At 65.8% G+C, this 57671-nt stretch carries 35 protein-coding genes (2 of these 35 cut by a window edge); all 35 read left to right on the top strand.

Translation table 11 applies throughout. From position 1 onward, the window contains the following. Positions 1 to 2583, top strand: the 3' portion of a protein-coding gene (locus ACW4QM_RS05380) for a BTAD domain-containing putative transcriptional regulator (protein ID WP_161128439.1). 27 nt of this gene lie to the left of the window's left edge; the window shows 2583 of its 2610 coding nt (coding positions 28-2610); its start codon lies beyond the left edge, outside the window; it ends in the stop codon at positions 2581 to 2583. 178 nt (positions 2584 to 2761) lie between these two features. Next, positions 2762 to 4252, top strand: coding sequence for a cytochrome ubiquinol oxidase subunit I (locus tag ACW4QM_RS05375; protein ID WP_161128440.1), 1491 nt, complete (start codon positions 2762 to 2764; stop codon positions 4250 to 4252). Between the two features lie 5 nt (positions 4253 to 4257). Beyond that, entirely contained in the window at positions 4258 to 5289 is a 1032-nt protein-coding gene (gene cydB, locus ACW4QM_RS05370) for a cytochrome d ubiquinol oxidase subunit II (protein WP_161128442.1), read from the top strand. Positions 5290 to 6172: 883 nt separating this feature from the next. After that, positions 6173 to 7285, top strand: coding sequence for a hypothetical protein (locus ACW4QM_RS05365; protein WP_237974885.1), 1113 nt, complete (start codon positions 6173 to 6175; stop codon positions 7283 to 7285). A gap of 837 nt (positions 7286 to 8122) precedes the next feature. Next, positions 8123 to 10954, top strand: a complete 2832-nt coding sequence (gene secA / locus ACW4QM_RS05360) for a preprotein translocase subunit SecA (RefSeq protein ID WP_161128084.1) — start codon at positions 8123 to 8125, stop codon at positions 10952 to 10954. A gap of 197 nt (positions 10955 to 11151) precedes the next feature. Beyond that, on the top strand, positions 11152 to 12252 hold the full coding sequence (gene prfB, locus ACW4QM_RS05355; RefSeq protein WP_161128083.1) for a peptide chain release factor 2: 1101 nt from the start codon (positions 11152 to 11154) through the stop codon (positions 12250 to 12252). 23 nt (positions 12253 to 12275) lie between these two features. Beyond that, positions 12276 to 13109 (top strand): transketolase, encoded by an 834-nt coding sequence (locus tag ACW4QM_RS05350; protein ID WP_114548754.1) that lies wholly within the window; start codon positions 12276 to 12278, stop codon positions 13107 to 13109. Between the two features lie 10 nt (positions 13110 to 13119). Further along, positions 13120 to 14097: a transketolase family protein gene (locus ACW4QM_RS05345; RefSeq protein ID WP_161128082.1), complete on the top strand. Its 978-nt coding sequence runs from the start codon at positions 13120 to 13122 to the stop codon at positions 14095 to 14097. 169 nt (positions 14098 to 14266) lie between these two features. Further along, positions 14267 to 15031, top strand: a complete 765-nt coding sequence (gene ftsE, locus ACW4QM_RS05340) for a cell division ATP-binding protein FtsE (RefSeq protein ID WP_231699616.1) — start codon at positions 14267 to 14269, stop codon at positions 15029 to 15031. Beyond that, on the top strand, positions 15024 to 15938 hold the full coding sequence (gene ftsX / locus ACW4QM_RS05335; protein WP_022740139.1) for a permease-like cell division protein FtsX: 915 nt from the start codon (positions 15024 to 15026) through the stop codon (positions 15936 to 15938). The genes ftsE and ftsX overlap by 8 nt, the downstream gene beginning before the upstream one ends. 104 nt (positions 15939 to 16042) lie before the next feature. Further along, the gene (locus ACW4QM_RS05330; RefSeq protein WP_161128081.1) at positions 16043 to 17356 is read left to right on the top strand and encodes a S41 family peptidase; all 1314 of its coding nucleotides are present in this window, start codon (positions 16043 to 16045) and stop codon (positions 17354 to 17356) included. A 57-nt stretch (positions 17357 to 17413) separates the two neighbouring features. Further along, positions 17414 to 19414, top strand: a complete 2001-nt coding sequence (rnr, locus tag ACW4QM_RS05325) for a ribonuclease R (protein WP_161128080.1) — start codon at positions 17414 to 17416, stop codon at positions 19412 to 19414. Between the two features lie 157 nt (positions 19415 to 19571). Next, the gene (locus ACW4QM_RS05320; RefSeq protein WP_022740131.1) at positions 19572 to 19898 is read left to right on the top strand and encodes a hypothetical protein; all 327 of its coding nucleotides are present in this window, start codon (positions 19572 to 19574) and stop codon (positions 19896 to 19898) included. A gap of 168 nt (positions 19899 to 20066) precedes the next feature. After that, a complete protein-coding gene (locus tag ACW4QM_RS05315) occupies positions 20067 to 21446 on the top strand; it encodes a sodium-dependent transporter (RefSeq protein WP_161128079.1) in 1380 nt (459 codons plus the stop codon). Between the two features lie 87 nt (positions 21447 to 21533). After that, positions 21534 to 23024, top strand: a complete 1491-nt coding sequence (gene ftsY / locus ACW4QM_RS05310; protein WP_231699608.1) for a signal recognition particle-docking protein FtsY — start codon at positions 21534 to 21536, stop codon at positions 23022 to 23024. Between the two features lie 13 nt (positions 23025 to 23037). After that, entirely contained in the window at positions 23038 to 24453 is a 1416-nt protein-coding gene (gene ffh, locus ACW4QM_RS05305; protein ID WP_022740128.1) for a signal recognition particle protein, read from the top strand. Between the two features lie 294 nt (positions 24454 to 24747). Next, entirely contained in the window at positions 24748 to 26418 is a 1671-nt protein-coding gene (locus ACW4QM_RS05300) for an ABC transporter substrate-binding protein (RefSeq protein ID WP_161128078.1), read from the top strand. Positions 26419 to 26603: 185 nt separating this feature from the next. Then, on the top strand, positions 26604 to 27602 hold the full coding sequence (locus tag ACW4QM_RS05295) for an ABC transporter permease (protein ID WP_161128077.1): 999 nt from the start codon (positions 26604 to 26606) through the stop codon (positions 27600 to 27602). Further along, complete coding sequence (locus ACW4QM_RS05290; RefSeq protein ID WP_114548762.1) at positions 27595 to 28470, top strand: ABC transporter permease; 876 nt, start codon at positions 27595 to 27597, stop codon at positions 28468 to 28470. The genes ACW4QM_RS05295 and ACW4QM_RS05290 overlap by 8 nt, the downstream gene beginning before the upstream one ends. Before the next feature lie 9 nt (positions 28471 to 28479). Beyond that, positions 28480 to 29472 carry an ATP-binding cassette domain-containing protein gene (locus ACW4QM_RS05285; RefSeq protein ID WP_114548763.1) on the top strand — a complete coding sequence of 331 codons (993 nt, stop codon included), beginning with the start codon at positions 28480 to 28482 and terminating at the stop codon, positions 29470 to 29472. Beyond that, positions 29466 to 30089 carry an ABC transporter ATP-binding protein gene (locus ACW4QM_RS05280; protein WP_114548764.1) on the top strand — a complete coding sequence of 208 codons (624 nt, stop codon included), beginning with the start codon at positions 29466 to 29468 and terminating at the stop codon, positions 30087 to 30089. Before ACW4QM_RS05285 ends, ACW4QM_RS05280 begins: the two co-directional genes overlap by 7 nt. Before the next feature lie 123 nt (positions 30090 to 30212). Beyond that, positions 30213 to 30458, top strand: coding sequence for a 30S ribosomal protein S16 (gene rpsP / locus ACW4QM_RS05275; RefSeq protein WP_022740122.1), 246 nt, complete (start codon positions 30213 to 30215; stop codon positions 30456 to 30458). Between the two features lie 4 nt (positions 30459 to 30462). Further along, on the top strand, positions 30463 to 30717 hold the full coding sequence (locus ACW4QM_RS05270) for a KH domain-containing protein (protein WP_022740121.1): 255 nt from the start codon (positions 30463 to 30465) through the stop codon (positions 30715 to 30717). After that, positions 30718 to 31242, top strand: a complete 525-nt coding sequence (locus ACW4QM_RS05265) for a ribosome maturation factor RimM (RefSeq protein WP_161128076.1) — start codon at positions 30718 to 30720, stop codon at positions 31240 to 31242. A gap of 59 nt (positions 31243 to 31301) precedes the next feature. Continuing rightward, the gene (trmD, locus tag ACW4QM_RS05260) at positions 31302 to 32126 is read left to right on the top strand and encodes a tRNA (guanosine(37)-N1)-methyltransferase TrmD (protein ID WP_161128075.1); all 825 of its coding nucleotides are present in this window, start codon (positions 31302 to 31304) and stop codon (positions 32124 to 32126) included. Positions 32127 to 32172: 46 nt separating this feature from the next. Continuing rightward, positions 32173 to 32787, top strand: coding sequence for a signal peptidase I (gene lepB, locus ACW4QM_RS05255; protein WP_117283974.1), 615 nt, complete (start codon positions 32173 to 32175; stop codon positions 32785 to 32787). Positions 32788 to 32805: 18 nt separating this feature from the next. Further along, positions 32806 to 33954, top strand: coding sequence for a glycine--tRNA ligase subunit alpha (locus ACW4QM_RS05250; protein WP_232325685.1), 1149 nt, complete (start codon positions 32806 to 32808; stop codon positions 33952 to 33954). A gap of 3 nt (positions 33955 to 33957) precedes the next feature. After that, the gene (gene glyS / locus ACW4QM_RS05245) at positions 33958 to 36045 is read left to right on the top strand and encodes a glycine--tRNA ligase subunit beta (RefSeq protein ID WP_161128074.1); all 2088 of its coding nucleotides are present in this window, start codon (positions 33958 to 33960) and stop codon (positions 36043 to 36045) included. Continuing rightward, positions 36045 to 36956, top strand: coding sequence for a pyruvate, water dikinase regulatory protein (locus ACW4QM_RS05240; RefSeq protein WP_161128073.1), 912 nt, complete (start codon positions 36045 to 36047; stop codon positions 36954 to 36956). The genes glyS and ACW4QM_RS05240 overlap by 1 nt, the downstream gene beginning before the upstream one ends. Positions 36957 to 37776: 820 nt before the next feature. Further along, positions 37777 to 38796 (top strand): hypothetical protein, encoded by a 1020-nt coding sequence (locus tag ACW4QM_RS05235; protein ID WP_114548405.1) that lies wholly within the window; start codon positions 37777 to 37779, stop codon positions 38794 to 38796. A gap of 881 nt (positions 38797 to 39677) precedes the next feature. Beyond that, complete coding sequence (gene ppdK / locus ACW4QM_RS05230) at positions 39678 to 42395, top strand: pyruvate, phosphate dikinase (RefSeq protein ID WP_161128072.1); 2718 nt, start codon at positions 39678 to 39680, stop codon at positions 42393 to 42395. Positions 42396 to 42776: 381 nt separating this feature from the next. Further along, complete coding sequence (gene mtnA, locus ACW4QM_RS05225; RefSeq protein ID WP_114540032.1) at positions 42777 to 43970, top strand: S-methyl-5-thioribose-1-phosphate isomerase; 1194 nt, start codon at positions 42777 to 42779, stop codon at positions 43968 to 43970. A 94-nt stretch (positions 43971 to 44064) separates the two neighbouring features. After that, positions 44065 to 44826 carry a ParA family protein gene (locus ACW4QM_RS05220; protein ID WP_114540033.1) on the top strand — a complete coding sequence of 254 codons (762 nt, stop codon included), beginning with the start codon at positions 44065 to 44067 and terminating at the stop codon, positions 44824 to 44826. Beyond that, positions 44819 to 45601: a hypothetical protein gene (locus tag ACW4QM_RS05215; RefSeq protein ID WP_114540034.1), complete on the top strand. Its 783-nt coding sequence runs from the start codon at positions 44819 to 44821 to the stop codon at positions 45599 to 45601. Before ACW4QM_RS05220 ends, ACW4QM_RS05215 begins: the two co-directional genes overlap by 8 nt. Before the next feature lie 222 nt (positions 45602 to 45823). Beyond that, positions 45824 to 57671: the 5' portion of an SdrD B-like domain-containing protein gene (locus ACW4QM_RS05210; RefSeq protein ID WP_302148302.1), read on the top strand. Its footprint extends 137 nt past the window's final position; the window shows 11848 of its 11985 coding nt (coding positions 1-11848); the start codon lies at positions 45824 to 45826; the stop codon falls past the right edge of the window.

The following is a 57671-nucleotide window of genomic DNA, read 5'->3' as shown; positions in this document are numbered from 1 at the left end:
TGCGAGGGGAGGCGCCCCCACGGAGTGGTTCCCGACCGCCTGAGGAGCCGACCGCGCCTTCTGTCGCGGCTCCTCGAGGATCGCGGCGCCCTGCGCCTTGTCGTCGCGCCGCCGGGGTTCGGGAAGGCGACGCTCGCATTTGAGTACGCATCTGTGATGTTCCAGTTCGAGCACGTATTCTGGCTGCGCGGCTCGTCGCCCTGCTTCTTGCGGGATTTGGATGCGGGGGTGCTGGCCGAGGCGGTGCTTGAAGCCGACGAGCACGCCGCGCTGATGGTGGTGACCGATCTTCCGCTCCTTACCGATGATCGCGCCGAGGCCTTTGCGGAGGTCGTGGAGCGCTTGGCGGATGCGAACTGCGAGGTGATCGCCACGACAACGCGGGCCGATGCGCCGATGGAGCTGTTCGGCAGGCGCGTCGTCATCGGGGCCGCGGAGATGCTGGTAGCGCGGGAGGATTTGGAGGAGGAGCCCGAAGGGGTGACGGATCGGCGCCCCTTAGGGTTGGCCGAGCGCATTGCCGCCCTGCGATGGGGGTCTGCGACGCCGATCCAGCTGGTACTCGGCGCGAGCCGGGCGGGATGCACTCCGGAAGAGGAGCTTGCCCTGTGGGCCATGACGGTGCTCGGAAGGGGCACGATAGACGACGTGCGCGCGCTGCTCGGGGCGCGCCGGGCCGAGAAGGCCTGGGATGCTCTCGCTGCGCGTTGCCCTCTTGTGGGCATTTCCGCCGGCGAAGAGAGCTTCGCCGCGCTTTCCGTGTCCCTTGGGGAGGTGAGGGATCACGGGCGGGCGCGTCTTCAGGCGCTCGCCGAGACCTGCGGGTTCGCCGGTAGGGAGGAGGCGATGGAGGTTTTGGCGGAGCGCTTGATGGAGCGTGGGGAATGCGGACGCGCCGTGAGCGCGATGACGCTGCTGGCGCGCCGGCGGGCCCACGGCCGGTGGCTGGCGGCGAACGGCTGGGCGGCCCTGTGGGGCGGCGCGGCCGTCGAGGTGTGCGAGCTCTACGACTCGGCGACCCGCACCCAAATGGCAGCCCGTGCGGACATCAACGCCATGATCGCCTGGGCCTGGGCGCAGCGGGGCGATCGCGCGCGGGCCGATCAGTTCGCCCAGCGCAGCCTTGTCTCGGAGAGGAGCACGCCGCGAACGGTCCTCTCTGCGGCATTGGCGGCCTGGGAGGTGGGCAACGCGGCCACGCGCCGGGCCATGGAGGAGACGGTCGCCTCCTGCCTGGCTGAACTGGATGGCGCCGGGGGAGTCGAGCGCGAGGACGGTCTGGCCGAGCTGGTCGTGGTGGCGCATGGAGTACTGGCGCTGGGCCGCGGCGACGACGTCCTGGCGGTCTGGGCGTCCCGGGTCGGCGAAGCGCTGGACTGGGGAAGCGGCTCGCGCATCGACGTGGAGCGCCGGCTGCTCGGCGCCGCGGCGGCGCTGGAGGGCCTGGAGGCGACCGGGGCGCTGGGCGCCGGCGCCGATACGGCCATTGCCGGCCGACCCGAGCTGGTGCGGCTCGTCGCTTGCAGCCATCGCGCCCTGGACGCGCTGGTGGAGTGCGGCTGGAGCCTCGGCTTCGGAGCCTACCGGGCGGCCGCCGCGCTGGAGCGGGCGGGGGAGGTGCTCGAGGGCCTCGGCCTGCCGCGGCTTTCCGCTCCCGTGTCCGCCGCATTATTTGCGGCTCATGTCGAGAAGGGAGCGGCCCGCTCGCGCCGCGAGAAGTCTTCTGGAGCTCCTGTCGTCGAGGATCCCGAGCGCGGGCGCAGTTTGCCGGTGTCCAGCGCGCCCCGGACGGCGATGGCCGTCGCGCCCGAGGTGTCCGTGGAGCCGCTGCGCCTGAAGTTGTTCGGCACCATGGAAGTCGCTTTGGGGCGGCGCGACATCACCTATCAGTTCGAGGGCCGCCCGAAGACCCGTCTTCTGCTGGCGCTGCTCGCCCTGCACCGCGGGCGCGAGCTGGGACGCGACCAGATCGTCTCCATGTTGTGGCCCGCCGCCGACAAGCGCACGGGGGCGAAGAGCTTCTACCGCGTGTGGGGAGATCTGCGATCTCTCCTTTCCCAGCAGGGGTCGTGCCCCTACCTCATCCGCAGCCGCTACGGCTGCCGGCTCGATCCCGATTTGTTCGAGAGCGACCTAGACGAGTTCGAGGAGCTGATTCGCTGCCTTCTGTTCGGCCCTGCCGACGATATGGCCTGGGAGAGGGCCATAGCCACGATCCAAGGCTCCTTCGGCAGCGTGCTTCTGCCCACCGAGCGCAAGTGCGAGGCCATCGTCGTCTTCCGCGATCGCCTCGACGCGGAGTTCGTGGACGGCCTGGTGGCGGCTTCGCGGCGTCTTCTTGTCCGGGGGGAGCTCCAGGGGGCGCTGTGGCTCGCTCGGGAGGCCTTTCAGCGCGATGCGGGGCGCGAGGACGCGGCGGCGGCTCTCATGCGCGCGCAGATGGCCACCGATCAGCGCTCGGCCGCCGTACAGACGTTCTTCGCCTGCCGCGACCGCTTGTCGCGAACGCTGGGACTCGATCCCTCGCCGGCGCTGGCCGCCCTCTACCGGCAGCTGTTGGAAGGCGAGTTGTCTTTCGCCTAGGGGTGAGGCGGGCGAGGCGGCGAAACGAGCAGGAAGTGACACCAGGTTGACACGCTGCCTTCCGTACAGAAGGAGTACTATGGAACCTGACCGTTCCGCTTGGGAATGGGAACGTATTCGATTGCGCCCAGGGGCGGCCGCATCCCGGCCGCGGGCGCGCAGAGAAAGGGGGTGTGCAATGGAGGCTTTCGCTGATGTGGCGGTGCTCTCGCGCATTCAATTCGCGCTGACGGTGGCGTACCACTTCCTGTTCGTGCCGCTGTCCATCGGACTCGGGCTCATTCTGGCCATCAACGAGACCCGCTATTACCGCTCGCGCAAACCCGAGGACGCTGCGGCGACGAAATTCTGGGTGAAGGTGTTCACCGCGACTTTCGCCATCGGAGTGGCCACGGGCATCACCATGGAGTTCTCCTTCGGCACCAATTGGGCGAACTACTCGCGGTTCGTGGGCGATATCTTCGGAGCTCCTTTGGCCGCCGAGGCGCTGTTCGCCTTTTTCCTGGAGTCGGTCTTTCTGGGCGTGCTCCTGTTCGGGCGCGAGAGGGTGAGCCCGAAGTTCTACATGGTGTCCTCGTGGCTCGTGTGGGCCGGGTCGTGCCTGTCGGCGCTGTGGATCCTCATCGCGAACTCCTGGATGCAGACGCCGGCCGGCGCGGAGCTTAACGCCGACGGCACCGAGGCCGTCATCACCGACTTCTTCTCGGCGGCCTTCAACCCGTCCATCTTCGCCCGCTATACCCACACCGTGGACGCGCTGCTCATCATGGGCGCGTTCGTGGCCATGGCCGTGGCCGGCTGGTATATGCTTAAGGGCCGCAACGCCGAGTTCGCCATGAAGACCATGCGCATCGCCGCCGTGGTGGGCATCGTGACCTCCTGCGCCATGATCGTGTTCGCCCATTCCTCCGCCGTGGTGGTGTGGAACGAGCAGCCCACCAAGCTCGCCATGATGGAGGGCATGTACGATTCCGAGGTGCCCCCGCTGTACGCCGTGGGCATTGTGGATGAGGACAACCAGGAGGTCATCGCTCCCTTCGCCATTCCCGGCGGCACGAGCTTTCTGGCCACGGGCAACTTCGAGACGGAGTATCCGGGCTTAAACGAGCTCGCCCAGACCGAGGAGTACGGCGACATGGTGGTGGAGGACATGCCCGTGGGGCTCGTGTTCCAGAGCTACCACCTCATGGTGGCCATGTACGGGCTCATCATGCTGACGGGCATTCTCGTGCTCGTGTTCACCTTCAAGGGCGGCCGCATCGCGAAGATGCGCTGGTTGCAGTGGGCGGCGGTGCTTTCGCCCATCTGGCCGTTCATCGCCATTCAGACAGGTTGGATCACCGCCGAGGTGGGGCGCCAGCCCTGGGTGGTGTACCCGTCGGTCACCGGCCCCGACGGCGTGTCGCTGCTGACGGCCGACGGCATCTCCATGTCGGTGTCGGCGCCGGAGCTGTGGCTGACGCTGGGCCTGTTCGTGCTCGTGTATCTGGTGCTGCTCATCGGGTGGGCGCGGGTCATCGGCCGCTTCATCAAGGAAGGGCCGGTTGCCGAGGGCGCTGCTGCCGCCGATGCGGCCGCAGTCGCCGTGGTCGCCGCCGACGCCGAGGGCGATGTCGTCGTTGCGGAGGCCGTCGCCGCCGCGGGCGATAGCGAGAAGGAAGGTGAGTAGCCATGATGGAGTTCTTAAGCGTGCTGTGGTTCTTCCTCATCTTCGTGCTCATCGCGGGCTATTTCGTGCTTGACGGGTTCGATCTGGGCATCGGCGTGCTGTCGCCCTTCATCGCGAAAAACGACGAGGAGCGCGCGGTGCTGCGCCGGGCCATCGGTCCTGTGTGGGACGGCAACGAGGTGTGGCTGCTCACGGCGGGAGGTGCGCTGTTCGCCGCCTTCCCGGACGCCTATGCCACGACGTTCTCCGGGTTCTACCTGGCCGTCATGCTGGTGTTGTTCGGCCTTATCGTGCGCGCCGTGTCCTTCGAGTTCCGTGCCGGCGATCCGTCCTGGGGAAAGCTCTGGGACGCGTGCTTCTTTGTGGGCTCGCTGCTTCCGGCGCTGCTGCTCGGCGTGGCGGTGGGCAACATCTTCGCCGGCATCCCCATGGACGCCGCGGGCGATTACGCCGGCGTGCCTCTGATCGGCCTCATCACGCCTTTCACGCTGCTGACGGGGCTTTTGGGCCTGGCGATGTTTTTGGCCGCCGGCGCCTGCTGGGCCGCGCTGAAGGCGCCGCTGCCCTCTTACCTTCAGGCCCGCGCCGCACGGCTGCGCCTGCCCCTGCAAGTGATCGCGCTTGTTCTGTTCGCCGTGGTGTCCGTGTACGCCCTCGTTCTTGTCGGGCCCGAGATGGATCCGAACTTGGGCATCCTGCGGTGGCTGTTCGTGGCGCTGGTGGTGGTGGGGCTGCTGGCCTCGCTCGTCGTGGGCAAGACGTCCGGGGACGACCTGAAGGCGTTTCTGGCTCAGTCCGCGTCCATGATCGCGCTCGTGGCGCTTCTGGCCTGTTCCATGTTCCCCGTGCTCGTGAACGCCACGGCCGATTCCGTGGGGCCGGCCATCACCTTGGCCAACGCCGCATCGTCGGAGCTGTCGCTCGCCTGGATGACCATCATCCTGTGCATCGGGCTTCCGCTCGTTCTCGTGTACCACGTGGTCATCTACCGCACCTTCCGCGGCCGCGTGAACCCCGCCGATCTGGAGGAGTACTAGTCTCTTCCGCGGCATTTACCGGGGCGTTGCGGGGTGCTCGCTTGCATGGGCCGAAGTCTCCGCCATCATGTTTCTGGGGGAGGGGGCGGCCCGATGCCCGGGCCTTGTGAGTCTCGCATTGGTGGGCGGCGATGTCTCGTCAGGAGAGGTGCCGCCATGATGCTTGGGTCTCGCGGGACGCTTCGTCGTTGTTGACGTACTTTCGGGGAGGACCTGCTATGGCGGGCCCTCCCCGTTTTTCCGCCGCTCTGTCCGGGCTACTTCGCACTTGCCTGCAGCTTGCGTTTGGCCTGGCCTGGCCCCCTCAGTCTGCAGTTTGCGCCCAGGTCTCCCCGGTTTCTCCTGCCTGCAGCTTGCGCCCGGATCCTTCTGGCCTATCTGCCTGCAACCCGCGCCCGGGCCTCCCCGATCCCGCTGTTGGCTATTTTGCCTCTGGCGGTCTTGCTCCTGCCAACCTTTGCCAAATTCTCGGACGACAATTTCGAGTTGTTAGGCTTTTGTTCGGCGCTATGCCGAGGTAGATCGCCATGACGTTCATCAATGCGTCCGAGCATGGTGAATACCCCCAGGTCAGAGATGTGATGTGGAAAATGAGATACCGTAGGGGGTGGGGCTGCTGTCTGCGAAACTCTAACAACTCGAAAATCTTGCGCCATTTTAGTTCACTGATTGAAATGCTTTGAGCCCAGATGGCATGGGCTTCCGCTTGCCCTTGTGTGCTTTGATCCCGGACGGAGTGGGCCTCCGTTTGTCCTTGTCCTGAGTTTGCCTCTGTGACCAATTGCTCGACTACCGCATCTTTCGCAGACGAATTTCCCTCTGGTATATTTCGCTCGATTGTGATATAGCATACAGTAATACACTACTAAGTAAAGGAGGGGAAATGCGGTGCATCTGCTTAAGTCATGAGACTGCTTTGGAATTCTGGAGGTTGTGGTCCGCTCGCAATGGCATTGCCTTGCATCTTTTCCATTGCCGTAAGACGATGCAGACCGATGATCTGCCTTTTCGGATCTTTCCGTCATCGGCCGTTCTGGTGGATTCGTCCTCAGCAAAACGCACCGTTGTCGAAATCATTGATGGTGCGCTAGAGGATGGTGTGCCGGAAGAACTCGCTGAGCTGCTTGGCGCTTGTCGCGTTGTCTTGTCGGAGACGCATTCGTCGAAGCGCTCGGAAGAGTCTGGAATCGCTGATAGTTCGAGTGGTGCCGGAAAAGTTCTCCATGTGCTCGGACATCGCAAGCCCGGGGTGCGTACTGCGGACGGGTTGACGTATCACCACAGCTCGGCAACATATCCGAAAGGGTCTTTCCCGAAAATCACGCGGGGTGTGTACGTTTGTGTTCCGGAACTCGTTTTTGCCCAGATGGCATCGTTGCTTCCCTTTGGCGCGCTTCTGTCATTGGGTTATGAGCTATGCGGTTGCTATCCTGTCGAGGCCAGCGAGTATCTTGTGCGGCATCCGCTCTGCTCGCCGAATCGGCTGGTTGCCTTCTGCAGCCATTTGCGTGGCTTCAAAGGGTCGGCGGCAGCGAAGACGGCTGCGCGATACGTTCTGGCAAAGTCGGCTTCGCCAGCTGAGACGTCCTTGGCGATCATAGCGACTGCGCCACGTAATTACGGCGGATTCGGCATGAGGGGTGCGCGTCTTAATGAGCCGGTCAAGTTGAGGCGAGAGGCGGAGCGCATTGCCCATGACTCGTCGTTGGTATGCGATGTGCTATGGCCCGAGCGCGGTGTGGCACTTGAATACGATAGCTCGCAGTTCCATGGGAGCAGCTTGAGCCTTTCCCGTGATTCGCGTCGCAGGAGCGCGCTGGCTGCTCAGGGATTGGAGATAAGATCAATCACGGCGAGTCAGCTTGAGAATGTTTTCGAATTCCAAGAGACAATTCTGCATGCATTTCGCGCAGCTGGTTGTGATTTCAAGCGGCTCAACGGAAAGCAACTCGATCGCCATATGAGGCTTCGCAGCGAACTGCGCAAGTGCGTGTGAGGAGGTGGGGCGAAGCGGGCGGCCGAGGCGAAAGGCCGAGATGCGAGGCTGAACCAAATGCACTAACGCCATGACTTTGTTCATTTGTCATACCTGAGACAATGTCTGGTTTGGTTTGAGGCAAAAATTTTGAGTTGTTAGACGTTTGCGGAGCTGGCGCTCGCATAAATCTGAAATCTAAACGACTGTATATGCTAAAGTATTTAAAAAATATCTTAATACGTATATCAATCTCAAAACCACTACGGGGTAGAGTGATGTGAATTGGCTCTAAACTCTAACAACTCGAAAAAAAGAAGCATCTGGTTAGGAGAGATTGGCCGGTGGTCGATTTCCAGCGATTTCCGCGAAGACTGTAAGGCTGTATGAGAGTGGGCTTTCGAGGGAGATGTCGTCGGGAAAAGCAGTGGCAACGATTGAAGAAGTGACGCGAAGGGCCGGGGTGTGACGGTGCAGGAGTGCGAAGGGGCCGGGGTGCGATGGCGCTGGAGCGCGAAGGGACTGGAGTGCGAAGGGGCCGGGGTGCGATGGCGCTGGGGTGCGAAGGGACTGGAGTGCGACGGGGCTGCGCCGCGAAAGGGGCCGGGTGCGACGGTGCGGGATGGTGCGGGACGGCACTGGACGGCACAACCGGGCGCAACCGGGCGCAGAAGGGGGTCTCGCCGCCTTGCAAACCCTGTGAAATTGGGCGCGCCACCTGCGCTCTGTGGTAGAGTGGAGCAGATTTGCACCGAGGCGGCCCGCGCGGCCGCCCAACGAAGGCGACGGGAGTTGTTGAAGGGGAGGCGATCGCCGACCCCATGACCGCTCGCCGACCACAGAAAGAAGACGCAACCTATGGGATTTCTCTCCAAACTGCTCACGATGGGCGAGGGCAAGCAGCTGAAGCGCTACCAGGCCAAAGTCGATAAGATCAACGCGCTGGAACCGGAGTTCCAGGCGCTTTCCGATGAGGAGCTGGCCGCTAAGACGCAGGAGTTCCGCGAGCGCTACGCCGCCGGCGAGAGCCTGGACGATTTGCTCCCCGAGGCCTTCGCCGCCGTACGCGAGGCTTCCGTGCGCACCATCGGGCTTCGCCACTTCGACGTGCAGCTCATCGGCGGCATGGCCCTGAACGAGGGACAGATCGCCGAGATGAAGACTGGCGAGGGCAAGACGCTCGTGTCCACCCTGGCCGGCTATTTGAACGCCATTCCCGGGCACAACGTGCACATCGTGACCGTCAACGATTATCTGGCCCGGCGCGACTGCGAGTGGATGGGCCAGATCTACCGCTTCCTCGGCATGAAGACCGGCCTTATCCAGAACGGCATGCCGCCGGCGGCGAAGAAGCCCGCCTACGAGGCCGACGTCACCTACGGTACCAACTCCGAGTTCGGCTTCGACTACCTGCGCGACAACATGGTCACGCGCGGCAGCTCGCGGGTGCAGCGCGGGCACCACTTCGCCATCGTCGACGAGGTGGACTCCATCCTGATCGATGAGGCCCGCACCCCGCTCATCATCTCCGGCGCCGGCACCCAGGCCGCCGACACCTACAAGAAGTTCGCCCGGGTCATGCCCGGCCTCAAAGAGGGCGTCGACTTCGACATGGACGAGGCCAAGCGCACCATCAACGCTACGGAGAGCGGCCTTGAGAAGATCGAGGTTATGCTCGGCATCGAGAACATCTACGCCGACCCGTCCGGCCAGCTGGCGAACCACCTGCAGCAGGCGCTGAAGGCCCAGTTCCTCTTCCATCGCGATGTCGACTACGTCGTCATGGACGGCGAGGTGAAGATCGTCGACGAGTTCACCGGCCGCATCATGGAGGGGCGCCGCTACTCCGAGGGCCTGCACCAGGCGCTCGAGGCCAAAGAGCACGTGCTCGTGCGCGAGGAGAACCAGACGCTGGCCACCATCACGCTGCAGAACTACTTCCGCCTCTACGACAAGCTCTCCGGCATGACCGGTACCGCCATGACCGAGGACGCGGAGTTCCGCCAGATCTACAAGCTGCCGGTCATGGCCATTCCTCCCAATAAGCCGGTCATCCGCGTCGACGAGAACGATCTGGTGTACCGCACCATCGACGGCAAGTTCAACGCCGTGGCCGACGACATCGCCGCGCGCCACGCGAAGGGCCAACCGTGCCTGATCGGCACCGTGTCCATCGAGAACTCCGAGAAGCTCTCGCGGCTTCTGGACAAGCGAGGCATCAAGCACGAGACGCTGAACGCCAAGCACCACGAGCGCGAGGCGCATATCGTGGCCCAGGCCGGGCGCCTTGGCGCCGTCACCATCGCCACCAACATGGCCGGCCGCGGTACCGACATCCGCTTGGGCGGCGAGCCGGACATGCTCGCCGAGGACCTGCTGCGCGAGCGCGGGTTCGACGTGGACGCCCAAGAGGGCGACGAGGAGGCGCGCGGCCCCATCCCATCGGCGGCCGACCGCGCCGACGCCCTTACCCGCGCCCGCGAGATCTGCGACGCGGAGCAGGAGCAGGTGCTCGCCGCCGGGGGACTCTGCGTCATCGGCACCGAGCGCCACGAGTCCCGCCGCATCGACAACCAGCTGCGCGGCCGTTCCGGCCGTCAGGGCGACCCGGGCGTGACCCAGTTCTACCTCTCGCTGGAAGACGATCTCATGCGTCTGTTCGGCGGCTCGAAGATGGACTCCATCGCGCACATGATGGAGAAGACCAACCAAGAGGACGACATGCCCATCCAAGCCGGCATGGTGTCGAAATCCATCGAGAGCGCCCAGCGCCAGGTGGAGTCCATGCACTTCGCCGCCCGTAAGAACGTGTTGGAATACGACGATGTCATGAACCTCCAGCGCAAGGCCATCTACGAGGAGCGCAACGCCATCCTGGACGGCAAGTCCATGACCGAGCGCATTCCCGGCATCATCCGCGACGCCGTGGACGCCATCGTGGGGGAGTGCTGCCCCGGGAATTCCGCCAGCGACGACTGGGACGTGCGCGCCATCGACCTGTGGGCCGCGAACATGACCGGCTGCAACGATTTCTCCGTGGCGAAGGTCGATCACGAGGACGAGGCGGAAAACGTCGCCGAGGCTTTGAACGACTTCCTCACCTGGATTTACGAGCAGAAGAGCGAGCAGCTGGGCCACGACCTCATGGAGAACCTCTCCGCCCAGGTGATGCTGCGCATCATCGACACGCGCTGGATGGCGCATCTGCAGGAGATGGACTATCTGAAGACCGGTATCGGTCTGCGCGCCTTCGGCCAGCGCGACCCGCTCGTGGAATACAAGAACGAGGCCTACAACGCCTTCCAGAATCTGACGAGCTCGATGTACGACGACTACCTGCGCACGTTGCTGCGCCTGGAGATCGCCGCGAAGCCCGCGGCGGAGGGCGCCCCCGCCGGTGCCGGCCGCCCGGCCCCCGCGGCCCTGGCGGAGCAGGAGGACCCGCTGGCCCGCAAGATGAGCTACTCGGCGCCGGAACAGGCTCTGGAGGAGTCGAGCATCCGCGGTCGCCACGCCGCCGCGGCCCGCGCCGCCTCCGGTGTTCCCGCCGCGCCTCCGCGCCCTGCCGCCGGCAAGCCCCAGACCTACGTCAAGGACAAGGAAGACCCCTACGCCAACGTGGGGCGCAACGATCCCTGCCCCTGCGGTTCCGGCAAGAAGTTCAAGAAGTGCCACGGCCAGAACCTTTGACGCACACTCAACTAAGGTTGAGCGAAGCGGGATGCGGGGTGCCGCTCACCAAGCGAGTTCCGCAGATGGTATCGAAGGCGGTAAGCGAAGGGGAGCAGTAGCCTTGACGCCTTCGATACCAGCGAGGACTGTCTGAGCGACTGAGCGGTATCCCGCAGCCCGCCCCCGGTGAGTTTCAAGGAGATTTAGATCAAGGCATGGAACTGAGAGACATTCAGAAGGAGATCGAGAAGGCGCAGGGTCGGCTGTCCGATGCCTTCTCGTTCTTGCGTATCGAGGAGAAGCGCGACGAGCTGGCCGCGCTGGACGAGGAGACGGCCCGTCCGGACTTTTGGAACGACGCGGCGACGGCCCAGGCGGTCTCGAAGAAGGCGGCGGGGCTTCGCGCCACCATCGAGGACTACGAGCGGGCCTGCGGTCTTCTGGACGACGCGTCGGCGGCGTGCGAGCTGGCCGGCGACGATGCGGCCTTCGCCGAGGAGGCCGAGCACACGGTCGCCGAGCTGACGGCGCTTCTCGACCAGCTGGAGATCGAGTCCTGGTTCTCCGGCGAGTTCGACGAGGGCGACGCCATCCTCACGGTGAACCCCGGGCAGGGCGGCCTCGAGGCCCAAGACTGGACCCGCATGCTCTACCAGATGTACGTCCACTACGCCGAGGACAAGGGTTGGAAGGTGACGGTGCTCGATCTGGTGCCCGGCGAGGGCATAGGGCTCGATCGGGCCACCATCCAGATCGAGGGCCGCTACGCCTACGGCATGCTGCGCAGCGAGATCGGCATCCACCGTCTCGTGCGCATCAGCCCCACCGACGCCAAGAAGCGCCGCCAGACCACCTTCGCCTCGGTGGAGGTGCTGCCGGTCATCGCCGACGACATCGAGGTCGACTTGAACCCCGCCGACGTGCGGGTGGACGTGTACCGCTCCAGCGGTCCGGGTGGCCAGTGCGTGAATACCACCGACTCGGCCGTGCGCCTTACCCACGAGCCCACGGGCATCGTGGTGACCTGCCAGAACGAGAAGAGCCAGCTGCAGAACAAGGAGGCCGCCTTCCGCGTGCTGCGCGCCAAGCTCTACGAGCTGGAGGAGCGCAAGCGGGCCGAGGAGCTGGACGAGCTGCGCGGCGAGCGCATGGATAACTCCTTCGGCAGCCAGATTCGCAACTACGTGCTCTTCCCGTACCAGCTCGTGAAGGATCTCCGAAGCGGCGTTGAGACGGGAAATGTGGACGCCGTCCTTTCCGGCGCCCTGGAACCTTTCGTCATCGGGTATCATACGTGGAGAGTAGCCAACTCCTAGCAGCGAACGGGAAAGGGAAGCTTATGGATACTGCCGCCTTGCAGGCGAAGGCCACCGACATTCGCAAGGATATTCTGACCATGATCACGGAAGCGGGCAGCGGGCACCCGGGCGGGTCGCTCTCCTGCACCGATATCCTCACGGCGCTGTACTTCGGCGGCGTCATGGACTACAACCCGGCCGACCCGCACAAGCCCGGCCGCGACCGGTTCATCCTGGCCAAGGGGCACGCGGCCCCGGCGCTCTACGCGACGCTGGCCCACGCCGGCTTCTTCCCGACCGACGAGCTGCACACCCTGCGCAAGCTCGGCACGCGCCTGCAGGGGCATCCCGATTCCAACCTGCTGCCCGGCGTGGAGGTGTCCACCGGCTCGCTCGGCCAGGGGCTTTCCGTGGCCGCGGGCCTTGCGGCCGGCCTGCGCCTGACCGGCGAGGACGGCCTCGTCTTCACGGTGCTCGGTGACGGCGAGTGCGAGGAGGGCCAGGTGTGGGAGGCGGCCATGTTCGCCGCCCATCAGAAGCTCGGGCGCCTCGTGGCCATCATCGACAACAACGAGCTGCAGATCGACGGCTGCATCCACGACGTGTGCGATCCGGGGGATTTGGGCGAGAAGTTCGCCGCCTTCGGCTGGGACGTGCAGCGCGTCTGCGGGCACGACATCCCCGCGCTCGTCGAGCTTTTCGGCCGCATCAAGGCCGAGGCGGCCGATACGGCCCGTCCGGTGTGCGTGATCGCGCGCACGGTGAAGGGCAAGGGCGTCTCCTTCATGGAGAACCAGGCCGGCTGGCACGGCAAGGCGCCGAAGTCCGAGGAACTTGAGAAGGCTCTGGCGGAGCTGTCCGCCGACGCGGAATAGGAGGCCCGTCATGGTGAAACTCGCAAACACCGAGACCGCTGCCCAGAAGAAGGCCACGCGCGCCGCGTACGGCGCCACGCTCGCGGAGCTCGCCACCGAGGGCGTGCCCGTCGTGGCCGTGGACGCCGACCTGACCGGCTCGACCACCACCAAGAAGCTCGCCGACGCGGGATACGCCGGGCGCCTGTTCAACTGCGGCATCGCCGAGCAGAACATGATCGACGTGGCCGCGGGCCTCTCGCTGGCCGGCAACATCGCGTTCACGGGCTCCTTCGCCGTGTTCGGCACCGGGCGCGCCTACGACCAGATTCGCAACACCGTGTGCTACTCGAACCTGAACGTGAAGATCGCCCCCACCCATGCGGGCATCTCCGTGGGCCCCGACGGCGGCTCGCACCAGATGCTCGAGGACGTCTCCCTCATGCGCGGCCTTCCCGGCATGCGGGTGCTCGTGCCCGCCGACTACGCCGCCGCCCGCGCCGCCCTGCGCCTCGCTGCCGCCACGCCGGGCCCCGTCTACGTGCGCATGGGCCGCGCCGCCGTGCCCTGCGTCTACGACGACGAGGTGGAGCTGGAAATCGGGCGCGCCTACGTGCTGCGCGAGGGGAGCGATGTCACCATCGTGGCCAACGGCGTGGAGATCCGCGAGGCGCTCGCCGCCGCCGACGCGCTGGCCGCCGACGGCATCTCCGCCGAGGTCATCGATGCGTTCTCGGTGAAGCCGCTCGATGGGGCGACCATTCTCGAATCGGTGGCGAAGACCCGTTGCGTCGTGACGGCCGAGGAGCATTCCGTCATCGGAGGCTTGGGCTCGGCGGTCTGCGAGCTTCTGGCCGGCGCCGACCCCGTGTGCGTGGAATGCGTGGCCGTGCGCGACCGTTTCGGCAAGTCCGGCGAGTTCGAGGAACTGCTCGGCTATTTCAACATTGACGCTACGGCCATTGTTGAAGCTGTGAAAAAGGTTCGTGAGCGCGCGGGCCTTTGCTAAAATACTTCAGTCTCAGTAACGAACAACCTGAACGGAGCAAGCTGTGACGAACGAACGGAACCAGGGAATTCCTGGTCATGCCGGCCGTCACGCCGGCGCGCCGGCCCAGGGCAACAACCCGCGCGCCCGCGCGGCGGCGCCCCAGCCCGGCCACGCCCAGAAGGCGTCGATGACCTCCCAGCTGTCCCAGGCTTTGCCCATGCTCGAAGTGGACGAGATGGCCGCCCCCATGGGCGCGCCGGTCATCACCTTCGATCATGTGACCAAGACCTACCCGGCCCAGCCGAAGAAGCCCGCCTTAAGCGATGTGACCCTGCAGATCTTCGCCGGCGAGTTCATCTTCCTCGTGGGCCACTCCGGATCTGGCAAATCCACCTTCATCCGCCTGCTCACCCGCGAGATCAAGCCCACCTCGGGCAAGATCTACGTGGCTGACGAGGATCTGACCACCATGCGCAACTGGCGCGTGCCCTACCTGCGGCGCAACATCGGCTGCGTGTTCCAGGACTTCAAGCTCCTGCCGAACAAGACGGTCTTCGAGAACGTCGCCTTCGCCCTGGAGGTTATCGGCAAGAGCCGGCACGTCATCAAGACGCAAGTGCCCGAGGTGCTGCGCCTCGTGGGCCTCTCCGACAAGCTGAACAGCTATCCCGATCAGCTTTCCGGCGGCCAGCAGCAGCGCGTCTCCATTGCGCGCGCCATCGTGAACCGGCCGCCTCTGCTCATCTGCGACGAGCCCACGGGAAATCTGGATCCGCAGACCTCCCGCGGCATTATGGATCTGCTCGAGCGCATCAACCGCACGGGCACCACGGTGCTCGTGGCCACTCACGATCGCGAGATGGTCGACAACATGCGCCGTCGCGTCATCGCGCTCGACCGCGGGCATCTCACCCGCGACCAGGACCGGGGGGTGTACGGCTTCGATGTCTAGTCTCTTCTACTTCTTCAAGGAGTCGCTCCAGGGCTTCGCGCGCAACCTCTCCACGACGCTCGGCTCCATCATCACCATCTTCCTGTCGCTGCTCATCATCGGCGTGTTCCTCGTGGGCGGCACCATTGTGGAGCGCCTCGTGTCCTCCATCGAGGACGAGGTCTCCATCACCGCCTACGTGGCCGACGATGCGCCACAGGAGTCCATCGACGCCGTCACCGCGATGATCCAGGGCATGGACGGCGTGGAAAGCGTCGGCTTCACCACCAAGGAGCAGGCGCTGGAGAACTTCAGCAACTCCATGACCACCAACCCCGAGATCATCGAGCAGCTGGACGGAACGAACCCGCTGCCCGCCTCCATCGACGTGAGCCTCGCCGACCCGCAGAAGGTCGACGAGATCGCCGCCGCCATCGAGGCCGACGAGACGTTCCGCTCCATCTGCGACGAGCCCGACAACCCGGCCGATTCGCTGAAGTACGGCCAGAAGACGGTGGACCGCCTGTTCTCGGTGACCAAGTACGTGCGCTATTTGGGCGTGGCCCTGGTGCTGCTGCTCGTGTTCATCGCGCTCGTGTTCATCAACAACACCATTCGTCTGGCCATCATGGCCCGGCGCAAGGAGATCGCCATCATGCGTCTGGTGGGCGCGTCCAACGGGTTCATCCGCGGGCCCTTCCTCATGGAGGGCGCCCTGCACGCCCTTATCGGCTCGCTTCTGGCCGTGGGCGTCCTGCAGGTGCTGCGCATGTACGGCATCCCGAAGCTGCAAAGCGCCCTGTCCTTCCTCTCGCTGGACGTCTCGGGCAACACCTACATCATGATCTACATCGTGCTGGTGGTAGCCGGTCTCGTAATCGGCCTTCTCGGCTCCGCTTTCGCCATGAGGCGGTACCTGAAGGTGTAGAATCTTGTCTTAAAGGTTTGGAACGTCGGCGCGACCCCCGCGGCACTGATGAGCCGAGGGGGTCGCGCTTTTCAGATTGACGGAGTCACGTGCAAGGAGCGGCCATGGCCAAAGAACGCAACGGGCGGCATCTCACCCCCAACCCCCGGGCCCGCAGCGAGCGGCGGGTCGATCAGGCGACGAGCCACGGTCTGCTCCGCGTGTTCCTCGCGGTCATCCTCGTCGCCGTCTCCTTCGTCGGGGGCTTCGCCCTGCGCAGCCAGACCGAGCTGGTGGCGAGTTGGGGCATCCCGGTTTCCGATGGCGAGCGGGAGGCGCTTGCGGCTGCGGCGGCCAACAACACCTTCGAGTCCGTCTCGGCCCGGGTGGGCGATGTGGAGGACATCCTCTCCACGTACTCCATGGACGAGATCGACCTTACGGCGGCCACCTATTCCATGCTCGACGACTTGATGAAGTCCACGGGCGACCCCTACGCCACCTACTACAACCCCGATCTGTACAACACCTACATCAAGGAGACCACCGAGCGCAGCTACGCCGGCATCGGCGTGGTGTTCGCCGACTACAACGGGCGCGCCTACGTGTCGGATGTCTTCGAGGGCTCCGAGGCCGAGGCCAAAGGCGTGCAGCAGGGCGACTTCCTCACCTCCATCGACAGCGAGGACGTATCGGCCTGGTCGATGACCGAGGTGGTGAACGCGCTGGCCAAAGACGAGGGCGCGACGGTGTCGGTGACCTGGATGCGCCCGGTGAGCCTGGACGCCCAGACCGGCGAGCAGTTCACCACGACGCTCACTTGCAAGGTCTACGAGGAGGCGAACCTCTCAACCGCGCTTTCCGACGGCGTGGGCGTCGTGAAGGTGCGCCAGATCTCGAGCAACGCCGCGGAGCTGGTGGACCAGGCGACGAAATCGCTCATCGAGCAGGGGGCCGGGGCCATCGTGCTCGATCTGCGGGACAACGCCGGCGGATACCTCACCCAGGCCGTCGATATCGCGAGTCTGTTCGTGAACTCCGGCGTCCTCGTGCAGATTCAGGGCAACGATGGGCCGGCCACCACCAAATCGGCCGCGGGCGACGCGCCGTACAAGGACGTGCCGCTTGTCGTGGTGGTGAACCGCTACACGGCCGCCGCCGCCGAGGTGCTCGCCGCGTCGCTGCAGGACAACGAGCGGGCCGACGTGGTGGGGGAGACGAGCATGGGCAAGGGCTCGGTGCAGGTGGTGCGCGAGCTGGACTTCGGCGGGGCTGTGCGCTACACCGCCGCCTACTACCTCACGCCCCAGGGCGAGCCTATCGACAACGTGGGTATCGTGCCCCAGGTGGGGGTGGTAAACGGCGAGGGGGAGGATGGAGCGGACTCCCAGCTGGCCACCGGCATCGACATCGCCCGCTCGCTCATTCCGGCGGCCTAGGATCGGCCGCGCAACGTGCACGGGCGCCTTCGCGTCTCGTAAGGGAAGGGAGATAGGGTGAGCCGCAACAGGAAGCACACGCGCCGCCGCCCCAAGGCGAATCCCCGGGGCGTTCTCACCGTGAGCGCCGGCGGCTTCGGTTTCGTGCAGACGGCCGAGGGGGAGTACTTCATCCCCGCCTCGGGCCTCGTCGGCGCCTTCGACGGCGATCTGGTGGAAATCGCGCCTCTGCGGGCCGGGGCATCGAAGGGGCGGCGAGTCACGGATGACGACGGGGATATGACGGGTCGTCCCGCCGCCCGGGTGCTCTCGGTCGTCGACCGAGCCCACGACACGCTGGTGGGGCGCTACGAGGTGGCCGAGCCCTTCGGGGTGGTGGTCCCCGCAGATCCGCGCATTCCCTACGACGTGTTCACCATGCGCGCCGAGTCGCCCGAGGTGCCCGACGGGGCGCTCGTGCGCGTGCGCATCGCCCAGTTCCCGACGCGCCGCAGCGCCGCCACGGGCTTTGTGGAAGAGGTGCTCGCCGATACCTCCGACGCGCCGGGGGCCGGCATCGACCTCATCGTCGGCCGCCACAAGCTGGAGACGGTGTTCTCGGAGGGGGCTCTGGCTGACGCGGCCGCGGCGACCTTGGATGCGGAGGGGGCCCTGGCCGCCGGCTACCGCGATTTGCGCGACCGCTTCACCTTCACCATCGATCCGGCCGACGCCAAAGATTTCGACGATGCGCTGTCCTTGGATTATCTGGAAGGGGAGGGGCTGTGGCGGCTCGGCGTGCACATCGCCGACGTGAGCCACTACGTGCCCTGGGGCTCCTCGGTCGATTTGGACGCGCGTCGGCGCGCCACGAGCGTGTATCTGGCCGACCGCGTCATCCCCATGCTGCCCCCGGCTCTTTCCGACGAGCTGTGCTCGCTCGCGCCCGGCGCCGAGCGGCGTTCCATGACGGCCGACCTGTTCCTGAACGATGAGGGAGAGCTCGTGCGCTTCTCGCTGTACCCGGCCCTCATCCGCTCGGACGCGCGCCTTTCCTACGGCGAGGCCGACGACATCCTCGTCGACTACAAGGCCGCCATCGCCGCCGGGGGCGATATTGCCTGGCGGCTCGTGGAATGCTCGCGGCTCGCCCGCGCCCGGGAGGCGGCCCGCGCCCGGGCCGGCGGCATCGACTTCGCCACGACCGAGGCCAAGGTGATCCTCGATGCGGAGGGACGGCCGACCGACATCGCGCTGCGCCGCAAGACCGACGCCACGCGCCTGGTGGAGGAGGCCATGATCCTGGCCAACGAGACCGTGGCCGGCTACCTGGAGCGGCGCGGCTTTCCCTGCCTGTACCGCGTCCACGAACCTCCGGCCTCCGATGCCTTGGGCTCGCTCATTCCCGTGTTCCAGGAGTTCGATTGGTTCGAAAGGCCCATGGAGGCGCGGCTGGTGGCGGGGGATCCGAAGGTCATCCAGGAGATTTTGGCGGCAAGCGCGCCCCGCAGCGAGGGGGAGCTTGTCAGCTCGCTTCTGCTGCGGGCCATGAAAAGGGCCGACTACCGGCCCGAGAACCAGGGCCATTACGGGCTTGCCAGCGAGGTGTACTGCCATTTCACGAGTCCCATCCGCCGCTACCCCGATTTGGTGGTGCACCGTATGCTGCGCGCCGCGCTCACGCGCCGTCCGGAGAAATTCGACCAGGAGGTGGCGGCGCTTCCCTGGATCGCCGAGCACTCCTCGGCCATGGAACGGGTGGCCGAGGCGGCGGCCCGCGAGTCCCAGGAGCTGAAGATGGTCGAGTACCTGGCCGCATTCGTGGGACAGTCCTTCTCGGCCGTGATCTCCGGCGTGGCGGCCTGGGGACTCTACGTGCGCCTCGATTGCACGGCCGAGGGCATCCTTCCCGTGCGGGCCTTGGGCGACGAGTACTTCGTCTTCGACCCGGTGCGCTACACGCTTGTGGGCGACGAGTCGGGAAAGGTCTACCGGCTGGGCCAGCGCGTCGCCGTCACGCTGAAGAGCGCCGACGCGACCACCGCCTCCCTGGAGTTCGTGCTGGCCGGTAGCCGTTAAGGGCCGAGGAGCCGGCCTCGCAGGGCGCCTGCCGCAGATGACCGCAGCTTAACAGGTCGTCAAGGGGTCATCGTCGGATGGGCTCATCGCGAGGCGGCGACGGCTGCGGCACGGTATGGTGGATGCACGCGCAAGACCCGATGAAGGGAGATTCACCATGAGTTTCATCGATAAGATGAAGGAAGCCGGCGAGGACATCAAGGAGGCGTTCCAGGACGGCGCCCACGATTTGGCCGATAAGGCGGGCGACCTGAAGGACGCCGCTGCCGAGAAGGCCGCCGACTTGAAGGATGCTGCCGCCGAGAAGGCCGGCGATCTGAAGGACGCCGCCGCCGACGCCGCCGCCAAGGCCAAGGACGCCGCCGCCGACGCCGCCGAAAAGGCCAAGGATGCGGCTGATACCGCCAAGGAGAAGGCTGCCGATGCCGCCGATGCCGCCAAGGACAAGGCTGACGACGCCAAGAAGGCCGCCGAGGACAAGTAACGCGCCGGACGCTCCGGGCCACAGTGTTCGGGGCGCTTGGATGGAAAAGGGAAAGCCCGCTGCTTGGAAATCCCCGAGCAGCGGGCTTCTCTGTTCTGTTAGCATGATCTCTCGTGAAAAATCAGCGGTCGTGCTCGTCGGGGCGCGGCTCGTTTAAAGGAGACGTTATTGGAACGTGAGCGATTCGGCAGCCGTCTGGGGTTCATCCTCATCTCCGCTGGCTGCGCCATAGGCCTCGGCAACGTCTGGCGCTTCCCCTACATCACCGGCGAGTACGGAGGCGCGGCCTTCCTCGTCATGTACCTGGTCTTTCTGGTGGTCTTGGGCCTGCCCATCATGGTCATGGAGTTCGCTGTGGGCCGCGGTTCCCAGCGCTCCATCGCCCGCGCCTTCAACGTGCTGGAGCCGGCGGGCACTCACTGGCACAAGTACAAGTGGGTGGGCATCGCCGGGTGCTATCTGCTCATGATGTTCTACACCACGGTGGCCGGGTGGATGCTTGCCTACGTGCCGAAGTTCGCCTCCGGGCAGTTCGTGGGGGCCGACTCGCAGGCCACCTCGGCCGTCTTCGACGCGATGCTGGCCTCGCCGGTGGAATGCGTCTTCTGGATGGTAGTGGTGTGCGTCGTCTCCATCCTCATCTGCTCGCTGGGGGTGCAAAAGGGCGTGGAACGCATCACCAAGGCCATGATGCTCGCCCTGCTCGCCATCTTGGGGGTGCTCGTGGTGCGCGCGCTCACCCTTCCGGGGGCGGCCGACGGCGTGGCCTTCTACCTGCTGCCGGACTTCTCGAAGATCTTCGGCAGCCCGGATATGTTCTTCGAGGCGGCCTACGCGGCCATGGGCCAGGCCTTCTTCACCCTGTCCATCGGCATGGGCTCCATGACCATTTTCGGCAGCTATATCGACAAGCATCGCTCGCTCATGGGCGAGGCGGCCACCATCGGCGTGCTCGACACCGGCGTGGCTCTGGCCACGGGGCTCATCATCTTCCCGGCCTGCTTCGCCTTCGGCGTGGCGCCGGACTCGGGCCCCGGCCTTGTGTTCATCACGCTGCCGAGCGTGTTCGAGCAGATGTGGGGCGGACAGGTGTGGGGCACGCTGTTCTTCGTGTTCATGTCCTTCGCGGCGCTCTCCACGGTCATCGCCGTGTTCGAGGGCATCCTGCGATTCTCCATGGACCAGTGGGGTTGGTCGCGCCGGCGGGCCGTTACGGTGAACCTCATCGCCATCCCGCTTTTGTCGCTGCCCTGCGCGCTCGGGTTCAATGTGCTTTCGGATGTGGTCATGCCCGGGGTGGGCGACATCCAGACCGTGGAGGACTTCCTTGTGTCCAGCAACATCATGCCCTTGGGCTCGCTCGTCTTCGTGATGTTCTGCGTCTCGCGGCGCGGCTGGGGCTGGAAGAGGTTCCTTGCCGAGGCCAACGAGGGGGAGGGGCTCAAGTTCCCTGCGTGGCTGCTCCCCTGGATGCGCTTCGGTGTGCCGGTGCTTGTGGTCATCATCCTCATCATGGGCTGGGTTCCCATCGTCAGCTCGTGGTTGTGATTTGTCGCCTGGCCGCCGTGCGTCTCGCCCGGCCCTCGATGGGGTAAACTGGGGAAAACGTCATTTTGATTTTTGAAGGAGTGCCCGATGGGCTTTTTCGATCGCATCAGCGAGGGGCTTTCCCGCTCGCGCGACAAGTTCAAGGAGTCGATGAACGTCCTTTTGGACCGTGGACCCGATTTGGACGAGGAGTTCTGGGAGGGCTTGGAAGAGACGCTCATCCTGTCGGATGTGGGCGGGGCGGCGGCCAGCGACATCGTGGAGAACCTGCGCGACCAAGCCACCCGCAAGGCGCTGCCCGACGCCTATGCGGTGCTCGACCTCTTGAACGACGAGATCGCCGGTGCCTTCACGGAGCCCGGGGCCGACATCTTCGGCGGCGATGAGGCGGTCGTGCTATTCGTGGGCATCAACGGCACGGGCAAGACCACCACCGTGGGCAAGCTCGCCAAGGCGGAAACCGATGCGGGTCGCGCGGTCATCCTGGGCTCGGCCGACACCTTCCGCGCCGCCGCCATCGAGCAGCTTGAGGTGTGGGCGCGCCGCGCCGGGGTGGAGATGGTCACCCGCGAGCGCGGAGCCGATCCGGCGAGCGTGTGCTACGACACGCTGGAGCGCGCCGAAGCGACCGGTGCCGAGCTCGTGCTCATCGACACGGCCGGGCGCCTGCACACCTCCGCCGATCTGATGCGCGAGCTGGAGAAAGTAGTGAACGTGGTGCGCAAGCGCTCGAAGCTACCGGTGTACACGGTGCTCGTCATCGACGCCACCACGGGCCAGAACGGCCTGCAGCAGGCCCGCGAGTTCAACCGCGCGCTGGATTTGGACGCCCTTATCGTCACGAAGCTCGATGGCACGGCCAAAGGCGGCATCGCGCTGGCCGTGAGCCACGAGCTGGGGCTGCCCATCGTGAAGATCGGCGTGGGCGAGGGCATCGACGACTTGCGCGACTTCGACGCCCGCGAGTTCGCCTCGGCGCTCGTCGGCACTTTCGACGAGCGCTTCGATGCGGACGAGGACGGCCTGCGCGGCGAGAACGCCAAGGAGGCGGCCGTCACGGCCGGCGAGCGCCGTCGGGACGTGCTGGAGGGCGCGCCGGCGTGCGCGGCCGAGGCCGAGAAGGCGGTCGAGGGGTCTGCCGGGGAGACGGTCGAGGACGCGACCGTGGAGGCCCTCGCGGAGATTGAGGATGGCGAAGCGCCCGTGGTGGACGCGCAGGGCGATGCGGAAGAGGCCTTCGCCGATGCCGCGGAGGAGGCGGCAGCCGAGCCCGACAATGCCGATCTGCTGGAAGCCGCTTTGGGCCGGCGCACCCACGACACCCTCGTCCTGGAAACCGAGGAGGATACCTCCGCCGGTCTTGAGGCCGCCGAGCTGACGGAGCTCGACCGCAACGCCGAGGCCGTTGCGGAGGCGGCCGAGGAAGGCGTCTTCGATGATGTCCCCTTCACCGACGACGAGCTGGCCGAGCTCGCCATGGCTGCCGCTGATGAAAACGCCGAGGGCGAGCCTGAGCCCGAGCCCGAGCCGGCCCCCGAACCTGAAAAGAAAAGCTTCTGGAAGCGCCTGTTTGAATAGATAAGGAACCCCCATGCTCGAGAACCTCTCCGAACGCCTTCAGGGCATCTTCTCCGGCCTGCGCAGCAAGGGCCGCCTGACCGAGGACGACATCAACGCTGCCATGCGCGAGATCCGCCTGGCACTCTTGGAGGCCGATGTCAACTTCAAGGTAGTGAAGAACTTCGTCGCCCGCACCAAGGAGCGCTGCCTTTCCGCCGACGTGCTGGACTCGCTCACCCCGGCCCAGAACGTCGTGAAGATCGTGCTCGACGAGCTGACCGAGCTGCTCGGCCGCACCGATTCCCGGCTCGTGCTCTCAAGCCGCATCCCCAATGTCATCATGCTCGTGGGCCTGCAGGGCTCCGGCAAGACCACGGCGGCGGCCAAGCTCGCCTACCGGCTGAAGCAGGAGAATCACTCGCCGCTGCTCATCGCCGGCGACGTGTACCGTCCCGCGGCGGCCGACCAGCTACAGACGCTCGGCGACGAGATCGGCGTGCGGGTCTACCGCGGCGACGGGCGCGATCCGGTGGCCATCGCGCGCGAGGGCATCCAGGACGCCATCGACAACCTGCGCGACGTGGTCATCATCGACACGGCGGGCCGTCTGCACGTGGACGCCGACATGATGGAGGAGGCCCAGGCCATCAAGGACGCCACGCACCCCGATCAGATCCTCATGGTGGTGGATGCCATGACCGGCCAGGACGTCGTGAACGTCGTGGAGGCCTTCGCCGAGTCGGTCGACTTCGACGGCGTCATCATGTCGAAGATGGACGGCGACGCCCGCGGCGGCGGCGCCCTTTCCATCCGCGAGGTTACCGGCAAACCCATCAAGTTCATCTCCTCGGGCGAGAAGCCCGATTCCCTGGAGGTCTTCCACCCCGACCGCATGGCCAAGCGCATCCTCGGCATGGGCGACGTCGTCTCGCTCATCGAGAACGCCGTGCGCGTGCAGCAGGCCGAAGAGGAGGAGCTGGAGGCCGAGCGCATGATGCGCGGCCAGCTCACCTTGGACGACTTCCTCATGATGAACAAGCAGGTGCGCAAGATGGGCGGCGTTTCCAAGCTCATCAGCGCGCTGCCCGGCGGCGACAAAGCGCTCGGCTCGGGTCAGGTTGATGAAGGGGCACTCGACGCCATGGAGGTCATCATCAACTCCATGACCAAGGCCGAGCGCGCCAAACCGGAGCTTCTGAACGGCAGCCGCCGCGCCCGTATCGCCAAGGGCGCCGGCGTCACCGTCACCGACGTGAACCAGATGATGAAGAAGTTCAACGAGACGAAGAAAATGGTGAAGCAGGCCACCGCCGGCATGGAGCAGCAGGCCTCGCGCAAGGGCAAGAAGGGGAAGAAGGGCAAGCGCCGCCGCGGCCTGGGTATTCCGGGCATGGGCGGCATGTCCATGAGCGACCTCAAGAAGATCCAAGATATGATGGGACAGTAGTTTCTCCGCTGTTGACGGCCGAGACGCCCCTCTGGACGCTGTCGCGGGGTGGGGCTCCGTGCTCAAACAGCAATGGAGTGCACCGTATCGCCGCGGTTTGGAAGGTGATGCGCGCACTCCATTGAACTGCGCGCGGAACCCCGCCCCGCGACAGCGTCCCGCATTGGCGGGGTGCCGGCTATTTACCTTTCGCATCGGCCGTTCGTCTTACGAATCGAAATTCCGTAACACTGGTGGCTCGCCTATGGTATTGTTACGCATTGAAGAGACGTAACACCAACAGGAGGAGAAGCCATGGCCCTGACGAGAAGGAACTTCGTGCGTGCAGCGGGACTTGCCGGAGCGGCGGGGAGCGTCGCGCTTTTGGCGGGGTGCGCACGGGGAGCGGCAGACTCGGGCGCGAACGAACCTGTGGCTGCCGGCGCGGCGGGTGCCGGCGTCGGTCCCGACGGCGTAAGCCAGGTGGTAATCACCATGACGCCCTCCTCGGAACCGGCCGCCGGCTTCGATCCGCTCGTGGGGTGGGGGGCCGGCGAGCACGTGCACGAGCCGCTCATCCAATCGACGCTCATCGCCACGGACAACAACCTCGCCTTCGTGAACGATCTCGCCACCGATTACGGCTGCTCCGAGGACGGCCTCACCTGGACGTTCCATATCCGCGAGGGCGTGATGTTCACCGACGGCGTGCCGCTCACGGCCGAGGACGTGGCCTTCACCATCAACGGAATCGTGAACGGCGAAGCGGCCGAAGCGGATCTGTCCATGGTGGACGAGGCGCGGGCCGTTGACGCCATAACCTGCGAGATCGCCATGAAGCGCCCGAACAATGCGCTGCTGTACACGCTCGCCGTGGTGGGCATCGTGCCGGCCCACGCCTACGGGCCCGATTACGGTGAGCACCCCATCGGCAGCGGCCGCTATATGCTGGAGCAGTGGGATCGCGGCCAGCAGGTGATCCTGCGCGCCAACCCCGACTATTACGGCGAGAAACCGCTCATGGACCGCGTTGTAGTGCTGTTTATGGAAGAGGACGCGTCGTTGGCCGCCGCCCAGTCGGGCACGGCGGACGTGGCCTACACCTCGGCGGCGCTGGCCGGGGCGGTTCCCGCGGGTTACACGCTGCTCAACTGCGCTTCGGTGGACTCCCGCGGCATCTCGCTGCCCTGCAACCCCGCTGGCACCGATGTGACCGTGGAAGGCGACATGGTCTACGCCGGCGGCAACGACGTCACGAGCGATATCGCCGTGCGGCGTGCGCTCAATTACGGCATCGATCGCGTGCGCATGATTGAGCACGTGCTGGCCGGCTTCGGCCGGGCGGCCTACTCGGTGGGCGACGGCATGCCCTGGTCGAGCGATGCCATGCGCGTGGAAACCGACGTCGCGGCGGCCGAGCGCCTGCTGGATGCGGCCGGCTGGGCCCGAGGCGACGACGGGATGCGCGCCCGGGACGGGCTGCCCTGCGCTTTCGACCTGTACTACGCCGCCGGCGATTCTACGCGCCAGGCTTTGGCCTACGACTTCGCCGATCAGGCGACGGCCCTCGGCATCGCTGTCGAGCCGAAGGGGGCCAGCTGGGACGACATCTACCTGCGGCAGTACGCCGATCCGGTGCTGTGGGGCTGGGGTTCCAACTCGCCGGTGGAGCTGTTCGAGCTCACCTACTCCACCGGTTGGGGCAACTACGCCCAGTACATGAGCGACACGGTGGACGCGAACTTGGAAGCGGCCCAGGCGGCCCGCACGGTGGAGGAGTCCTATCCCTTCTACCGGGCCGCCCAGTGGGATGCGGCCACTGAGACTGGCGTGGCGCCGGAGGGAGCGGCCACCTGGGTGTGGCTCGCCAACGTGGATCACTTGTACTTCGAGCGCGAGGGGCTTATTGTGGCCGAGCAGAAGCCGCACCCCCACGGGCACGGGTGGTCTTTGGTGAACAATATCGACCAGTGGTCTTGGAGCTAAAACTATGTTGAACATCGTCGGACGCGAGCTTTGGGCAGTGCTCAGTCGCTCAGACAGTCCTCGCTGGTATCGAAGGCGACATGATTGCCTTTTCCCGTACTCGCTGCGCCTTCGATACCATCTGCGGAACTCGCTTTGTGAGCACCGCCCAAAGCTCGCTGCTGCGAGAGTAATGGGGTTGTGCCATGGCTAGGTACGTTGTGTCGCAGCTTGGGCGGTTCCTGCTGTTGATGGTGGCGGTGGCGGTGGTGACGTTCGCGCTGGTCAGTCTCTCGCCGGTGGATCCTCTGCAGGCCAACGTGGGGCAGGCGGCGCTCATGTCCATGAGCGAGGAGAAGCGGGCGGCGCTGGCGGCCTACTGGGGAGCCGACACGCCCATGTTCGAGCGCTTCCTCGCTTGGGCCGGCGACCTTCTGCATGGCGATTTGGGAATGTCCCTGCGCTACAACGCGCCCGTGGCCGAGGTCATCGCCTCGCGGGCGGCCAACTCGCTCGCCCTCATGGGGGTGGCGTGGGTCGCCTCCGGCGTGCTCGGTTTCGTCCTGGGCGTGGCGGCGGCCCCGCGCGAGGGGCGGCTGCTCGATCGCTTCGTGCGCGGCTACTGCTTCGTTCTGGCCGCCTCGCCGACGTTTTGGGTGGGGCTGCTTTTGCTCATGGTGTTCTCCGTGTGGCTCGGGTGGTTCCCCCTCGGCTTCTCGGTGCCCGTGGGAGTGGCGGCCGTCGATGTCACCTTCGCCGATGCGCTGCATCACATGGCGCTGCCGGCCATCACGCTATCGGTGGTGGGGGTGGCCAACGTGGCGCTGCACACCCGGGCCAAGGCCATCGATGTGCTGAACAGCGACTACGTCCGCTTCGCCCGGGCCCGCGGCCTCACGCGGCGCGAGGCGCTCATCCGCCACGGCTTGCGCAATCTGGCGCTCCCGGCCATCACGCTCCAGTTCTCCCAGATCGCCGAGATCTTCGGCGGCTCGGTGCTTGTGGAAGAGGTGTTCAGCTATCCCGGTCTCGGCCAGGCCGCCGTCACGGCCGGCCTCGGGGGAGACGTGGCCCTGCTCGCCGGCATCGCCCTTGTGTCGGCGGCGCTCGTGTTCACAGGGAACTTGGCCGCGAACCTCATCTACGGCCTGGTGGATCCTCGTATGCGCCCGGTGCGTCGGCAGAAGGAGGTCGCTGATGACTGATGCGGTTTTTGCCAACCAACCCCCCGTGCTCTCGGCGCCGCGGCGCCTTCGGTTGCCCAATCGCCGCCGTGCCTTCGCGCTCGCCCTGGGCGGGGCGCTGCTGCTGGCTGCCGTTGTGGTGGCCGGTCTCATGGCGGGGCCGGCCGCCCAGGCGACCGATTTCGCCGCCAAGAGCCTGCCCCCTTCGCTTTCGCACCCGTTCGGCACCGACTGGATGGGCCGCGACATGCTCCTGCGCACGTTGGCCGGCCTTTCCACCAGCGTGCTCGTGGGCCTCATGGCGGCTGTGGCCTCCTCGCTCATCGCGCTCGCGCTGGCGGCCGCGGCGGCGCTGGGCCCCCGCTGGGCCGACCATGCGGTCAGCTGGCTCATCGACCTCATGATGGGCATTCCCCACATCGTGCTGCTCATCCTCATCTCCTACGCTTTGGGCAAGGGGTTCTGGGGCGTCACCATCGGCGTGGCCCTCACGCACTGGCCGAGCCTCGCCCGCATCCTGCGCGCGGAAATACTCCAGTGCGCATCCTCCGATTTCGTCGCGGCCGCCGCCCGTCTCGGTGCGGGCCGGCTCGCCATCGCCGCACGGCACATGGTGCCCTATGTCCTGCCGCAGTTCGTCGTGGGGCTCGTGCTGCTGTTTCCCCACGCCATCCTTCACGAGGCGGCCATCACCTTCCTCGGCTTCGGGCTGCCGCCGGAGATGCCGGCCATCGGCATCATCCTCTCCGAGGCCATGGGCTACCTGTCGGCGGGGCTGTGGTGGCTCGCGGTGTTCCCGGGGCTGGCGCTTGTCGTCTGCGTCATGCTGTTCGATGTGGTGGGAACGAGCCTGCGCAAGCTCGTCGATCCGGCCTACGCCCAGGAATAGGAGGGGAGTATGGAAGAGAAGCCTGCCGTCGCCCACGAGGCCGTCGATCACGGTGCTCAGCCGGTGCATCATCACCACTCCCACGCGGCCACGTCGCGCCACGGGCACGGCCATCACCTGCTGACGGTGGAGGATCTCTCCGTGTCGTTTCTCATGTACGATGAAGAAGCGGCGGCGACGAGGGCGCAAGGGGATTCGCGCGCAGATCGGGGACGGCTGGGGCGCTATTTGGACGCGCCCCAGCGGGAGGTGGAGGTCATCCGCTCCCTGAGCCTTTCCGTGCACGAGGGGGAGATCGTCGCCGTGGTGGGCGCCTCGGGCTCGGGCAAGACGCTTCTGGCCGACGCGGTGCTGGGCCTGTTCGAGTCCAACGCGCTCGTGCGCGGGCGCATCTGGTTCGACGGCCGTCCCATGGACGCGGCGGCCCTGGCCGCCGAGCGCGGGCGCGGCATTGCCCTTGTGCCCCAATCGGTGGCAAGCCTCGATCCGCTCATGCGGGTGGGGCGCCAAGTGGAAGGCATGCCGCGGGGACGCGGTGCGGCCCGGCGCGCCGATGCCGCCCGCCGCCGCGCCCGGCGCGCCGAGTTGTTCGCCCGCTACGGCCTTGCCGAGGAGGTCGCGCGCCTGTACCCCCACGAGCTCTCCGGCGGCATGGCCCGACGCGTGCTTCTGTGTTGCGCGCTCATGGACGCGCCAAAGCTCATCATCGCCGACGAGCCCACGCCCGGCCTCGATCTGTCGCTGGCCCAGGCGGCGCTTGCGGATTTCCGCGCCTTTGCCGACGCCGGCGGCGGCGTCATGCTCATCACCCACGACATCGAGCTGGCGCTCACCGTGGCCGATCGCGTCGCCGTCTTCCGCGACGGCACGGTGGTGGAGGAGACCTCGGTCGCCGCCTTCGCCTCGCCCGATACCCTGGGCCACCCCTTCACCCGTCAGCTCTGGCACGCCCTGCCCGAGCACGGATTTGTCGTGCCCACCGAAGGAGGTCCGCTATGTTAGAAGGCCGGCACCTCTCCGTCGCCTTCGACGGTCGTCCCGTTCTCGATGACGTCTCCCTCGCCGTTGCCTCCGGCGAGCGCGTGCAGCTGGCCGCGCCTTCCGGCACCGGTAAGACGACGCTCTGCCGCGTGCTGGCGGGCTATCTGGCGCCCCGGACGGGCGAGGTGCTCGTCGATGGCTCCCCGCTGCCGAGGCGTGGCCCGTGCCCGGTGCAGCTCATCGGGCAGCATCCGGAGCTGACGTTGGATCCGCGCATGCGCATGGCGGCGAGTCTCGCCGAATGCGGCGCAAGTGAGGAGGAGCTGGGCCGTCTGCGGGAGCTTTTGGGTATCCGCGACGCATGGCTTTCGCGCTATCCCCATGAGCTGTCCGGCGGCGAGATGCAGCGCTTCTGCATCGCCCGGGCCCTCGGCGCGCACCCGAGCTATCTCATCGCCGACGAGGTCTCCACCATGCTGGACGCCGTGACCCAGGCGCAGATCTGGCGGGCGCTCGTCGCCGAGGCCGAGGCGCGCGCCATGGGCCTCATCTTCGTCTCCCATTCCCCGGCCCTGGCCTTCCGCCTCGCCACCCGCGTGGTGGAGTTGCCAGCCGTTCCGGGTGCCGTCCGTGGATAGTTCGTGGATGGGCGCTTGCCTTTCCTGCGCTCAAGCCGTAATATAAGCAATTGCTGTTTTCGCCGCACTGTGCGAGCAGTGCTTGCGTATAGAGAATGAAAGTACAAGAAGGAGTTCCATTTCATGGCAGTCAAGATTCGCCTCGCTCGCCACGGCGCCAAGAAGCGCCCGTACTACCGCATCGTCGTCGCCGATTCCCGCTCTCCGCGCGACGGCCGCTTCATCGAGGAAGTGGGCCGCTACAACCCCTGCACCCATCCGCACCTGATCCAGTTCGACATGGAGAAGGTCGACCGCTGGATCGCCGACGGCGCCCAGCCCACCGATCGCGTCGCGAAGCTGCTGACGATCGCCCGCGAGAACGCCTAGCACCATGGCCGATCTCACGGAAGACCTCGCCGGCCTTACCGACGCCATCGTCCGTCCGCTCATCGACGAGCCCGATGCCCTGGACATCACGGCCGCCGAGACCGAGGACGGCAACATCATGGTGGAGATCCGCGTGGCCGCCGACGATGCCGGCAAGGTCATCGGCCGTCAGGGCCGGGTCATCAAGTCCATCCGCACCCTGGCCCGCGCCGCCGCGTCGAAGTCGGGCAAGCTGGTCGATGTGGAGCTCATCGACTAAATGCGCGGCTGGATGTCCATCGCCTATCTGGCGAAACCGAAGAATTTGAACGGAGGGCTCGTCGCACGAGGTGCGTCGGGCCTTCCCTTTGTGCTGCACCCCGGTCTCACGCTGGCCGTCGTGCCGCCTCAGCTGGACGCGCCCCGCACGCTCACCGTGAGTGAGGTGACGGAACGGGCCGAGAACGAGGCGCTCGTTTTCTTCGACGAGGTGTCCGATCTGAGCAGTGCCGAGCTTCTTGCCGGCTGCGAGCTTCTGGCTCGCGAGGAGGACATCGACGCCTCGGTGTTGGAAGAGGCCGAGGCGCTGCCCGCCTGGGAGGGCTGGTCGGTGCACGACGAGCGCGCGGGATACGTGGGCGAGGTCGTGGAAGTCGCCGAGCGCGCGACCCAGCCTTTGCTCACGGTGCGCCGCGCCGAGGGGGGAGAGGCGCTCATCCCGCTGGTGGACGAGTTCATCGTCGATGTGGACGAGGACGACCGCCGCATCGATGTGTCCCTGCCCGCCGGCCTGCTCGATCTGTAGGACGCCCCGCGCGTCGTCTTCTTTCCGCCCGTCCGCGCCACCCATCGACAGGGGATCCTATGCTCATCGAAACCCTCTCCACGTTCCCGCATATGTACGACTCGGTCATGGGCGAGTCCATGATGAAGCGCGCCCAGGAGAAGGGCATCTTGGAATTTCGCGCCCACGACCTGCGCGACTGGACTCACGACCGCCACCGCACCACCGACGACGACCCCTACGGCGGCGGCGCCGGCCTCGTCATGAAGTGCGACCCCATCTTCGAGGCGGTAGAAGCCATTCTGGGAAAAGAGTTCGTGGAAGCGAAACTTGCTGCAGCTCCGCCCCAGGGGGAGTCGCAACAACGTTCTTCCGCAGCCCCTCAAATCGTCTTCCTAGCCCCCCAGGGCCGCCCCTTCGACGACGCCTACGCCGATAAGCTCGCCGCCGCCGACCACCTGCTGTTCATCTGCGGCCACTACGAGGGCATCGACGAGCGCGTCTACACCCTGGCCGACCACGTTATCTCGCTGGGGGACTACGTGCTCACCTCCGGCGAGCTGGCCTCCATGGTGGTCATCGATGCCGCGGTGCGCAAGCTGCCCGGCGTGCTAGGGGCGGCCGAAGGCCCCGTGGACGAGTCCTTCACCAGCGGCCTTCTGGAATATCCCCAGTACACACGCCCCGCCGACTTTCGCGGCATGAGGGTCCCCGAGGTGCTCACGAGCGGCAACCACGCCGCCATCGCGCGTTGGCGCCGCGAGCAGTCCCTCGCCCGCACGGCCGCCGCCCGCCCCGACCTCATCGCCGCCGCCGAGGCCGCGGGCCGCCTTACCCCCGCTGACCAGAAATTTTTGAAGTTGTTGGAACCAGCGCCGACGGGCGCGGCCGAAGGGGTATCATAGCGTTTCCGACAATTGTGAGAGCAAACGTGGAAGGGGCATCGCGAAGATGTACGACAACGGCTATGGGACCGACCCTTACGGCTACCAGCCGCAGCCCCAGCCCCGTCCCTCGCGCGCCTCGAGCTTTCTGCGCACGGTGCTCTCCGTGCTCGTGCTCGTGGTTCTCGTGGTGCTGCTCTCCTGGGGGCTGCGCACCTTCGTCTTCCAAGCCTACGAAATCCCCTCCGGCTCCATGGAGGAGACCATCATGCCCGGCGACATGGTCTTCTCCGAGAAGATCACCTACTACGGCAGCGACCCGGCGCCCGGCGACATCGTCACCTTCCAAGACCCCGATCCGGAGCAGGGCGGCCGCATCCTCATCAAGCGCGTCATCGCTGTGGGCGGCCAGACCGTCGATCTGCGCGACGGCCGCGTCTATGTAGATGGCGTGCTGCAGGACGAGCCCTACACCCGCGGCGAGCCGTCCTACCCGCTGACGCCCTACTACGGGCTTACCATCGACTACCCCTACACGGTGCCCGAAGGCGGCCTGTGGGTCATGGGGGACAACCGCACCAATTCCCAGGATTCCCGTTACTTCGGCGCCATCAAGGAGTCGAGCGTCACGGGAAAGGCGATATTCATCTACTGGCCGCTGACCGACGTCGGCCCGCTGTAATTCGAGCAAAGGAGACCCATGGCACCAGACACTGCCGAGAAGGTCGGGAAGGCGACGCCCCCCACCTTCCAAGACGTCATCATGAACCTGCAGCGCTACTGGGCGAGCACCGGTTGCGTGGTGCTGCAGCCCTACGACAACGAGGTGGGCGCCGGCACGAACGCCCCGGCCACCACGCTGCGCTCGCTGGGGCCCGACACCTGGCGCACCTGCTACGTGCAGGGCTGCCGCCGTCCCACCGACGGCCGCTACGGCGAGAACCCCAACCGCGGGCAGTTCTACTACCAGTTCCAGGTGCTCATCAAGCCCTCGCCGGACAACATCCAGGATCTGTATCTGGGCTCTCTTGAGGCCATCGGCATCGATATCTCGGCCCACGACGTGCGCTTCGTGGAAGACGACTGGGAGAGCCCGACGCTGGGCGCCTGGGGCCTGGGCTGGGAGATCTGGATCGACGGCATGGAAGTGACCCAGTTCACCTACTTCCAGCAGGTGGGCGGCTTCGAGTGCGACCCGGTGCCCGTGGAGATCGCCTACGGCCTGGAGCGCCTCACCATGTTCGTCCAGGGCGTCGACAACATGTACGACATCGTGTGGGCCCGCGGCGACGACGGCGTGGTGTTCACCTACGGCGACGTGTACCTGGAGAACGAGCGCGAGTACTCCGCGTTCAACTTCGAGGTGGCCGACACCGAGTTCCTCTTCCAGGAGTTCGCCGATCGCGAGGTGGAGTGCCTGCGCACCCTGAAGGCGTCGCTCCCGCTGCCGGCCTACGACTCGGTGCTGAAGTGCTGCCACGCCTTCAACCTGCTCGATGCCCGCGGCGTCATCTCCGCCACCGAGCGCATGGCCTACATCCTGCGCGTGCGCACGCTCGCCAAAGCTTGCTGCGCGTCCTACATGAAGAACGTCGTGGGAATGGACGTGGACACCTCCGATTTGGACGCCCTGCTCGCCGACGTGCCCGACCCGCTGGCGAAGCCGGCTGTCGAGGAAGCCGCCGACGTCGTGCCGGCGTGCCCCGAGCCCGCCTCTGGCGGCGGGTGCCCCGGCGCCGCGGCCGCTGCGGGCGATCGCTCCGAGCGCGCCTTCGAGTTCGTGACCATCGCCGAGGACGCCGTCTCCGCCCCGTCCGAGTCGTCCGATCCGTCCGAGAAGGAGGCCTAGAAGATGTCCGATACCGCAACCCTCGCCTTCGAGATCGGCACCGAGGAGATCCCCGCCTTCGATTTGAAGCGCGCCACCGAGCAGCTGGCCGAGCTCGTGCCCGCGGCTCTGGATGCCGTGCGCATCCCCCATGGAGAGGTGGCCATCTACACGAGCCCGCGCCGCCTCATCGCCATCGTGACCGACGTGGCCGCCCGAACCGAGGCTTTGGAAGAGGTCTTCCGCGGGCCCGCCGCCAAGATCGCCTTCGACGAGGCGGGCAACCCCACCAAGGCCGCCATCGGCTTCGCCCGCGGCAAGGGGCTCGACGTGGACGCGCTCGAGCGCCGCGACGAGAACGGCACCGAGTACGTCTACGCCGTGCGCCAGGTTCCCTCCCAGGATGTGGCGGCCCTGCTGCCCGAGGTGCTGCGCGGCGTCATCGACGGCATCTCCTGGCCGAAGTCCTGCCGCTGGGGCACCACGACCGAGATGTTCTCGCGCCCGGTGCGCTGGCTGGTGGCGCTTCTGGGTAACACGGTGATTCCCGTGGAGTACGCGGGGCTCGTTGCCGATCGCGAGACGCGCGGCCATCGCTTCCTGGCCCCCGGCCCGCACACCGTGGCCTCGGCCGACGACCTCGTGTCCGTGGTGGAGGGCGCCTTCGTCGTGCCCACCCAAGAGGCCCGCGAGGCGGTCATCCGCAAGGGCGTGGCGGCCATCGAGGCGGCCACCGGCTTCACCGCCGATTTGCCGGCCAAGACGCTCACCGAGGTCATCAACCTCTCCGAGTATCCCACCCCCATGGTGGGCACCTTCGACGAGGAGTTCCTGAAGGTTCCCGAGGAGATCATCGTCGACGCCATGCTCATGCACCAGCGCTACTTCCCGCTGTACGACGCCGATGGCAAGCTCACCAACAAGTTCATCATCGTCTCCAACGGCGACCCGGCCCACGAGGACACCATCGTCGACGGCAACGAGCGCGTGGTGGCCGCCCGCCTCTACGACGCGAAGTTCTTCTACGACGAGGACTTGAAGCTGCCGCTGGATGCCTACGTCGATCGCCTCGATGAAGTGGTCTTCCAGGAGGCGCTGGGCACCATGCGCGACAAGACCGCCCGCGTGGTGAAGCTGTCGGCCCGCATCACGTCGGCCGCCGGCATCGAGGCCGCCGAGATGCGCGACATCGCGCGATCGGCCTACCTGGCCAAGGCCGACCTGGTGACGAGCGCCGTCATCGAGTTCACGAGCGTCCAGGGCATCATGGGCAGCTACTACGCCACCGCCGCCGGCGAGGCGCCTCGCGTGGCCCGCGCCATCGCCGAGCACTACCGCCCGCGCTTTTCCGGCGACGCCATCCCCGCCGACATCGTCGGACAAGTGGTGGCGCTCTCCGACAAGATCGACACCATCTGCGGCCTGTTCGCCGTGGGCCAGGCGCCCACCGGCTCCTCCGATCCCTTCGCCCTGCGCCGCGCCGCCCTGGGCGTGCTGGCCATCCTGGAGGAGACGGGCCTGCCGATCAGCCTGGTGGAGACCATCGACGGCTCGCTCATCATCTACCGCGAGGCCGGGCTTCAGTTCGACAACGCCGAGGTGCGCCGCGAGATCATCGACTTCTTCATCACCCGCGAGAAGGTGGCCCTGCGCGATGCCGGCGTGAAGGCCGACACCATCGACGCCGTGCTCGCCTGCGGCATCGAGGAGCCGATCGTGCTTGCCCGCCGCGCTCGGGCTCTGGAGGCCGCCCGCACCGAGAATCCGCAGGTCTTCGACGACTTGGCCACCGCCTTTGCCCGCGCGAACAACCTGCGCGAGATCGGTCTGGGCACCGGCTACAAGAAGGCCGAGCTCACCGCGGTGGAAACGGCGCTCGCCGAGGCCGTGGCCACTGCCGAGGGCAATGTGGCCGCCGCTCTCGCCGACGACCGTTACGCCGACGCCCTCGTTGCCCTGGCGGCCCTGCGCGCGCCGGTGGACGAGTTCTTCGACACCACGATGGTCATGGACGAGGATCTGGACGTGCGCGCGAACCGCCTGAAGCTTCTGAACCGCTTCGCCAACGTGTTCGCCCATGTCGCCGACTTCTCCCAGATGGCGAAAAAGTAATGCACAACAAGACGCCGGCTGAGCGCGCGGCTCGCGTGCCCACCATCCACATCATCTCCGATTCCATCGGCGAGACGGCCCAGGTGGTGGCGCGGGCCGCCGCCGCCCAGTTCGGCGTCACCAATCCCCACCTGGAGATATTCTCGAAAGTGAGAAGCTTCGAGGAGGTGCGCGGCTACCTCCTCGGCCACGCGCGTCACCACGCCGAGGTGCTCGGCGACGATCGCATGCTCGTCATGTACACCCTCGTGAACGCCGAGATCCGCGAGCCCTTGCAGGTCTTTCTGGCCGAGCATCCCAACATCGTGGCCGTCGACGTGCTCACCTCCGCCGTTGCCGCCGTCTCGGAGATGAGCGGCATGGAGCCAGTGGGCAAGCCCGGCATGCTGCGCGTGGTCGACCACAACTACTTCAAGCGCATTGGCGCCTTGGAGTTCACTATCGCTCATGACGACGGGCAGAACCCCGAGGATCTCACGAAGGCCGACATCGTGCTTTTGGGTGTGTCCCGCTCCTCGAAGACGCCGCTTTCCATCTACCTGGCTCAGCAGGGGCTGCGCGTCGCCAACGTGCCCCTGGATCCTACCACCGAGCCGCCGTCGCAGATCTTCGATGTGGACCGCACGCGCCTCTTCGGTCTCATGATCACGCCGGAGGTGCTGCTCGATATTCGGCGCAAGCGCATCAAGAAGGCGGCGGGCAAGGCCGGCGGCGGCCAGTTCGCCATGCTCGCGAAAAACTACGCCGATCCGGAGTACATCTACCGCGACTTGGAGGCCAGCCGCGCCCTCATGCGCCGTTTGGGCTGCATCGTCGTGCACACTGAGGGCCGCGCCGTGGAGGAGACGGCCCAGGAGATCCTGCGCTACTACGAGCGCAGCCACCCCTCCAACACCGACATCATCGACTAGCTGCAGCGGTTCCGCCCCCGGCCGGCTGCTCGACTTTGTTCCCAATGCTGGTCAAAAAAGTGGCGGAAACTGCTTTTGCGGAGGCTTGGGGGCAGGTTCTGGCCAAAAAGGAGCCGCTGGCTGCATCAGCTTCACGCTGGGCTCAATCGGAGTACTAATTGCGCGCTCCTGAACAGGGAAAACTCCAATCTGCTATAGAGCTCTTTTCGAAAAAACAAGGTAGTGGGCAAAATAAGGGCGATAGCTGCCAGCTAGCGTGGCATTTTTGGCCAAAAGAATTCATGAGGCGCACCAGAGGATCCTGATTTGTCGGTCGCGCTCTGCTGCATATATTGCCGGGCGCGCTCCTCTTGTGTCTCGTCGAGCCCTGCGCGCCTTGCTGCTCGCGCCGCGCCGCAAGCTTCGTCGAGCGCACCCCGCTGCGGATCCAGATATCTTTCAGAGCAATTGCGTGGAATGCCGTGAATGTGCGGATCTTGTGCAGTGAGTGCTCGCCGAAGAAGAGCAACGAGAAATTTGTTCCTGAAGTATTTTGCGTTTTGGGAACGGCACGACGATCGGCTTGCGTGGTTGTTGATAACTCCCCTCATGTGACCTCGTGCTTTGAAAACTTCAACGCAATGTCTCGTTTCATTCCCGATGGAGTCCCGACTGGCGCCGGGGATGACGGCAAAATGCACCCCTAGTCAATTGCCTGCTTCTGGCATAGAGTACGCGGAACACTTTCCTCTCGCCCGTTGCGTCGGATCGCTCAAGCTGCGCGCTGCGGAGGCGAAACGAAGCGAGAGGCGGTTGTTCAAACGATGGGAAGGGGAGGTTCATGCGCGTTGCTCTCTACGGCGAGTCGGCATTCGCCTACTATCTCGTTGCGGGCGATGCGCCTTCTGCGGTGGCGCCCCCCAGCGTCCTTGATAAATCCTGCTACCCTACGCAGGCTACCCTGGACTATGTGCGTGAGCGAATGCCTTACCTTACGCGCCCCGTGCATTGCTTGGTTCCTAAGTGGGAGCGCTGCTCCCTCGATGATGTGCATCTGCATGGTTCGTCGTATCCCTATCGATCGGGATCCTTTTTGCGCATCGATCATGGCGTTATTGTTCCGTGTCCCGAATTATGCTTTCTTCAGCTGGCCCAGAGCCTCGATCTTCTCCCGTTGATTCAAGCGGGATGCTTTCTGTGCGCGACTTTCGGCCTCGATCCCTCGGTGCCGTCGGGGCTTATGGGGCGGACCCCGTTGACGAGCCCTCGACGCATCGGCGCCTATCTCGAGCGTTGCCCAGGTCACGATGGCCTTACACGCGTGCGGGAGGCTCTGCGGTTTGTCTGCGCTGAGGCAGCATCGCCGCCTGAAGTGTTCATGCGGCTTGTGCTCGGACTCCCAGCGCGGTTGGGCGGTTTCGGATTGAGCGGGTCGGTGATGAACAAGCGCATTAAGCCTTCAAAGCGGGCAAAAGCGCTTGCTGGACGGGAGAGCTTGGTTCCAGACCTGTATTTGCCGGACTGCAAGCTCGACATTGAATTCGATTCGAATGCCGAGCATCTTACGGCGCGCCAGGCGACGCTTGACGCGACAAAGCGCATGGCGCTGGAAAGTGACGGCCTGAAGGTAATCACCGTTACAACTTCGCAGTTGGCCAGCGCTTCGGCTATGCGCCACGTCGCCCAGGAGGCGCACGCAAGACGAGGCACGCGATTACGCTTGCGCTGCAAGAACTTTGCATTAAGGCAAAAACGACTCTATCAGCTGAGATGGTCCATGGACGATTATCTCGACGAGGGGTGGGTTGCGGCGCAGCGGTCTTGCTGTCGGTCAAGCGCGCTGAACGCAGAGGTGTTTTAGCGGGGGTGCCCAGCCACGGGTTCTGATCGCTAGCGTTGCTCGGGCACTTTCTGGACAAAAAAGCATTGCGAACTGGCAGTTAAGACGGGAAAATTGACCACTGTCTTCAGCTGGGAAAAGAAGGGTTATCAAAAGGCCAGGTCACGGGCTTGTGGTAGAGGACGGAGATGCGATTTGCGCGTCGCTTTTGCAGCTGAGGAATGCTTTTTGGCCAAAACCCACGAAGATGGCTTGCCAAAATGCAGTCAGTGCCACTTTTTTGGCCCGTGATGCAGTTAACGCCGATTTTCTGGCCGTGGAGGGCTTGCATCGAAATGCGGCTGTATGCCACTGTGTCTATTTCCTAGACTGTCCAGACTGTCGTGTGCCGCTGTGCTCGTTCTCCAGAGTGTTTTTCCTGCTGCGTTTCTTGAGCGCTATCGTCTCGGGCGAATGATGCACCATCGGCAGATGAGCGGGGAGAGTTGGGGTTGCAAACGACCGCTTGTGAGATTTTGGGGTACTGCGGCCTGATGGGGGAGGGGAATCGCGAAATAGGCGAGATTATCCCTTATAATTGAAGCCAACTTGTTTCGTTTCGGTGCTCAGGCAACAGGGATGCCCGCGATTCGGGGATGCCCGCGACGTTCGGGGATGCCCGCGATGTTCGGGATGCCCGCGATGTGCCTGCGGCTAAGCTCGAAACGGAGCGGGGCGCCTTGTCCGGCTCGGCTGGCATGGCGGGAAAGGCAACCGCGTCCATTCGCGCGCACGTCGCTCCTCGCGCTCATCGCACCCGAAAGGGGCGGCGGCGAGGGGGCCGGCGGGGCGCGCGCAAAAGCGCGGGAAAGGCAATCGCGGCGCGCATAAGGGGCGTCGCTTAAGCTTTAAGGAGAAGTAAGGTGACAGAAGCAGTGAAGCGCGTCTACGCCTTCGGCAAGGACGCCAACGGGAACAATGTGACCGAGGGCAACACCGAGATGAAATGGGTGCTCGGCGGCAAGGGCGCGAACCTCGCCGAGATGGCCAACATCGGGCTGCCGGTGCCTCCCGGATTCACCATCACGTGCCAAACCTGCATGGAGTACGCCAACGCCGGCAACGTTTGGCCGGAAGGCGCGCTCGACACCATCGCCGAGTACCGCGCCGACCTGGAGGAGCGCATGGGCAAGCGCCTCGGTGACGCCGAGGATCCGCTGCTCGTGTCCGTTCGCTCCGGCGCCCCCTTCTCCATGCCCGGCATGATGGACACCGTGCTGAACCTCGGCCTTAACGACGAGTCCATCAACGGCCTCATCAAGCAGACCGACAACCCGCGCTTCGCTTGGGACTCCTATCGCCGCTTCATCCAGATGTTCTCCAACGTCGTGATGGGCCTCGACGGCGATCTGTTCGAGAACGCCATCGTCGCCATGAAGAACGACCGCGGCGTCGCCTCCGACACCGATCTGACCGCCGAGGATCTGCAGGAGCTCGTCGACGAGTTCAAGGCCATCTTCGCCGAGAACGTCGACGGCGAGGCCTACCCGTCGCTCGTCGTCGATGGCGCCGTTGCCTTCCCGCAGGATCCCATGGTGCAGCTGCAGCTGGCCATCGAGGCCGTCTTCGGTTCTTGGAACAACCCGCGCGCGGTCCTCTACCGCCAGAAGGAGAAGATCGCCGACGATCTGGGCACCGCCGTCAACGTGCAGTCCATGGTGTTCGGCAACAAGGGCGACACATCCGCCACGGGCGTGGCCTTCACCCGCAACCCCGCCAACGGCGAGCGCGAGTTCTACGGCGACTACCTGGTGAACGCCCAGGGCGAGGACGTCGTGGCCGGCATCCGCAACACGAGCCCCATCGCCGATCTGAAGACCGTCGAGGGCTTGGAAGAGGCCGGCGCCCAGCTCGAGGAGATCTTCGACGTGCTGGAAAACCACTTCCGCGATATGTGCGACATCGAGTTCACCATCGAGCAGGGCAAGCTGTGGATGCTGCAGACGCGCGCCGGCAAGCGCACCGCAGCGGCCGCCCTGCGCATCGCCATCGAGATGGAGAAGGAAGGCCTCATCACCAAGGAAGAGGCCATCATGCGCGTGGCCCCCGACCAGCTCGACCAGCTGCTGCACCCGCAGTTCGACAAGAACGCCACCTACGACGTGGTGGCCCGCGGCCTGAACGCCTCCCCGGGCGCCGCGGTGGGCGAGGCCGTCTTCTCCGCCGCCGACGCCGTGGCCGCCGCCGAGGCCGGCCGTAAGTGCGTGCTCGTGCGCTGGGAGACCAACCCCGACGACCTCGCCGGCATGATCGCCGCCGAGGGCATCCTCACCTCCCATGGCGGCAAGACCAGCCATGCAGCCGTCATCGCCCGCGGCATGGGTGCGCCGTGCGTGTGCGGCGTGGAAGCGCTGAAGATCGACGCGGCCAAGAAGGAGGCCGCCATCGCCGGCACTGATCTGGTCATCCGCGAGGGCGACATGATCTCCATTGACGGCACCACGGGCATCGTGGTCTTGGGCGCGGTGGATCTGGTCATGCCCGAGCTCACCGGCGACTTGGACACCATCCTGGAGTGGGCCGACGAGGTTCGCACCCTGGGCGTGCGCGCCAACGCCGACAACCCCGAGGACGCCCAGCTCTCCCGCGACTTCGGCGCCGAGGGCATCGGCCTTTGCCGCACCGAGCACATGTTCCTGGGCGATCGCAAGCAGATCATCCAGACCTTCATTCTGAACGACGACGAGCTCATCCGCGAGAAGGCCGTCGCCGATCTGTTCGAGGCTCAGGTGGGCGACTTCTACGGCATGTTCAAGGCCATGGACGGCCTGCCGGTGATCGTGCGCCTGCTCGACCCGCCGCTGCACGAGTTTTTGGAGAGCCCGCGCGAGCTGGCTGTTGAGATCGCCAAGATGGAGGCGACCGGCGCCGCCCCCGACGCCATCGCCGAGAAGCGCGACCTGCTCGAGAAGATCGACGGCTTCGCGGAGCAGAACCCGATGCTCGGCATGCGCGGCTGCCGTCTGGGCATCGTGTACCCCATCCTCCCCGAGATGCAGGTGCGCGCCATCGCCACGGCCTGCGCTCGTCTACAGAAGGAAGGCTTCTCGCCGAAGCCCGAGATCATGATCCCGCTCGTGTCCGTGCTGCCCGAGCTCGCGAAGCTGCGCGGCGTGGCCGAGGCCGTCATCGCTGACGTGTCCGCTGCGGAGGGCGTCGAGCTGGATATCCCCGTTGGCACGATGATCGAGCTGCCGCGCGCGGCCGTCACCGCCAACGAGATCGCCACCGAGGCCGACTTCTTCTCCTTCGGCACCAACGACCTCACCCAGACCACCTTCGGCTTCAGCCGCGACGACGTGGAGGGCGAGTTCGTCCCGCAGTACCTCAACGAGCACCTGCTGCCGTACAACCCCTTCGCCACGATTGACGCCGGTGTGGCGAAGCTCGTGGAAATGGGTGTGGCGCTGGGGCATGAGGGCAACCCCGATCTCGTCTGCGGCGTCTGCGGCGAGCACGGCGGCGACCCGGAGAGCATCCACACGTTCAACCGCATCGGTCTGGACTACGTGAGCTGCTCGCCCTATCGCGTGCCGGTGGCCCGTCTGGCCGCTGCCCAGGCAGCCATCAAGCAGCGCTAGGCGTCTGCTGAACAAGCTTGAGTCCCGAGGGCCGCTCCGCACGACGGGGCGGTCCTCTTTTGCTTGACAGCGCGAACGAGGGCGCTATAATCGCAACTGAAATGGCAGGTGGACACCTTGGGTAGGACGGCCGCCTCTCATTGTCACATTACGTGAAGAGGGGCCGTTCCGCTGCTGGTGGGACGGCTCTTCTACTCTTTTCTTCGACTCAAAAGGTCTACCGTCAAGCGTATGAGCTCAATTACTATTAAGCAGAACGCGAATAGCTCTTGCAAAGAAACCATGGTAGCTCCTTCCGAAGAAGAGGCGACCACACCACCTGCCACGATTAATATAGCACAATAGTATCATGCACGAAAGTGCTAATATGAAAGATATGACATGAATCTTGATTTGGGGAACCTGCCGCGGACGATCTGGGTTGAGAAGAGCGAGGGAGGGCCCGTGGTGGGGTTCGTGGACCAGCGGCTTCTGCCAGATGATCTGGCTCTTGTGCGCACCGCGGACTGGCGCGAGGTCGTGGATGCCGTGAAGACGCTGGCCGTTCGCGGCGCGCCGGCTATCGGCGTGGCGGGGGCGGCGGCGGTGATGCTGGCCGCCTTCGAGTGCGCGGCGGACGAGAGCGCCGCCAACCTCGTGAGGCAAGGCGATCCGGAGGCAGGTGGCGGTTTCGGGAGGGAGGGCGCTCGTGCCGATTTCGACCGTCGCTTGGAAGAGGCTGCCCGCGTGATCACCGGGGCGCGGCCGACGGCGGTCAACTTGTCCTGGGGCGTGCGCAGGGCCGTGGAGGCGGCCCAGGAGGCCCGCAGCGCCGGCAAGACGGCCGCAGAGGCGGCCGAGGCGCTCTACGGGCTCGCAGGGGCCCTCATTGCCGAGGACGAGGCGGTGAACCGCCGTATCGGCGCCCATGGGGCCATGCTGCTGCGCGAGATTGCGGATAAACGGGACGGGAGGGGAGACGCCCCGGAGGCCTCCCATGGCATCGACGGCTCTTCGCGCGTGGCCGCACCTGTTCGGCGGCAGGGTCTCAACATCCTCACGCACTGCAACGCGGGCAGCTTGGCGACGGCTTTCTACGGCACGGCGCTCGGCGTTGTTTATGCGGCTGCGCAAGAAGGGCTTATCAACCGCGTCTATGCCGACGAGACGCGCCCGGTGAACCAGGGGGCGCGCCTGACGGCGTGGGAGTTGGCGCGCGCTGGGGTGCCGGTGACGCTGCAGTGCGACGATATGGCGGCGTCGCTTATGGCCGAGGGGAAGGTGGATGCCGTGATCGTCGGGGCCGACCGCATCGCCGCCAACGGGGATACGGCCAACAAGGTGGGCACCTTGGGGCTGGCGATCATGGCTCGTCATTTCCAAATTCCGTTTTATGTGGCTGCCCCAAGAAGCACCATCGATTGCATAACGAAGACAGGCGACGACATCTCCATTGAGGAGCGCGATTCGTCCGAGGTGCTCGCCGAACCCCTCTTCGGCGTTACGGTGCGCAACCCGGCTTTCGATGTGACGCCCTACGCCCTCGTCACGGCCATCATTACCGAAGATGGGATTTGGAAGCCCCTTGAACTCTAGAACCCTATAGACAACATAACATTATATGTAATAGTACGTCCCATAGAGAACGGCGCAGTGGGGCGAGGCCTCGTCGCGGCAGTAAGGGAAGGCTATGATCACACTGGCGGCCGCCTCTCAAAAGGGCGGCGTTGCGAAGGCGACGACCAACTTGGCCATCGGGGCGAAGCTGGTCGAAGACGGGGCGCGGGTGCTCTATATCGACCTCGACCCCCAGATGAACCTCTCCACCACGCTGAAGGCTCAGACAGGCGGCGTTCTGTCGTCGCTTGACGTGCTCACGGGCGAGGCGGGCGTGGCCGCTGCGGCGCAGACCATCGATGGCTACGATGCCGTGCCGGCCAGCCGCCTGAACGGGAAGGCCGACGACCTCATGCCCTCGGTGGGGAAGGACTACCGCTTGCGCAAGGCGCTGGAGGCCGTCTCCGATCGCTATGACTTCGCGATCCTCGACACGCCGCCGGCGCTCGACACGCTCACGGTGAACGCGCTCACGGCGGCCTCCTGGGTAGTCATACCCGCTCAGGCCGATGCCTATTCCCTGGACGGCGTCACCGATTTGGCGGCCACCATCCAGGCCATCCGCGAGTACACCAATCCCGATCTCAAGATAGCCGGCATCCTGCTGATGCGCTACAACCCGCGCACGCCCATATCGAAGATCATCCGTGAGGACGCCGAGGCGATGGCGGCCGAACTCGATACCAAGGTGTTCCGCGCCTGGATTCGCGAGGCCACCGTCATCAAGGAGTCCCAAGCGGTGAAACAGTCACTTTTCGCGTACGCCCCCTCGGCGAAGGTGGCCTACGACTACCGGTTCTTCATCGAGGAGCTGCTGGAGGACATCAATGGCTAAGAAGGATCTGCGCGCCCAGATGGATGCGGCGCGCGCGGCAGCCGCCTACATCGGCGCCGCCCAGGAGGATCTGGCGGCGCCCGAGAGGGGGATCTCCCCTTCGGGCAGCTCGGCGAGATCGTCCGAGAAGGACGGCGCGAAGGCGGCGCCGAGACGGTCGCGAACCCATGAGGTGAGAAGCGCCTCCCTTGATGTGACCCAGGCCGCCGCGATGCCCGATTTTTTCGCCGAGGACTATACGGAAGAGCCTCGGTGCGAGGCAATCCCATCGGTCTCCTACGGCATCGCCTCAGTGCTAGCGGCATCTGACGCGGCGGGGACGGCCGAGGCCGCCGATGCGGCGGGGATGGTCGAGGCCGCCGATACGGCGGGGATGGTCGAGGTCGCCGGTGCGGCGGGGACGGCCGAAATCGCCGGTGCGGCGGGGACAACTGAGACCGCCGATGCGGCGGCTGCTGCGGTGGAGGATGCGGACGCGCCTTCCCGGGCCGCCGGCGCGTCTAGGGCCGCTGCCCGTACGCGCAAGCCGCGCAAGAAAAGCGTTGAGGCCGAGCCGCCGGTCCAAGCCGGAGAGGGGACGAGCGGACGTATGACCGCTCAGGTGCGGGTGCCCATGACGGCCGAGCAGAGAGAACACGCCGACCTTTTGGCGTCGGTCATGAAGATCACGCGAGCCGAGGTTATGCGCCAGGCCCTTGACGAGTACTGGGAGAGCCACAAGTCCGACCTTCAGGCGGCAGTCGCGGCCTGCGAGGCGCTCACCAAAAGCTCATGAAGTAAAACCGCTCGCCCTCGATTGAAAAGAGGGGCGGATCGCTTCGTTTGCGCCAAGGTTGAAGCACCCGACCAACGGATTCGAATGCTGAGTCCGTTGGTCGGGTTTTTTGCACGGAAATCTCCTCGACGAAAAAATTTTTCCGAAGTTTCTCCTCTGTTACCTAGCAAGGGCCAGGACGTTGAGCTCGCCCAGTGGTTCTACCTTGAGGGCACGGGTACCGTGGCCGAGGTGACCGAGGGCGAAGGCGAGGCGAAGCGCACCTACAGCAAGGTGACTTTCACCGCTGCCAACGTTGTGAACAACAAGGGCACCGAGCTGCGTCCCGCCAAGACGTTCACCGGCGAGGAGTACTACGAGATCGAGCTGGTGCGCGACGACGCGAACGCGGTCGTGGGCGCCTGGATCAAGAACCCGGCCTTCGGCGACAAGGTCACCGAGACTGTGACCGACGAGGCCTCCGGCACCACGGCCACCGTGGTCACCGGGCATACCGGCTTCTACACCATGAAGACCGACGCCGATGGCGCCTTCGCCTTCAACGACGACAACACCGCCGGGCTTCTGCCCTACGTGCAGTTCGACACCAACGACAACCCGGTGGCGGCCGGCGATGCCGCGGCTACCGACGACACCCTGGCCATGGCGTCCTACCGCCTGCCCGAGCCGAACCTGCCCGAGGGCCACGTGCTCACGGTGTTCCACAACGGCGACAAGAGCTCCTCGCCGGTGTGGGCCACCAACGCCGACTCGGATGCCAAGCGCGACATCCACCGCTCGGCCATGGTGGACGGCTACGACACGGCCATCGTGACGAGCTACCCGCAGTTCGCCGCTACCGACAAGAACGGCGCCATCACCGGCGCCGATGGCAAGCCTGTGGAGCAGGACGGCAAGGGCCTGGCCGAGAAGACTGGCTTCATCGTGACCGCCAACTCCTCCACGCCGGCCGCCAACACCCCCTACACCTTCTCTATGGAAGGCGTGGCCTACGACGTGGCCAACCAGGTGTTCAAGCGCGAGCACGTGAACACGGGTCTCTTCAAGGCGCCTACCTCCCAGATCACCGGCATCGTGTGGGACGACACCGAATCCGACGACAACACGGCTCCCGATGGCGTCCGCGCCGATGACGAGCAAGGGCTTGTCGGCGAAACGGTGCTTGCCACCCAGTGGCACTACGTGCCCAAGGGCGCCGCGGCCTTCGCCCAGATCAAGACCGGCGATGACGCTGGTCTCGTGGAATGGGTCGCCGCTGACGGCACCAAGTCCACCGACGATACGGCCAAGGCGTCTGCCGTGGGTGCCTGGGTGCAGAACATCGGCTTCGGTTCCGACTGGGTGACCACCAAGGCCACCATCGTCAAGGATCCGACCGACATCACCGACCAGGGCAAGGTCGTCTGCATCCCGGTTGTGAGCAACGGCGAGAACCGTGCCGATGCCCGCAACAAGATGGGCGTGGTGGCCGTGAAGACCTATGCGGCCGGAGGTGCCCAGAAGGTCGTGGCCGACGCGAAGGAGGCCGCCGGCTACAAGCTGGTGGACGTGGTCGACGGCGAGTACGTCTTCGACAACCTGCCCACGGCCGTGGTGGTGCTCGACGCCAACAGCGGCATCGACGAGTACTTCCTTGCCGCCTACCGCGTGGAGCTGGCGGCCCCCAAGAACTACCTGAAGAGCGGCTACGTGAAGGGCGAGCGGGACCCCTGGCACATCACCACGCCGCATCAACCCGTAAGCTTCGCCGACGCTGACGCGACCGCCAAAGGGCTCGCCGTCGACTCCGACGTGCCCGGCACCAAGGCGGGCGTGGCCGGCAACGCCGATGAGCTCGACATCACCGATGGCGCCATCAAGGCCCTGTACCAGAGCTGGCCCATCCAGCACCGCTACGCGGCAGACGGCTCGGTGCGCGCCAACGACGGCCAGGTCATCCTGGCCGAGGTGAACAACGGCAAGACTGATGGCATCCAGGCCAGCTTCGCCGACATCCCGGTATCCAACGCCATGGACACCGCCGATGCGGCCACCTACCAGTGGACGCATCCGGTAGTGACCGAGGTGGCCGGCGACGTGGGCGAGATCGCTCCGGCCTACCGCGCCATCGGCGGCTACGTGTGGAAGGACAACGACTACAAGGACGGCATCTACAACCTTATTCCCGGCACTTACGAGGATATGGTCAACACTGGCATGACCATCGAGCTGAAGAACCCCGAGAAGCAGCCGGTGCCCGATCGCCCGACGAGGCTGTACCTGCGCCAGTGGTACTACGATCCCGACCGCACCAACGGCGGCAACGCGAACCCCGAGGCGGACGCCCCGGCCGACCACTGGTTCCCGGTGCCCCAGGGCGCGTTCACGGAGTACGGCAACGATCGCGACTGGAGCCCGACCGAGACGACCAAGGCGCCCTTCTACTACAAGACGGTGACCACCCGCAACAAGAGCGTTACCGGCAAGGAAGCGGACAGCTACTACCAGTTCGACGACCTGCCCGTGCGCGTGTTCACCAACGGCAAGGAGTACCTGGCCGGCTACACCGTGGCCATCCGCGGCAACGCCGACTTCAAGCCGGGCAACTACGAGGTGCAGACCTCCGACTACCCGGTGAAGAACAAACTTGCTGCCCCGAACTACCTGGTTGATCAGTGGAGCTCCAAGGGCAAGGCCAACGTGCGCGGCACCTCGTCGTTTGCCTACCGCTACGGCCCCGAGACCTTCCCGCTCGTCCGCAGCCAGAAGTTCAGCTCCAACGGCGACATCCATACCATGGACTCCGTCATCGTGCTGGCCGGCTCCACCACCGCCGATGCCAAGGGCGCCCGCACGGGCAGCACGCCGTATGTGGTGAACTCCGCCGAAAAGAACGGCGACGCGCCGCTGGCCTCGTTCGATCTGGCCTTCGGCAAGAACGAGACCCGCATGAACGGCGGCTACATCGTGCCGCCCTCCGCTCCCATTGAGGGCTACATCTGGGAGGATGCCAACTACGACGGCATCCGCCAGGAGGATGTCTACGATAAGGACGGCAACCTCGTCTCCGAGGGCGAGCGCGGCATCGGCGGCGTGCGCATCCGCCTGACCAAGTACTACCTGGACGACACGGACAAGACCGGCGGCCCGGACGGCACGTGGAAGCGCACCTACAGCCTCGACGAGGACGGCAACCGTGTGCTCGACCCGTACTATCCCTTCACCACCTCCTACGGCACCGACCCTGAGGAGGATCTGGAGCTGGGCCAGTACCGCACCGACCTTGTGCCCACGAGCTTCAAGAAGCCCGATGCCCAGAAGCTGGGCGAGGCGAGCGACCGCGAGTATCTGTGCGGCTACACCGTAGCCGTGGCCGACACCAACCCGGCCGACCTCTACCAGCAGGTGCCTAACGAGGCCATCGCCGGCTACACCCTGACCCGTCCGCACGTCGCGGGCGACCTGGACGACGTGGTGGCGGCGGGTGACGCCGAGGGCATGCGCACCGAGTCCGATGCCTTCCGCTACTACACCTCCGAGGGCCTGGACGCCCTCGACAGCACCACCAAGGCCTTCGGCCTGGTGAACCGCTTCATCGATATGCAGGACTCCGTGCCGGCGATGGGCGATACCGACACGAACGCGGCCTTCAAGAACCGCGTGCCGGCCGGCCGCGCCGACGGCATGGTCATCGTAGCCCACGAGGCGGTGGAAAGCTCCACCAACAGTAGGACCCGGAAGAAGTACAAGGGCGTCACCTACGACACCGACGAGAACGTTCAGGTGCAGCAGGGCGGCGACGGCGGCTTCATAAAGATTCCCGAGACCTCCGTCACCGATGTGGTGTGGGACGACTCCTACAGCGACCAGTGGGCCGCCAGCAACCCGGTGCTCGACCGCGCCGAGCGCGAGCGCTCCTACGACGGCATCTACCAGCCTGCCTTCGAGAACGGCCTGCCCGGTCGCACCGTGGCGCTGACCCAGTGGCACTACGTGACCCACGACCTGTGGAAGAGCTTCGCGTTGCGCCATGCCCATCTGGTCTACAACCTGCTGACCAAGGAGGATCTTGAGAAGCTGGGCATCGACAAGATGGATCCCATCGAGGCCATGAAGACCATCGACAAGTCCACCGACGCGACGCTCGAGCTCGCGTGGCAGCTGCTGTACGACCGCGCCGAGCAGGGCGCGGCGGGCGATGTGCGCGCGGCTCGCGGCGACGAGGGTTCCCTGGGCTTCTGGGTGCGCACCCGCGCCTTTGGCGGCGATGTCACCTGGAAGAACAACGGCACCGCCGAGAATCCCGATTGGGAGCGCGTGGTCACCTACAATCCGACTAAGACCGAAACAGTACGCGACGGGAAAGTCCAGTATGTCATCAACGGCGACGGCGACCGCACGGTGACTACCGGTCCTCTGGGCCTCGACTACCTGGGCAATGTGGTAGACGACCTGGATCCGGGCACCTACGCCTTCTACAACCTGCCCACCAGCTGGGTGGGCTGCGGCGACGAGGTTCACAAGGAGATCGAGCTCGCGCCGCGCTACGTCGGCAAGGCGGACGCCGCGGATGCCGGCACCACGCTGGTGAACGCCGATAAGGCCACCGACTACCCGGCCGGCTCGGCCCCGATGTACGGCGATACCTATTCGCTGGCCAGCTACGAGGTGGAAGTGGACGGCCTGGCCCACGACGGCTCCGACGTCGAGGCCAACGGCACCAGCTGGATGCTCACCCGCTACCACGCCGGCAAGGCCGATGAGGTGGAGTCCGACGTGGCCTCTACCGACCGCTTCGGCGTGGTGAACTTCGCAAAATACGAGGGCGACGGCAAGACCGTGCGCCTGGGCCGCACCGTTACCGACCGCACCGTCATTGCGGCCGAGGGCGGCCTTGAGATCGCTGGCACGCGCACCTCGGTGGGCGATGTGGACGGAGAGGAGCACGGCGGACGCATCGTGGTGGCCAGCGAGGGCGTGACCGAGGGAGAGAATAAGACAAAGCTTGCTCACGCGAGCGACTTTGCCCGCGTGAGCACCGAGCAGCTGGTTCGTCCGGACGCGCCGCTGTACGGCGTGGCGGCCTACGACTGGCTCACGGTGGACATGGAAACGGTCGTGGTGGATTCCATTCCCGACGGCAACGGCGGCGCGTGGGAGCATAAGGTGCCGCTGCCCAAGGTTGTCCAGGGCGGCGACATGGGCATGGTGCACCCCACCCTGCAGTCCATCTCCGGCGTGCTGTGGAACGATGAGAACAACAACGGCATCCAGGACGTGACCTTCGACGAGAACGGCAACGTCGTCGAGGAGGAAGAGGCTCTCGACGGCTACGAGGTCACGCTCGAGCGCTACTACTTCGATGGCGCGAACTGGGTGCCCGACACCACGAAGTGGGCTGCCGGCAACACGGCGTCTGCAGCCGTGACCACGACCGATCGTGTGCTCATCGAGCGCGATACCGACAAGACGAAGCCCACCGAGCTCGGCGAGGACATCGACGGCGCGCTGACCGGCACGCCCGATCTGTACCGCTCGGGCACCTACCGCTTCGACAATCTCGAGACGGCGGGCCTGCGCAACGTGAACGGCACCGACACGTGGGTGGCCTACGGCTACAAGGTGCGCGTGAGCGATCCGCGCGTCACCGAAAACGAGCTCTTCCGCGCGAAGTACCACCTGACCGGCGCCGGCTATCGCGAGAACTCCGACCTTGCCGGCGACAACAAGCTGGTGGAGCCCGACGAGTACATCATCCTTCTGGAGACGGTGGCCGACGACGGCACCACGCCCGATGGCTTGGTGTCCCACGAGTCGAACATCGTCTACGCGCCGGCGTCGAACAACGACGACCAGACGCCGAATCTGGTGCTGGACGAGAACGGAAACCCGGTGCTGGATGCCGACGGCAAGGTGCAAGTGAAGGACCCGATGACCGCCACCGTCGGTGGCAAGACGCTCGTGGCCTACGACCTCATGATGGGCGCGAGCCGCGACCACAACGACGGCGGCCTCATTAAGCCTCCCGCCTACGCCATCGACGGCTACGTCTGGGAGGACGCCGACTACGACGGCCTGTACAACTACAACACCGAGACGCGCGTGACCACCGAGAAGGACGGCACCAAGACCGAGGCCGACTACCTCGAGTACGGCTACAACGACAAGCAGGTCATCCTGAAGCAGTACGTGCTCGGCGCCGACGGAACCTGGAAGCTCAACCCGCACTTCGGCAACGACGGCAACGTCATGGCCGAGAAGGTGGCCGACGGCGTGACCGAGGCGAAGACCGACACGCTGAACCCGACCTCTGGCACCTACAAGGTGCGCAACGAGGCGGGCCAGATGGTGGACGCCTCCCCGGCCGAGCGCCTCACCTTCACGGTGCCGAACTCCACCTACCTGGGCGGCGGCAAGGTGGCCGTGCTGACCGGTGACAACGAGAACCTGAAGGCGCTCGCCAAGGACGGTACGACCGAGCTGCACGACGTGTCCGGCTACTACCTGTTCGATCAGCTGCCCACGGCCGTGCGCACCTGGAACTCGACGGCGAAGAAGTACGAGTACGCGCTTGCCTCCTATACGGTGGAAGTGAACGGCGAGAAAGCCGCCGACGGCATGTCCTCGCTGCTTGTGACCACCTTCGAGGCCGAGACGACCGCCCACGACGTGGTGAACTCCCGCGTCCAGCCCATGGTGACGGCCGAGGAGCAGCACGAGGACACCAACACCGACGGCATGGCCGAGGTGTGGAGCCGCTACGAGACCAACAACTACCCGGTGTTCCTGGACGAGCAGAACATCCAGACCGCCGATGCGACGCACTCCGATGGATCGTGCACCATCAAGGAGTGCGAGACCGTCGAGGGCGAGATCTCGAAGAACAACGCCGCCTGGCGCATCGTGCTGGCCGGCTTGGTCGATGGCGCCAGCTGGGCGAACCAGCGCACCGCCTACGGCTGGTCCGAGAAGCACGAGGCTGTCGACGCCAACGGCCGTCCGACGACGGAGACGGTGACCGGCACCTTCGATTACGACTTCGCCATCGGCCAGAACCAGAACGCCATGAACGCCGGCTTCGTGCCGCCCGACCGCTCGAGCCTGGTGGGCCAGGCGTGGTACGACGAGGACTACGACGGCAAGAACGATTCCGACACTTCCGACGACCGCATCGACACCGACGACCGCGACAAGACCGAGCAGGGCGTCGAGGGCCTGCGCGTCATCCTGACCCAGTACTACTTCGTGCCCACCTACGACAACCACGGCAACCAGCTGCTGGAAGACGAGGACAACAACGTCTTCTTCCTCGACCGCGACCGGGCCAACGACGACTACCCGGACGGCCAGCTGCATCTGGTGGAGTCGCGCGGCGGCAACGTGGTGTCCGGCGCCGACGACAAGGTGTACCTGGTTCGCTCCGGCCGCACCTACGACTACGACGCCCTGTACAAGGCCGGCGTGCGCGAGCTGAAGGACTCCGGCTACTGGGTGGAGAACACCAACCTCAACGGCGGCCGCCAGTACAAGGACGGCGAGGACGTCGAGGTGCCCGAGACCCCGGTCGAGCCGGAGAATCCGAACCCGACCGACCCGGAGAACCCGGGCGAGACGACCGATCCCGAGAACCCGAGCCCCGTGGAGCCGGGTACCGGCGAGGATGCGGGCATCCGCATCGTGGCCGAGCCGGCCATGCGCAGCTTCTCGCTGGCGCGGATGGCACTGGCCGCCACCGAGGAGACCGAGGGCTTCGCCGACGGCGAGAGCACCGAGGTGACCGACCCGGGTGAGGAGACCTGCACCCACGAGAACAAGACCTATACGGGCAACAAGAACGGCACCCACGACTGGACGTGCGACGCCGAGGGATGCACCGCCTCGGCGACCAACGAGGCCTGCTCCGACGGCGATGGCGACGGCCGCTGCGACGGCTGCGGCGACTGCCTGCACCTGCACGACCGCACCTACACCTACAAGGATGCCGACGTCCACACCGTCACCTGCGCCGACTGCAACGAGGTGCTGGGCGAGGAGCCCCATGCCGACGCCAACGGCAACGGCATGTGCGACGGCTGCGGCGCCGATGTGTGCAAGCACACCGAGCTTGAGTGGAAGGACAACTTCGACAACACCCATACCTCTGTTTGCAAGATCTGCGGCAAGCAGACGAGCACGGCGGCCCATGTGGACGCCAAGCACAACGACGAGGCCGGCACGGAAGGCCCCGACGGGCGCTGCGATGTCTGCGGCGGCCTCATTATCGAGGATCACCAGCTGTGGACCTACACCGACGCCGAGGGTGTCTATGACTTCGACAACCTGCCGGGCTACGTGCTCGTGAGCAGCGAGGTCGACCATCCGGCCGCTCCGGGCGAGGACATCGACAAGGTGTTCCAGCCCTACGGCGTGGCCAACGCCAACGGCACGGCGCTTTCCACCTCCGACCTGGTGGCCCTGCAGAAGCGCCCCGTGTCGGTCGGCATGATCCGCCAGCTCTCGGCCTCCGAGATCGTCTCGCTGTCCGCCAGCCAGGTGGAAGCCATCAAGGCCGATGCCGACATGATGGCCGCCTATGAGGCGCGCCAGACCGAGCTCGCCACCAGCGATCCGGCCTTCACGTCGGCCACCCCGTACCTGACCGGCTACGCCATCAAGGTGGTGGACGACTCCGGCGAGTACGTGGCCAGCCGCTTCCATGTGGAGGGCGCCGGCACCGGCGACAACTCCGACCTCACCTCCTTCGAGTCCTCGCTGACCGACAACGTCAACGCCGAGAACGAGAAGGTCAACGAGGTGTACGCCGTCGTGGCCGAGAAGATCGCCGACGACGCCGACCTCACCGGCGGCATCCTGTCGAGCGCGTACGCGGTCCGCTACCTGAAGACCAACTACGACCTGGCCAACCGCATGTACTACAAGCGCGCCTTCGACGCCGGCCTCACCAAGCAGCTGCCGGTGCTCATCGACGGCAACGTGTGGAACGATGTGAACTCCGACGGCCTCATGGACGAGGAAGAGGAGCGCATCGAGGGCGCCGTCGTGCGGCTCGTGCGCTACTGGTACGACGAGACCGGCATCGGCTACTGGGAGCAGGTGCCCGGCCAGACCCCCGGCGGCGACGGCAGCTTCGAGAACTCCGGACTCACCCGCGAGGAGTACGACGAGATCGTCGCCATGGCCGACCCGTTCAAGCCGGACGAGGGCGAGACCATGACCTCCGAGGAGCAGAAGGCCGCGGCCGACGCCATGACGGCCTACATCAACGAGCTGTACGCGTCTGTGGCCGCCATGCCCGAGGGCGCGGCGCGCGCCGAGGCCGCCACGAAGAACCTGATGAAGCTGAACGTGCTGTACCACAACCACACCGAGTTCCTCACCAGCTACATGGAAGTCGTTCCCGGCGAGGACGAGGATGCTGGCGACGTCGGCACGGGCGGAGAGCCGGCGGCCCAGGCCGAGGGCGACGTTGCCGGCGACGGTGAGACCACCGAACCGGCCGGCGTCGAGGAGCTCGTGATCTACAGCGCCTGGGCCAACGCCAACCGCGACCTGACCGTCCTCGTGGGTGCCGAGACGCCCGAGGAGGAGAAGGGCGTGTGGCGCCGCGACTGGACCTTCACCCAGGATATGCTGGAAGACCTCACCGGTCGCCACGATCTGTCCAAGGACGGTCTGGGCACGAACTATCCGTACCTGCCGCTGACGGCCGACGAGGCCCTGGCGGTTGCCGACGACGACGAGAAGTTCTTCGACCAGAACGGCTACGAGTACGTGCCCGGCGCCGGTTTCGATAGGACCGACGAGAACGGCCACTGGCAGTTCCTGGCCTACGGCACCGGCACCCATCAGGCCTCCAGCGACTCGGCGGCCTTCAAGGTGCTGTTCTCCTATCGCGCCGAGATCGTGAGCTACCCGGACGAGGATGTCTGGGCGCCCACGCTGCAGCATATCGGCAAGACGGTCAACGACTGGATCAACTCCGACTTCGACGACGAGACCCAGGCCCTGAAGCCGAACGTGGAGGATGCCGCCAGCCATGCCGGCGACTACACCTTGCCGGCCACGGACAACCTGAACGAGGCCATGCGCAAGGCCGGCGACCTCATCGTGCTGACGCGTTTGGCCGACGAAAGCGAGTCCTCCACGACCTCCGGCGCCTACGCCACCTACGCCTCCCAGCCGGGCGGTTCCGAGGACGTGGAGTGCGAGCACGTGGATGAGGACACCGCCACGACGGCGGCCGACGGCCTGTGCGACAAGTGCGGCCTGTGCCTGCACGAGAAGGACGAGAACGGTCTGTGCACGGTTGAGGGATGCCAGCATATCGGCATGGAGTGCTGCGGCACGGCGACGCCGACCGAGCCCGGCGAGGACGAGGGCGACGGCGACGGCGACGAGGGCGATACGCCGGTCATCGACGTCACCAAGCCCGAGGGCGGGGACACCACTCAGCCGAGCGAGGGCGACGGCGGCGAGGTCGAGACCTTCACCACGCGGGTCATGGCTGCCAGCGCGGTTGACGCTCGGGCCGATACCAACACCAACACCGGCAACGGCATCTACAGCGACGACTACGTGACCGAGATGCTCGCCTGGATCGCCACAGCCACCCAGGACGATCTGGACAACATGGATCAGCAGCGCCACGACGCCATCTTCGGCAAGCACCAGAAGGACGCCGCCGGCAACCTGCTGTACCTGGAGACGACGATCGAGAACGGCAAGGAGGTGGAGAAGGTCGTCACCAACGAGACCAACGTCACCACCGGCGAGCCGAACCTGCCCTACTACGACAACACCGGCAGCCAGCGCCTCTACGAGGCCTACCAGGCCCGCGTGGCGTCGCTGGTCGGCGACAACCAGTGGTCCGACCTGAACTGGTTCAGCTCCCTGGCCCACGGTTATGGCCTGTTCCGCATCGCCCAGGCGCACATCGCCGGTGTGGTGTGGCAGGACGAAAACTACAACGGCATCCAGGATGCCGGCGAGAACGTGCGCATCCCGAATGTGCCGGTGAGCCTGAAGCGCTACTGGTTCGGCACCGACGCGACCGGCACCGGCTGGCATCTGGACGAGACGTTCAACCAGACTACTACCTCCGATGGCCAGGGCCACTGGATCTTCGACAACCTGGACGTCGCCGGCAAGCGCATGGTGAACGGCAAGGAGACCACGGTGCTCTACGGCTTCGAGGTGACGGTGGACGACCTGCCGAAGGGTTACGGCGTCACCCATATGAACCGCGGAACCGCCACCACCGACTCCGACCTGAACGAGGACACCAAGCTCATCGAGCCGGGCGATCCGCAGGGCGGCCTCATCGTGCTGGCCCAGCCCTCCGACCGTCGCGATCTGGTGGGCAACGGCGCCGCCTACATCCTGGGGCCGAATGGCACCGTGTGGGTGATCTCGCTGTCCGAGGATTCCGACTACAACGACACGGGCCTGGTGCCCTACGCGCTCGCGGCCATCGCCGGCGTGGTCTTCGACGATCCCGAGGCCGACGGCCTGCAGGGCGAGACGGCCGTGGCGGTGCCCGGGCAGAAGGTCTACCTCGACCGCATGGTCATCGACGTGGACGCCGTCGGCTTCAACGGCGCCTCCTACGCCCCGACGGCCCTTGCGGCCATAGAGGGCCAGAAGGTGCGCTCCGAGGACGGCTGGGCCGAGGTGGCCTCCATGGAGACCGACGTCGACGGCGCCTACCGCTTCGACGGCCTGCCCATGGTGGACGGCAACGACAAGCCCTACCTGTACCGGGTGCGCTCCTACATGCCCGACGGCAAGGAGTGGGTGGCCATCAACGTCGGCTCCGACGAGAACAACGACTCCGACTGGGGCGAGGCGGCCAACTCCGTGGTCGGCGCCGGCGGCCGGGTCGGCATCACGCCGGCCATGTCGGTGCTCGGCGCGTTCCAAACGGTGCGCACGACGCCCAACGCCTACGGCCAGAAGTTCAACCTGCTGGTTCCCTACAACTGGGTGCCGGAGGACGGACGGTCGGTCGACCTCGGCATGACCGGCGACGCCGACGCGTGGCGCACCCTCGTGTTCACGACGCCGTGGGGCACCCGCCTGTTCTACGTGAAGC

The organism is Adlercreutzia sp. CNCM I-6207, assembly GCF_977072305.1.
The sequence above is the reverse complement of the archived record's forward strand: the minus strand, read 5'-3'. Positions and strand labels throughout refer to the sequence as shown.

What these genes read in the sequence shown, in the direction of transcription:
- ACW4QM_RS05375 (WP_161128440.1), top strand. Translation starts at nt 2,762, where the DNA reads ATGGAGGCTTTCGCTGATGTGGCGGTGCTCTCGCGCATTCAATTCGCG.
- cydB (WP_161128442.1), top strand. Translation starts at nt 4,258, where the DNA reads ATGGAGTTCTTAAGCGTGCTGTGGTTCTTCCTCATCTTCGTGCTCATC.
- ACW4QM_RS05365 (WP_237974885.1), top strand. Translation starts at nt 6,173, where the DNA reads ATGCGGTGCATCTGCTTAAGTCATGAGACTGCTTTGGAATTCTGGAGG.
- secA (WP_161128084.1), top strand. Translation starts at nt 8,123, where the DNA reads ATGGGATTTCTCTCCAAACTGCTCACGATGGGCGAGGGCAAGCAGCTG.
- prfB (WP_161128083.1), top strand. Translation starts at nt 11,152, where the DNA reads ATGGAACTGAGAGACATTCAGAAGGAGATCGAGAAGGCGCAGGGTCGG.
- ACW4QM_RS05350 (WP_114548754.1), top strand. Translation starts at nt 12,276, where the DNA reads ATGGATACTGCCGCCTTGCAGGCGAAGGCCACCGACATTCGCAAGGAT.
- ACW4QM_RS05345 (WP_161128082.1), top strand. Translation starts at nt 13,120, where the DNA reads ATGGTGAAACTCGCAAACACCGAGACCGCTGCCCAGAAGAAGGCCACG.
- ftsE (WP_231699616.1), top strand. Translation starts at nt 14,267, where the DNA reads ATGACCTCCCAGCTGTCCCAGGCTTTGCCCATGCTCGAAGTGGACGAG.
- ftsX (WP_022740139.1), top strand. Translation starts at nt 15,024, where the DNA reads ATGTCTAGTCTCTTCTACTTCTTCAAGGAGTCGCTCCAGGGCTTCGCG.
- ACW4QM_RS05330 (WP_161128081.1), top strand. Translation starts at nt 16,043, where the DNA reads ATGGCCAAAGAACGCAACGGGCGGCATCTCACCCCCAACCCCCGGGCC.
- ACW4QM_RS05320 (WP_022740131.1), top strand. Translation starts at nt 19,572, where the DNA reads ATGAGTTTCATCGATAAGATGAAGGAAGCCGGCGAGGACATCAAGGAG.
- ftsY (WP_231699608.1), top strand. Translation starts at nt 21,534, where the DNA reads ATGGGCTTTTTCGATCGCATCAGCGAGGGGCTTTCCCGCTCGCGCGAC.
- ffh (WP_022740128.1), top strand. Translation starts at nt 23,038, where the DNA reads ATGCTCGAGAACCTCTCCGAACGCCTTCAGGGCATCTTCTCCGGCCTG.
- ACW4QM_RS05300 (WP_161128078.1), top strand. Translation starts at nt 24,748, where the DNA reads ATGGCCCTGACGAGAAGGAACTTCGTGCGTGCAGCGGGACTTGCCGGA.
- ACW4QM_RS05295 (WP_161128077.1), top strand. Translation starts at nt 26,604, where the DNA reads ATGGCTAGGTACGTTGTGTCGCAGCTTGGGCGGTTCCTGCTGTTGATG.
- ACW4QM_RS05290 (WP_114548762.1), top strand. Translation starts at nt 27,595, where the DNA reads ATGACTGATGCGGTTTTTGCCAACCAACCCCCCGTGCTCTCGGCGCCG.
- ACW4QM_RS05285 (WP_114548763.1), top strand. Translation starts at nt 28,480, where the DNA reads ATGGAAGAGAAGCCTGCCGTCGCCCACGAGGCCGTCGATCACGGTGCT.
- ACW4QM_RS05280 (WP_114548764.1), top strand. Translation starts at nt 29,466, where the DNA reads ATGTTAGAAGGCCGGCACCTCTCCGTCGCCTTCGACGGTCGTCCCGTT.
- rpsP (WP_022740122.1), top strand. Translation starts at nt 30,213, where the DNA reads ATGGCAGTCAAGATTCGCCTCGCTCGCCACGGCGCCAAGAAGCGCCCG.
- ACW4QM_RS05270 (WP_022740121.1), top strand. Translation starts at nt 30,463, where the DNA reads ATGGCCGATCTCACGGAAGACCTCGCCGGCCTTACCGACGCCATCGTC.
- ACW4QM_RS05265 (WP_161128076.1), top strand. Translation starts at nt 30,718, where the DNA reads ATGCGCGGCTGGATGTCCATCGCCTATCTGGCGAAACCGAAGAATTTG.
- trmD (WP_161128075.1), top strand. Translation starts at nt 31,302, where the DNA reads ATGCTCATCGAAACCCTCTCCACGTTCCCGCATATGTACGACTCGGTC.
- lepB (WP_117283974.1), top strand. Translation starts at nt 32,173, where the DNA reads ATGTACGACAACGGCTATGGGACCGACCCTTACGGCTACCAGCCGCAG.
- ACW4QM_RS05250 (WP_232325685.1), top strand. Translation starts at nt 32,806, where the DNA reads ATGGCACCAGACACTGCCGAGAAGGTCGGGAAGGCGACGCCCCCCACC.
- glyS (WP_161128074.1), top strand. Translation starts at nt 33,958, where the DNA reads ATGTCCGATACCGCAACCCTCGCCTTCGAGATCGGCACCGAGGAGATC.
- ACW4QM_RS05240 (WP_161128073.1), top strand. Translation starts at nt 36,045, where the DNA reads ATGCACAACAAGACGCCGGCTGAGCGCGCGGCTCGCGTGCCCACCATC.
- ACW4QM_RS05235 (WP_114548405.1), top strand. Translation starts at nt 37,777, where the DNA reads ATGCGCGTTGCTCTCTACGGCGAGTCGGCATTCGCCTACTATCTCGTT.
- mtnA (WP_114540032.1), top strand. Translation starts at nt 42,777, where the DNA reads ATGAATCTTGATTTGGGGAACCTGCCGCGGACGATCTGGGTTGAGAAG.
- ACW4QM_RS05220 (WP_114540033.1), top strand. Translation starts at nt 44,065, where the DNA reads ATGATCACACTGGCGGCCGCCTCTCAAAAGGGCGGCGTTGCGAAGGCG.
- ACW4QM_RS05215 (WP_114540034.1), top strand. Translation starts at nt 44,819, where the DNA reads ATGGCTAAGAAGGATCTGCGCGCCCAGATGGATGCGGCGCGCGCGGCA.